Genomic DNA, 57,153 nt, shown 5'->3' with positions numbered 1-57,153 from the left:
GCTCGCCCCAGGGCGCTGGACTACCCAGCGCCGGAAGACCACACCCCACGTTTTCTCGAGTTAACACCGGAGGCAACCCATGAGCGACAACACCGCAGACTGGAAGTTCGAAACCAAGCAGGTGCACAGCGGAGCGCGCCCCGACCCGACCACCAACGCCCGTGCGACGCCGATCTACCAGACCACGTCGTACGTGTTCAACAACGCGCAGCACGCACAGAACCTGTTTGCCCTGGCCGAGTTCGGCAACATCTACACCCGCATCCAGAACCCCACCCAGGCCGTCGTGGAGGAGCGCGTCGCCGCGCTCGAGGGCGGCACCGGGGCACTGCTCCTCGCCTCCGGACAGTCGGCGTCGACGTTCGCCGTGCTGAACATCGCCCAGGCCGGCGACCACATCGTGTCGTCCAGCTCGATCTACGGCGGCACCTACAACCTGTTCAAGTACACGCTGGCCAAGCTCGGCATCGAGACCACCTTCGTCGAGAACCAGGACGACGCCGACGAGTGGCGCCGCGCCGTGCGCCCCAACACCAAGCTGTTCTTCGCCGAGACGATCGGCAACCCGAAGATCAACGTGCTGGACATCGCGCTGGTCGCCGACGTCGCCCACGAGTCCGGCATTCCGCTGATCGTCGACAACACGATCGCCACCCCGTACCTGATCCGCCCGTTCGAGCACGGCGCCGACATCATCGTGCACTCGGCCACCAAGTTCCTCGGCGGCCACGGAACGGTGATCGGCGGCATCATCGTCGACGGCGGAAAATTCGAGTGGTCGAAGAACGTGGAGAAGTTCCCCGGGCTCACCGAGCCGGACCCGTCGTACCACGGCGCCAGCTACACCACCGCGGTCGGCGACGGCCTCGCCTACATCATCAAGGCCCGGGTGCAGTTGCTCCGGGACCTCGGTGCGTCCATCGCCCCGGCGAGCGCCTGGCAGCTGATCCAGGGCATCGAGACCCTGAGCCTGCGCATCGAACGCCACGTGCAGAACGCCCAGGAGATCGCGGAGTGGCTGGAGAGCCACCCGGACGTCGCCCAGGTCTTCTACTCCGGCCTGCCGACCAGCCCCTGGTACGCCGCCGCGAACAAGTACGCCCCGAAGGGCGTCGGCGCGGTGCTCTCGTTCGAGCTGAAGGGCGGCGTCGACGCGGGCCGGGCGCTGGTGGACAACCTCGAGCTGTTCAGCCACCTGGCCAACATCGGTGACGTGCGCTCCCTCGTCATCCACCCGGCGTCCACCACCCACGCGCAGCTCACCCCCGAGCAGCAGCTCACGGCCGGCGTCACCCCCGGCCTGGTTCGGCTCTCGGTGGGCATCGAGAACATCGACGACCTCAAGGCCGACCTCGAAACCGGCCTGGCCGCCGCCCGCTCCGTCACGAACGAGTCGCGCGCCAACGCCTGACCTTCTCCGGACTGGCGAACCAGCAGCGGATGCCCCGGCGCGTGTAACAAACGCCCGGGGCATTTGCGTACCCGCCAGAATGGGAGCGTATGGAATGGCAATCCGAGGCAGACACGTCCCCCTCCAGCTTCATCAGTGAAGCGCAGGTGCGGTCGCTGATCGGCAAGCCTCCCGCGACGGGTGCCTGGCGCGACGGCGACCCGGTGGGGCGCCGCACCTTCACCGACACCGGCCCGCTGCGACTCGAATCGGGCCGAAGCCTGGGCTCGGCGCGCATCGCCTGGGAGAGCTGGGGCGAACTCAGCGCCGAGCGCGACAACGCGGTGCTCGTTCTCCACGCCCTCACCGGCGACAGCCACGTCTCCGGCCCGGCCGGGAAAGGACACGCGACGGCCGGCTGGTGGAGCGGTATCGTCGGCCCCGGCCTCGCTATCGACACCGACCGCTGGTACGTCGTCGCCCCCAACATGCTCGGAGGCTGCCAGGGCAGCACCGGCCCGTCGTCGCTGGCGCCTGACGGCGCGGAGTGGGCGGGGCGGTTCCCCTACCTCACCATCCGCGACCAGGTCGCGGCGCAGATCAACCTCGCAGACCGCATCGGCATCGACGCCTGGGCCGCCGTGGTCGGTGGGTCGATGGGCGGCATGCACGCGCTCGAGTGGGCCGTCACCGCACCGTCGCGGGTGAAACGGCTGGCGATCCTGGCGGCGCCGCCCGTCACGACGGCAGACCAGGTCGGCCAGAACTCGGTTCAGATCGAAGCGATCCGCACCGATCCCCTGTTCCAGGGCGGGGACTACTACGACGCGCGGGCCGGCAACGGGCCCAACCGGGGCCTGGCCCTGGCCCGGCGGATGGCCCTGTTGAACTACCGCAGCGCCACCGAGCTGAACAGTCGATTCGAACGCAGCTGGCAGAGCGAGATCAGCCCGCTCGGAGCCGGCGGACGATTCGCCGTCGAGTCGTACCTCGACTTCCACGGCAACAAATTCACCCGCCGCTTCGACGCCAACAGCTACATCACCTTGGTCGAGGCGATGAACTCGCACGATGTGGGGCGTGAGCGCGGCGGCGTCGCGTCCGCCCTGTCGCGCATCACCGCGCAGAGCCTGGTCGTCGGCATCGACAGCGACCGGCTGTTCCCCGTTGAGGGGCAGGAGGAGATCGCCCGGCACCTCCCGAACAACATCGACGGCTCGGCTCCGGTGGTGTTGAACTCCGGTTTCGGCCACGACGGGTTCCTCATTGAAGATGACGCCGTAAGTACCCAACTACGCCGGTTGCTCCCTTAAGGGGGCCGCCGCCCGATATGGTGCTGTGTAACGTAGTCCACGGGGAGTTCAGCAGGCAACCATGCAACGCATCTTCAAAGAACGCGATCGCCTGCTGCGGAAATCCGCACGGATGGCGGGTCTGGCGAGTTCTGCCACCGCGTTGGCCTGCATGCTCGTGCCCGGTGGTCTCGGGCCCGACGCGCTCTTGGGCTGCATCGCCCTGGTGCTGCTGACCGGGCTCTGCCAGTACCTCCTCGGCCGCACCGGCGGCATCCGCTGGGCCGTGCTCACCGTCGCCTGCGGGATCGGCATGATCCTGCTGATCGGACTCCGCAGTCACCCGGGCGTCAGCCTGAACGTGGTCGAGGAATCAGTGATCGCGGTGGTCGCGGCCGGTGCGACGAGTTGCGTCGCCCAGGTGCTGGTGGTGAGCATGTCGCGCCTGGCCGTGCTCGGGGCCTGCCTCGGCTGCACACTCGCCGCGGTCATCGGGGTGACCGTGAGCGCAGGCGGCAGTCCCATCCCATTGGCGCTCACCATCTGCGGGTGGTTCGGCGCCGCGGTCGGCGGCTGGTGGGTGAGCCAGAGCGTGCCGCGCGTGATGCAGCGCATCGCCGCCATCGGCCGCGCCCACCGCGCCGAGCGGCACGCCAGCGAGCTCGAGGCTGAACGCCGGCAGGACGCCCGGCTGCTCCACGACACCGTCCTTGCGACGCTGACGCTGCTGGCCCACTCCGGCGTCGGAGTCAGCCCGGCCGCACTCCGCCAGCAGGCCGGCGACGACGCCAGGCTGCTCCGCCAACTGCGGCTGGGCGGGCTTCCGATGCCGCGCAGCTCCGGCGTCTACACCCTCGAACCGGTCACCGATTTCACGCTCGGCAACACCCTGGAGTCGGTCAGGCAGCGGTTCGGCCGGATGGGCCTCGACGTGGACTGGCACGGCAGCGGGCAGGTGCTGCTCCCGAGCGCTGTCCTGGACTCGTTCCTGCTGGCTCTCGGCGAATGCCTCGAGAATGTTCGCCGGCACTCCGGCGTCAAGCGCGCAGACGTGACGATCACGGATGACGACACCACGGTGCGTGCGATGGTCACGGACGCGGGAGTCGGATTCGACCTCGGGGGGGTGGGCAGCGAACGACTCGGATTCGCCGAATCGGTGGTGGCCCGGTTGCGGGACGTCGGCGGCAACGCGCGGCTGTTCTCCTCGCCCGGTTCCGGAACCACGGTGGTGCTGGAGGTGCCCAAGTGAGCCGCTCGACGATCCAGGAGAACACGCTCGGAATCGCGGTCGGGCGCGAGGGCAAGGCCAAGCGGGAACGACGGCTGTACGACCGGCGACCCGGTTTCCGCCGCCCGGAGCGCACCGTGAAGACCACTCGCGCCAACCAGAACGGCCTCGGCGGCCGCCACCTCGGCATCGGCATGGTGTTCGCCGGCGGCGTGATCGCGGTGTTCCTGTTGTGGCGGTTCACCCTGCAGTGGGCGCCATCATCGCTCCCCTCGCCCAGCCTGGTGGCCTGGATCATCCTCGGTGCGGCCTCGGTCGGCGCCCTGCTCATCGCGCAGCAGCGCCCCAGCCGCCCACCACGGTGGATGTTCGCCACCGCCATGGTCGCCGGCGCCGTCGTGGTCGTTCTCGACCTGGTCGGATGCTGGGGCCTGGCCGACAGCGGCGTCTATCCCACCGCGGCCCCCGCGGTCGGCGCCCTGCTCACCGGGTTCGTCACGTTGCGGGAGACCCGCGACATCCTGGTGGCCAGCGGAATCCTGGGCGGCGCGATGTTCGTGGTCGCCCTGCTGGGCGCCCGAAGCGATCCGCTCACCCTGGCTCCCGACATCCTCGCGATCGCGCTGGCGGTCGTTCCGCCCGTGCTCGGCGTCGCAATCGTGCGGGCCTTCCGCCGCATGGTGCAACTCGAGCTCGACCTGGTGCTGGTGCAGAGCACCGTGTCCCAGCCACGGGACGCCGTCGGCATGCTCGCGTCGGAGCAGCTCGCCAAGCTCGACCTCGATGCCGAGCGCCTGCTCGACGGCGTCGCCGAGGAACGCATCCCGCTGCCGCTCGACCAGGAGACCTCCACCACCGCGGCGTCGCTGGCCACCCAGCTGCGGCTGCACCTGATCGAGGGCCGCACCGAAACCTGGTTGCACCACGCCATCACCGAATCCGAGTTCCTCGCCCCTGCCGTCGACCTTCGCGACCCGAGCGGGCTGGCCGGACTCCTCGCGCCGGCCCAACGGGACGCGCTTCTGCTCACCCTCTGGCTGCTGATCGGCGACGCCACCCGCACCTCCGCCACTGTGCGCCTCACCCTCGGCCCGATCTCGCCGACGCATGGTTTCGCCGGCGACCGGTCGGTGCGATTCCCGATCGAATTGACCACCACCGGTGTGCCGCGTCGGAGGGTGGACCCCGAGACGTGGGAAGCTATTCGTGTCGTCGGCCCACATGTCGATGCCATTCGAGACGGTAGTCTCCGCGTGGACATCGAGTGCCGGGTCGACAATCCGGCGGATGCGTGATGCGTGATGCGTGATGCGCGGCAGGGGGGCACCGCGATGGTGCAAAACAGCAGGAGGCAACAGTGACGAATGCAGACGGATCCATCCGACTGGCACTTGTAGACGACCATAAGATGCTGCTCGGGGCTCTGACCGAATGGATCCGTGGCGCCGCGGACGACATCAACATGGTGGCGGCCGTGACCACCTGGTCGGGGCTCCTGGCCCATCCGGAGTTTCCCGTCGACGTGGTCCTGCTCGACCTCGACCTTAAAGACAACATCCCGGTGTCGCTCAAGATCTCGACGCTGAAGACCACGGGCGTGAAGACGGTGTTGATGAGCACCTACTCCGAGCCCGCACTGGTGCGTGAGGCGCTGGCTGCCGGCGCCCTCGGCTACCTGGTCAAGAGCGAGGAGGCGAGCATGATCGTCGAGGCTATCCGCGCCGCCGCCAAGGGCGAGTCATACATCTCCGCCGAGCTTGACCTGGCCTTGAACGCCGTCACCGAAGGCGGCTCCCCCCGGCTGAGCGCACAGGAGCGCCGGGTGATGGCGCTGTACGGCGCAGGCGAACCGGTGAAGGCGGTCGCATACCAGCTCGGCATCTCCGAGGAGACGGCGAAGTCGTACCTCAAGCGGATCCGCGAGAAGTACCGCCTGGCGGGCTTCGACGTCGGCACCAAGGTGGCCCTCCGCAAGCGCGCCATCCAGGACGGCATCCTGCTGCAGACCGACTAGCAGCGTTTCATCCCCGTCGATACCGCCGGCGACCTCGGCGTCAGCGTGAAGCGGATACCCGCGACACGGCGACCGACGCGGTCCCGTATGGCACGACCACGCCGTTGCGGCGGCGTGACCCGTCCAGGGCGAATGTCGCCACGGCAAGTCCCAGGCCCAGGGCGCTGAGCCCGAGCCCGATCCAGATCGGGGCGACGTAGCCGAGTCCGGCCGCGATCGCGACGCCGCCGAGGGATGTTGAGCGCCGAATGGTTCAGTGCCGCGCCGATGGACTGGCTGCCGTGCGCGACATCCATCAGCCGGGTCTGGATGGTCGGCGACAGGGCGGATGCCGCCGCACCGATCAGGAACACGCCGATCAGGAGGCCGGCCAGGAATTGGGCAGACAGCGCCAGCCCGGCCAGCCCCACGATGAGCACGCCGAAGAACGCGTACATGCTGCGCCGGACGCTCCGGTCGGCCAGAGCACCGCCGGCGAAGTTGCCCACAGTCATGCCGAGGCCGACGACCACCAACACCAGCGGCACGGCGCCGGCCCCGAGCCCGGTCACTTCAGTGACCAGCGGAGCGACGTAGCTGTACACGGCGAAGAGCCCGCCGAATCCGATCGCCCCGATCGCCAGGGCGAACCAGACCTGGAGCCGGCCGAAGGCGCGAAGTTCGTTGCGCATGGTGGCGCCGCTGTCGCCGGCCTGGAACGGGACTGCGGACGCGACGGCGGCGAAGGTCAGCGCGAACAGCGCCGCGACGAGGAGGTACGCCGTCCGCCAACCGGCGAGCTGCCCCAGCCAGGTGATCACCGGAACGCCGACGACATTGGCGATGGTGAGGCCCGACAGCACGAACGCCACACCCCTGGCCCGTTTGCCCGGGCCCATCAGGTCGGCGGCGACCAGCGATGCGATGCCGAAGTAGGCGCCGTGCGGCAGCCCGGCGACGAAGCGCGCGGCGAGCACCAGGCCGAAGCTCGGCAACAGGGCCGACGCGATCGTGCCGAGCGTGAACGCGGTCAGCAGCACCAGCAACAGCTGCTTCCGCGGCCAGCGCGCAGCGGCTGCGGCGATGCTCGGCGCGCCCACCACCACACCCAGCGCGTAGGCGGAGATCAGCAGGCCCGCCTGTGCGTTCGCGTTCTCCGGCGACGCGGCGTAAACGGTCGGCAGCAGGTCGGCGGCCAGGTTCGGCAACAGCCCCATCGCCACGAACTCGGTCGCACCGATGCCGAACCCGCCCATGGCGAGGGCGAGCAGGGCAAGACGAATTCGGGCCGGCGACAGCTGCGTCGGCCCGTCGGTGGTGGAGGGCATGCCGTCCAACCTAAAGCGTGCCGGTTGCCGGGATGTTACGGGTGCGGGTAACGGGTCGGGGTCACGCCTGCGGCGTCACTACTGCGGCGTCACGGCTGCGCGTGTCACGGCTGCGCGTCACTGTCGCGGCCGGCCTCGGCGGCGTGACGCGCGAGACGGAACCGCAGCCCCTGCTTCACCGTCGGCCACTCCGATTCGATGATCGAGAACACCACGGTGTCGCGCAGGCTGCCATCGGCGGAACGGGAATGGTTCCGCAACACGCCGTCCTGCTTGGCGCCGAGGCGCGCGATCGCTGCCCGTGACTGCTGGTTCATCCAGTGGGTGCGGAACTCGACGGCGATGCAGCCGAGGGTCTCGAACGCGTGGGTGAGCATCAGCAGCTTGCTCTCGGCGTTGACTCCGGTCCGGTGCACGCCGGCGGATGTCCAGGTCGATCCGATCTCGACCCGCCGGTTCGCGGCGTCGGCGTTCATGAACGTGGTCATCCCGCAGATCGTCCCGCCTGGCGCGACCCCGGCGGTGGCGCCCAGGCGCACGGTGAATGGCAGCATCGACTGCCGATCCAGCAGCCCGAGGCGGCGGTCGATCTCGGCCGCCATCCCTTCCGGCCTCGGCACCGAGGTGTACCAGAGCTCCCACAAACGGCCGTCTTCTGCCGCGGCCACCAGATCATCGCGGTGCTCACGGGAGAGCGGTTCGAGCGTGACCAAGTCGCCGGACAACGTGACGGGGTTCAGGAAGGACATGGCCACACGATAGCAAGGCCGCCACAGCCCCCTCGCCGCCGCCCCCGGGGCGGCGTTAGTCCTGTTCGCTGAGCGCCTTCTCCAGCCGCTCCACCTTGCCGGTGAGTTCCCCGGTCCTGCCGGGGCGGATGTCGGCCTTCAACACCAGCGCCACTCGCGGACCGAACCGGCCGACGGCATCCGTCGCGGCCTTGATCACCGCGAAGACCTCGTCCCACTCGCCTTCGATCTCGGTGAACATGGAGTTGGTGCGGTTGGGCAGGCCGGAGTCGCGGACGACCCGCACAGCCGCCGCGACGGCGTCGTGCACCGAGCCCTCGTCGCCGGTGGAACCGGACGGGGCGACCGAGAATGCAACCAACATGACTTACTCCTTCTGCAATGCGTGGGCGGGGATGCCGGGGAGACCGGCGCGGCGGGAGCCGGCGGCGGCGACCCGCCACACGCCCCACCCGAGCAGCACGAACTCGAGCAGGTTGCGCGCGCTGAGCATGAGCACCATCACCGGGTTCGCCACCAGCAGCCAGTCATACAGATAGGGATACACCACCTGGGTGAGCGCGGCCAGTGCGGCCACGATGAGAGCCGGCGTGCGCCACGCGCGGCCGTTCACGACCAGGCCGAGGATCACGGGGGCCGCGAGCCAGCCGAGGAACTGCGGGGAGCCGACCTTGTTGAACGCGATCAGGGTGACCGTGAGCGCCAGCACCAGCGGCGGGAACAGGTACTCGAAACGCGCACCGCGGCGCGCCGCGAGGGCGCCGATGACCAGCACGGATGCCGCGGCGAGCGCCAGCAGCGGAGTCATCAGTGCGATCGCCACATCGATCCCGGCGCCTGTGACCTGGAAGGTGAGGATCTCCCGGTCGTAGTAGATCATGGCGCCCGGGACCTTGAACGCGACCTGCCACATCCAGACCAGGCCCACCGGCGATTCGATCTGAATTCCGCGGGCGGTCTGCTGTCCGACGAAACTGAACACGTTGCCGCCGCTGCCGAGGCTGAGCGCAGCCGCGATGATCAGCGCGCTGGTCCCCGCCGCTGCCGCCAGCACGCGCCAACGACGAGTCGAGGACACCAGGAGCGCGGCGATCACGGCGGCCGGCCACACCTTCACCCAGGTCGCCACGGTCAGCAGGACCGTGGCCCAGAGCGGCCGGGTGCGGAGCCAGAGAAGCGCGATGATCACCAGCGGGACCGTGACCGAATCGATGCGGGCCAGGGCGATCGGCCCGAGCAGGAGCAGGAAGGCGAGCCACCACCAGGCGGCGCGCCGCCGCCATCGGCCGGGCCCGGCTGCGCCTGGCGCAGGCCTGATCAACACCGCGAAGGCCACCCCGTTCAGCACCGTGACGATTCCGAGCCAGGTGAGCGCGTAGGGGGCCGGGCCGAATGCGATGGCGAGGAAGATCGGCACGAACGCGAGGATCGGGTAGACGAATTCGGTCGAGATGCCGACGATCGGGCCGCCGGATGCCGCGGCCCGCGCCCAACCCAGGTACACCCGGTCGATGTCGCCGAGCGGCCAGCCGGGTGCGAACCGGCACAGCACGATCAGCACCGCGTGCACGAACAGGAACGCACCCCAGAGTCCCGCCGTGCGGGACCGGAGGGCGGGTGGAAAGTGCACGCTTCACTTTCCCACACCCGGGGCGGGCTCGCGGCGTGGCCCGCGCCGGATCCGGCGCTCGCGGCCCACCATTCATGTCCGTGGCCCCTGTTCGTACCTGGGTCAGAAAGGTTGGCCACCAGGGTGCGGGCACGTCGTCCGGTGCAGTGGCGGAGCTGCGAGTCGGCCGGGGAGCCAGCCGGGGAATCCGCCGGCGAGGAGCGCGGCGAGCCCGCCGGCGCGTCAGCCGGCGAATCAGCCGGCGAGGAGCGCCGCGATCGTGGCCGGCACCGCCTCGGCGACCCCGAGCGCGGTGATCGGTCCCCCCGCGGATGCCCGGCTCGCGGCGTGGCCGTGGATCAGCGCGGCGGTGGCGGCGAGGGCGGCGAGCGCATCGGCATCCGTTGTCGCCAGCTCTGCGTGGGTCGCCACCAGCGCGCCAAGGATGCCACCGAGCACGTCCCCGGTACCGGCCGTCGCCAGCCAGCCGGTCGCCCCGGACACGGTGAGCCGGGCGGCGGAGGGTGACGCGACGTGGGTCGTCGAGCCCTTGAGCAGCACTGTCACACCGAGGAGCTTCGCCGCGCGGATGGCCCACTCGGCGGGGTGGGCCCCGACCTCGGCGGCCGTCACGGTGGTCCCGTGGCCGGCCAGCAGTGACGACAGTTCGCGTGCGTGCGGGGTGATCACAAGGGGCAGCGGGCCGCCGGGCTCACGCGTGTTGCCGGGCTCAGGCGCGCCGCCTGCCCTCTTCACGCGGTCGAGTGCCCCGGCGTCGACCACCGTCGGCAGTCGTTCGGCGAGAGCGGCATCGACCGCCGCGGTGGTCGCCGGGTCGCGGGACGCGGCGCTCATCCCCGAGCCGAGAAGCCAGGCCTGCACCCGCCCGGGCTCCGTGACGACCTCCGGGCGACGGGCCAGGACCAGGTCCGCGGCACGCGCAGGGCCGAGGTAGCGCACCATCCCCACACCGGCGCGCATCGCCGCCTCGACACCCAGCACTGCGGCACCCGGGTATTCGTCCGACCCGGTGCGCACGCCGAGCACGCCGCGCGAGTACTTGTCGTCGGCCCTGGTCGGCACGGCGATCCAGTCGCGCGCCTCCTCGGCCGCCCATTCCAGCCATTCCCGCGGTTTCGCCATGCACTCACGATAGGTTGTCCTGGTGCCTCCCGTCTCGTTGTTCGACCCGATCACCGTGCGTTCCGTCACCATGCGCAACCGGATCTGGGTCGCCCCGATGTGCCAGTACTCGATCCTCAGGAAAGACGGCGTGCCCCAGGACTGGCACCTGGTCCACCTGGGGTCGATGGCCGCCGGGGGCGCCGGCCTGGTCATGGCGGAGGCGACCGCGGTCAGCCCGGAAGGCCGCATTTCCGATGCGGACACCGGCATCTGGAACGACGAACAGGCCGCTGCCTGGGCGCGGATTGTGCGCTTCATCCAGTCGCAGGGCGCAACGGCCGGCATCCAGCTGGGCCACGCCGGCCGCAAAGCCTCGGTCTGGCCGGCCTGGGGCCACGACCGGCGCGGCACCATGGCGATCGTCGACGGTGGCTGGCAGACCGTCTCCGCCTCAGCCCTCCCGTTCCCCGGGTACGAGCCGCCGGTCGCCCTCGATTCCTCCGGAATCGACGGGGTGGTAACCGATTTCGCTTCGGCCGCGCGCCGTGCGGTGGCTGCCGGCTTCGACGTGGTCGAACTCCACGGCGCCCACGGCTACCTCCTGCACCAGTTCCTCTCCCCGCTCAGCAACGAGCGCACCGACGAATACGGCGGTTCCCTGGAGAACCGCGCCCGGCTGCTGCTGGCGGTGGTCCGCGCGGTGCGTTCGGCGGTCGGCGACCGGGTGGCGCTGTTCGTGCGCCTCTCCGCCACCGACTACGCGCCGGGCGGCTGGGACCCTCGGCAGACATCCGTTGTCGCCGGTTGGGCGCGTGACGCCGGCGCTGACTTCTTCGACATCTCCAGCGGGGGCAATGTCGGCGGGGTGCGGATTCCGCTCGGACCGGGATACCAGGTGCCGTTCGCGCAGTTCGTGAAGGTCGCAGCGGATGTGCCGGTGAGCGCCGTCGGGCTGATCACGACACCCGAGCAGGCCGCGGAAATCGTCGCGACCGGGCAGGCTGACACGGTGATGCTCGCCCGGGAGATGCTGCGCGACCCGCACTTCCCGCTTCGGGCCGCGCACGAACTCGGCGTCGACCTCGACTATTGGCCGCCGCAATACGATCGCGCCCGCTGGCCCGCGCCCTCCACCCCCGCGAACCCGCAGTAGTTGGGCTTATGAGGGCGTCATAAACCCAACAAGTGCAGATTCGCGGAGCCGAGGGGCGAGTGGCGAGTTAGAGATCTTGGGCGATGCAGAGGATGTTGCCCTCGCTGTCGACGAACCAGGCCGACTTCTCGTTGTCCATCGTCGCCACGCCGTTCTCCGTCTTCAACCCGGGGAAGTCGTAGTCCTCGAATGTGACGCCGCGGCCGCGGAGTTCGCTCATCTCCGCGTCGATGTCCTTAACGGTCCAGCACATCGTGGTGTTCTTCGCCGACCCGGCGTTCTCGGTCTCGTACAGCAGGAAGCCGGTGCCGTCCTGCATCCGATACATCAGGCCGCCCGCGGTCTCCTCCGACGGCTCGAGGCCCAACTTCTCCGAGAAGTACGCGCGCGCCCGGGACAGGTCCTTCGCCGGCAGGACCGCGCCGACGGACATATTGCTCAACATGAGAAATCCTCTCTTTCCTCGAGTCACAGCGTACGCTCCTCGCATCCTGCGGCACACCCCGAGATCTGCCGCAGCACGCATGCCCGGGCGCGCGAAAACACACTAGATGGGGTTATCAGCGCGTCTTAGCCCCAACAAGTGCGGTTTCGCGGAGACGGGCCCGGGCGGGTGCCGACTAGAGCTCCTGGGCAAGGGAGAGGATGTTGCCTTCGCTGTCGATGAACCACGCCCCCTTCAGGCCTTCCATCGTGGCCACGCCGTCCTCCGTCTTCAATCCGGGGAAGTCGTAGTCCTCGAAGACGACACCGCGCCCACGGAGTTCGGCCATCTCCGCCTCGAGGTCCTGCGTGACCCAGGACATCTGGGTGTTCTTCGCCGACCCCGCGTTGCCCGTCTCGTAGAGCATGAAGCTCGACCCGTCCTGCATCCGATACATCAGCCCGTCCTGTCGCTCCAGGGCCGGCTCCAGTCCCAGTTTCTCCGAGTAGTACGCCCGCGCCCGCGCCAGGTCCTGGGCCGCCAGCACGGTGTTGACCGGCAGATTGCTTAACATGAGAAATCCTCTCCTTCTCCCCGGTGACACTGTACGCCGGAGAGCGATCGGGAAACAGGGTCAGCTGCGCCGGGTCGCGTCCTGCACTTCGCCGACGAGTTCCTCGATGATGTCCTCCAGGAACAGCACCCCGGTGGTCTCCCCTTCGGTGGTGAACGAGCGGGCCAGGTGCGCGCCGGAGCTCCGCATGGTGGCCAGCGCATCCTCGAGGTCCGTACCCTCGAAGATCGACACGAGCTGACGGATGCGTTTGGCCGGCACCGGCGCGGTGTAGCCCGGTTGGCCCGTGTCCGCAACGACATCCTCCAGGTCAAGCACGTCTTTGAGGTGCACGTAACCGGTGGGCTCCCCCGCCACGTTGACGACGACATAACGGGAGAAGCCGTGTTTGGCGACGGCCTTCTCGACGTCCGCAGGGCTGGCCTTCTCGGGCAGGCTGACCAGGTCGCCGAGCCGCACCGCGACATCCTTCACCTTGCGGTTGGTGAACTCGAAGGCGGCGCTGAGTGCGCCGGTGCTGTCCATCAACACCCCCTCGCGGGTGGACTGCGACACGATCGTCGCCACTTCCTCGAGCGTGTAGGTGCTGGTGGCCTCGTTCTTGGGTTCGACCCTGAACAGTCGCACGATCCCGTTGGCCGTCGCGTTCAGGGCAACGATCACCGGCTTGAAAATGCGCCCGAAGAACACCAGCGGCGGGGCCAGCAGCAGCACGGCCCGGTCGGGAATGGAGAATGAGAGGTTCTTCGGCACCATTTCACCGAACACCACGTGCAGGTAGGAGACCAGGAACAATGTGACGAAGAACGCGCTGCCTCCGATTAACTCCTCCGGCCAGCCGGTGAGGCCGAGCGGCGCCTCGAGGAGGTGGTGGATCGCCGGCTCTGACACGTTCAGGATCAGCAGCGAGCACACCGTGATGCCGAGCTGGCTGGTTGCCAGCATGAGGGTGGCATGCTCCATCGCCCAGAGCGCCGTCTTGGCGCTGCGCTTGCCCGCCTCGGCGAGCGGCTCGATCTGCGAGCGGCGTGCCGAGATCACCGCGAATTCGGCGGCGACGAAGAAGGCGTTGCCCACCAGGAGCACCACCAGCCAGAGGATGCCGGCCCAGTCGCTCATCGGTTCGCCCCCCTCGCGTCGGTGTTCGCGGGAGTGCCACGGTCGGCGTCGGCCGGGGTGGCGGCATCCGCTTCGTCAAGCGTGTCGGGCGTGAACCGCAGCCGGTCGATCCGGCGGCCGTCGAGTCGCTCGACCCGCAGCTCGCCACCCTCGACCGGCACGGTGTCGCCCACAACCGGGAGCCGGCCGAGTTCGCTCATGACGAAGCCGGCGACAGTCTCGTACGGCCCGTCCTCCGGCACCTGGATGCCGGTGCGTTCGAGGAGCTCATCGGGACGCAGCATGCCAGGGAAGGTGAGCGAGTCCTGCGAGCGCACCACGCCGGCGCGGGTGCGATCGTGCTCGTCGGCGACCTCGCCGACCAGCTCTTCGACCAGGTCCTCCAGGGTGGCGACGCCGGCGGTTCCGCCGTACTCGTCCACGACCACGGCCATCTGGTAGCCGCGGCCGCGGAGTTCCTCCAGCAGCATATCGAGCTTCATGGTCTCTGGCACCCGCAGGGCATCGGACTGCAGGGCCGACACCGGCACGTCGGCGCGGCGCTGGCGGGGCACGCCGACAGCCTGCTTGACGTGCACGATGCCGACCACGTCATCCGCGCTTTCATCGATCACCGGGAACCGCGAGAAGCCGGTCTGCCTGGCCAGTCGGATGACCGCCTGCGCCGAGTCGGTGCGCTGGATACTGGCCACCCGCGGACGCGGGGTCATCACATCGGATGCCGTGTGCCGGGAAAACAGGAGGGTGCGGTTGAGCAGCGTTGCCGTGTCCTTCTCCAGCAGCCCGGCACTGGCGGACCTCCGCAGCAGCGAGGAGAGCTCCTCGGCGGTGCGGGCCCCGGACAGTTCCTCTTTCGGCTCGATGCCGACCGACCGCAGTAGACCGTTGGCACTGTTGTTGAGCAGCAGCACCACCGGTTTGAACACGACGGTGAATATCGTCTGGAACGGGATGACCAGCTTGGCGGTCTGGATCGGCAACGCGAGGGCGAAGTTCTTCGGGACCAGTTCGCCGATGATCATCGACAGCAGGGTGGCGACGACGATGGCGATCGTGGTGCCGATGACCCGCGCGCTGGCGTCCGCGAAGCCCACCAGCTCGAGCGGGCCGGCCAGCAGCGACGAAATCGCCGGTTCCATCGTGTACCCGGTGAGCAGAGTGGTCAGGGTGATGCCGAGCTGGGCGCTGGACAGGTGGGTCGAGGTGATCTTCAACGCAGCGATCGTCATCGCCAGCCGGCTCTCGCCGCGCTCCTGACGGGCTTCCAGGTCCGACCGGTCGAGGTTGACCAGTGCGAACTCGCTGGCTACGAAAAGGCCCGTGCCGACGGTCAGGATGAGGCCGACGCCGAGCAGTATCCACTCAAACATGGCTCACCCGCCACCGATACACGGGCGAGGATCTATGACCGGGGGACTGCGCAGAAGGGGGGTCGTCCATTGTTCCGCCCACTATACCGGGCCACCCTCCGCAAACACCGCTACCAGGAGACCGGCAGCGCCTTGCCCTCTTCATAGCCGGCGGCGGACTGCAGCCCGACCAGGGCACGCTCGTGGAACTCGTCGACGGTCGAGGCGCCGGCGTAGGTGAACGAACTGCGCACCCCGGAGGTGATCATGTCGAGCAGGTCCTCCACCGACGGCCGCAGCGGATCCAGGTAGATCTTCGAACTCGAGATGCCCTCCGCGAACAGCGTCTTCCGGGCGAACTCGTACGGGTCGAGCCGCTCGAAGCGCTCTTTCACCGCCTTGGTCGACGCCATCCCCCAGCTTTCCTTGTACAGCCGGCCGGAGTCATCCGTGTTCAAACTGCCGGGCGCCTCAATCGTTCCGGCGAACCAGGAGCCGATCATGACGGATGACGCGCCGGCGGCCAGCGCCAGCGCGACGTCGCGGGGGTAGCGCACGCCGCCGTCCGCCCAGACGTGCCCGCCGCGGGAACGCGCCGCCTCTGCGGTCTCCATGACCGCGGAGAACTGCGGGCGCCCGACGGCTGTCATCATCCGAGTGGTGCACATGGCGCCCGGGCCGACGCCGACCTTGAGGATGTTCGCACCGGCTTCGATGAGGTCGTCGACGGCGTCCGCGGTGACCACGTTGCCCGCGACGATCGGGATCCCCAGTCCGAGGTCGGAGACGATGTTGAGTGCGCGAATCATGCCGGCCTGGTGGCCGTGGGCGGTGTCGATCACGAGCACGTCGACCCCGGCGGCGGCCAGCGCCTTCGCCTTCGCCGCGACGTCGCCGTTGATCCCGACCGCCGCGGCCACGCGGAGCCGGCCGTCGGCGTCGACGGCGGCCTGGTACAGGGTCGAGCGCAGGGCGCTGGTGCGACTGAGGGTGCCGATCACCGCACCGTGGCTGAGGACCGGCGCGAACTCGAGCTCGGCGGATGTCATGAGGTCGAACGCCCGGCGGGGGGTGTCGATGTCGTCGGCGTCCAGCGCCGCGAGGGAACCGTGCAGCAGGTCGCCGAGCCGGGCGTCGGGCAGCGCTGTCGCGAGCCGGGAGGCGACGATGCAGCCGAGGTATCGACCTGCGGCGTCGTGGATCACGAGGCCATGTCCGGCGACGGCGGGCACCTGGGTGAGAGCCGTGGCGACGGTGTCGTCCGGGCCGAAGTCGAGCGGGGTGTCGAACCGCACCGACTGGGCCTTCACCCAGCGGATCGCCGCGTCGAGGTCCTGCAGGCGCATGTCCTGCGGCAGCACGCCGAGCCCACCCCGACGGGCGAGGGTGGCGGCCAACCGTGGTCCCGTGACGGAATTCATGTTCGCCGAGACGATGGGGATGGTCGCCCCGGTGCCGTCCCCCGGCGCGAGGGACACGCTGAGGCGGCTGGCGACCTCTGATTGGCTCGGCACCAGGAACACGTCCGAGTAGGTCAGATCATGGCTGGGGGCTGGTCCATAGAACTGCATGTCTCAAACGCTAGCCCTCCGCGCCGGTGACTGCAGCCTTCTGTCAATGGGATTAGGCTTGACTGTACGACTGCTCCGGCAATCCTTCACTGCTGGGCGGCATCCAAAATCAACGGAGAGAGTGGGCGATCGGCTGTGTCAAGCCAGTTGACCGGTAGCGGGCACGACGAAACAACGTCGGGTGAATTCGGGGCGAATGAGTGGCTCGTCGACGAGATGTACGAGAGGTACCTCGAAGACAAGCACTCGGTGGACCAGTCCTGGTGGCCGGTGCTTGAGAGCTACCACCAGACCGCCACGGGGGTGACGAGCGAGCCAGGCACAGCGAATGCCACGGCGCCCGCCGCTCCACCGGCACACGCTGCGCCGGCACACGCTGCACCGGCACCGGTTTCCGGGCCTGCGTCCGCTGCACCGGCACCGAGCCCGGCCGAGCCGGCCCCGATGACCACTCCGATCGCGACCATCGGCGCGCAGCCGACGGCCCGCACCACCTCGGTCGCGCCGAAGCCGTCGCCGGTTCCCGCCGACGCCCCGATCACCAGCCCGCAGCAGGTCGTCACCGAGGGCGCCGCCCCCGTCGTGCAGGACGTCGTCACCCCGCTTCGCGGCATGTCGAAGTCCCTGGCCGCCAATATGGCGGTCAGCCTCACCGTGCCGACCGCCACATCCGTTCGCACCATCCCGGCGAAGCTGCTGATCGACAACCGCATCGTGATCAACAACCACATGAAGCGGGCCCGTGGCGGCAAGGTGTCGTTCACCCACCTCATCGGCTGGGCGCTGATCCGGGCGCTCAAGATGTTCCCGAGCCAGAACGTCTACTACGACGAGGTCGACGGCAAGCCGTCGGTCATCGCCCCCGCCCATGTCGGCCTCGGCATCGCCATCGACATCCCCAAGCCCGACGGCAGCCGCGCGCTCCTGGTCCCCGCGATCAAGCGCGCCGACACCATGACGTTCGGCGAATACCTGGCGGCATACGAGGACGTCGTCGCCCGTGCCCGGAAGAACAAGCTCACCGCCGACGACTTCTCCGGCGCGACAGTCTCGCTCACCAACCCCGGCGGCATCGGCACCGTGCACTCCGTCCCCCGGCTGATGAAGGGCCAGGGCTGCATCATCGGCGCGGGCGCGCTCGACTACCCGGCCGAGTTCATGGGTGCCAGCCTCAAGACGCTCACCAGCCTCGCGATCTCCAAGACCATCACCCTCACCAGCACCTACGACCACCGGGTGATCCAGGGCGCGGGTTCCGGCGAGTTCCTCAAGCTCGTGCACGAGATGCTGATCGGCGGGCACCACTTCTACGAAGACATCTTCGCCGCGCTGCGCATCCCGTACGACCCGATCCACTGGGCGCCCGACATCAGCGTCGACCTGGCCAGCGCCATCGACAAGACCGCCCGGGTGCAGGAACTGATCAATTCGTTCCGGGTTCGCGGCCACCTGATGGCTGACATCGACCCGCTCGAGTACATGCAGCGCTCGCACCCCGACCTGGAGATCTCCACCCACGGGCTGACCTTCTGGGACCTCGACCGCGAATTCGTCACCGGCGGGTTCGGCGACAAGCGCCTGATGCTGCTGCGCGACATCCTGGGCGTGCTGCGCGACAGCTACTGCCGGACGACCGGCGTCGAGTACATGCACATCCAGGACCCGGCGCAGCGCAAGTGGTTCCAGGACAAGATGGAGAAGGCCTACGTCAAGCCGACCCACGATGAGCAGATGCGCATCCTGGCCAAGCTCAACGAAGCCGAGGCGTTCGAGACCTTCCTGCAGACCAAGTACGTCGGCCAGAAGCGCTTCAGCCTGGAGGGCGGCGAGTCCGCCATCGCCCTGCTCGACTCCATCCTGCAGGGCGCTGCAGAGCACAAGCTCGACGAGGTCGTCATCGGAATGGCGCACCGCGGCCGGCTGAACGTGCTGACCAACATCGCCGGCAAGACCTACGGGCAGATCTTCCGCGAGTTCGAGGGGACGCAGGACCCGCGCACCGTGCAGGGCTCCGGCGACGTGAAGTACCACCTGGGCACGGAAGGCACCTTCCGGGGTGCCGGTGGTGAGGAGATCCCGGTCTCCATCGCGGCCAACCCGTCCCACCTCGAGGCGGCGGACGGCGTGGTCGAGGGCATCGTGCGCGCCAAACAGGACCGCAAGCCCATCGGCACCTTCTCCAGCCTGCCGATCCTCATCCACGGTGACGCGGCGATGGCCGGCCAGGGCATCGTGCTTGAAACCATGCAGATGTCGCAACTGCGCGGATACCGCGTCGGCGGCACCATCCACATCGTCATCAACAACCAGGTCGGCTTCACCACCCCTCCCGGCGAGGGACGCACCTCGGTGTACTCCACCGACGTCGCCAAGACGATCCAGGCGCCGATCTTCCACGTCAACGGGGACGACCCCGAGGCCGTGGTGCGCGTCGCCGAACTCGCGTTCGCGTACCGCCAGGAGTTCAAGAAGGACGTCGTCATCGACCTCGTCTGCTACCGCCGACGCGGCCACAACGAGGGCGACGACCCCTCGATGACACAGCCGCTGATGTACAACCTGATCGAAGCCAAGCGGAGCGTGCGGAAGCTGTACACCGAGGCCCTGGTCGGTCGCGGTGACATCACCGAGGAAGAGTACGAGGCCGCGCACCGCGACTTCCAGGACCGCCTCGAACGCGCGTTCATGGAGACCCACGCCGCGCAGACCGGTTCGATGCCGGCCATCACCCCCACCACCGGCGGCGAAGCCGGCGCCGTCGGAACCTCGGCCACGACGTCAGCGGAAGGGGAACCCGACACGACCGGCGTCTCCGACGGGGTGATCCAGCTGATCGGTGACGCCTTCAACAACAAACCGGCCGGTTTCACCGTGCACAACAAGCTGCAGCAGCTGTTGCAGAAGCGCCTGGAGATGAGCCGGAACGGCAACATCGACTGGAGCTTCGGTGAGCTGCTCGCCCTTGGTTCGTTGCTGCTCGAGGGCACGCCGGTGCGGTTTGCCGGTCAGGATGCCCGCCGCGGCACCTTCGTGCAACGCCACGCCGTGCTGCACGACCGGATCAACGGCCAGGAGTGGCTGCCGCTGGCCAATTTGAGCGACAACCAGGCCCGGTTCTGGATCTACGATTCGCTGCTCAGCGAGTACGCGGCCATGGGCTTCGAGTACGGCTACTCGGTGGAACGCGCGGACGCGCTGGTGCTGTGGGAGGCGCAGTTCGGCGACTTCGCCAACGGCGCCCAGACCGTGATCGACGAGTTCGTGTCGAGTGCCGAGCAGAAGTGGGGCCAGCGGTCATCCGTCGTCCTGCTGCTGCCGCACGGCTACGAGGGCCAGGGTCCCGACCACTCGTCGGCGCGCATCGAGCGTTTCCTGCAGCTGTGCGCGGAGAACAACATGACCGTGGCGCGGCCGTCGACCCCGGCGTCGTACTTTCACCTGCTCCGCCGCCAGGCGTACATGCGTCCGCGGCGCCCGTTGATCGTCTTCACCCCCAAGGCCATGCTGCGCCTGCGCGGTGCGACCAGCGAGGTCGCTGATTTCACCAGCGGCAAGTTCGAGCCGGTGATCGACGACGCCCGCATCCAGGACAAGGGCGCGGTCAAGCGCGTGCTGTTCATGGCGGGCAAGCTCTACTACGACCTGCTCAACGAACTGGACAAGAACCCCAACCCTGAGATCGCGCTGGTGCGGATGGAGCAGTTCTACCCACTGCCCGGCGTTGAGCTCAAGGCGATCGCCGACCAGTACCCGGACGCCGAACTGGCGTGGGTGCAGGACGAACCGGAGAACCAGGGTGCCTGGCCGTTCTTCTACCTGGAGACCAACAAGCTCGGCCCGCGTGCCGTGCGCCTGTTCTCCCGGCCGCCGTCGGCCTCCCCCGCCGCCGGGTCCGCGAAGCGGCACGCCGTGGAGCAGGCGGAACTCCTGCGGAACGCGCTGACGCTCCCCTAGCGCCCCGCCCCGCCCCACCCTGTCACGCGAACCTGCACTTGTCAGGGTTATAGCGCCCTTATAACCCCAACAAGTGCAGGTTCGCGTGGCGGGCGAGCCGTAATGTGGTGGCGTGGACTACGCGCTGCTCGTCTTGTTCGGCCTCTTCACGATCGTCGCGGTCGCGACAATCGCGCCACGGCTCGGCGTCGCCACACCCCTGGTGCTCGTGGTCGTGGGGATCGCGGTCAGCTTCCTGCCGGGGATCCCCCTGGTCGACTTCCCGCCCGAACTGATCCTCGCCCTCGTCCTCCCGCCGATCCTCTATTCGGCGGCCGTCAACGTTCCCCTTGTTGACTTCCGGCGCAACCTCAAGGCCATCACCGGTCTCTCGGTGCTGCTGGTCCTCGTCAGCGCCCTCGGCAGCGGGTTCGTGCTGTACTGGCTGCTCCCCGACCTCAGCCTGGCATCCGCTGTCGCCCTCGGTGCTGTCGTCAGCCCACCGGATGCCGTCGCCGCGACATCGATCGGCAAGCGGCTCGGACTCCCCCCACGCCTGGTCACGATGCTCGAGGGCGAGGGGCTGGTCAACGACGCATCTGCGCTGGTGCTGCTCCGGTCGGCACTCCTTGCGATGGCCGGCGCCGTCTCGCTGTGGCAGATCGCCGGCGACTTCCTGTTCGCCGTCGCGGCGGCGATCGTCGTGGGCCTGGTCGTGGGATCCGTCTCGGTGTGGGTGCGCTCCAAGCTCGGCAACCCGGTGCTGAACACCACCATCTCGTTCGCGGTTCCGTTCATCGCCTACCTGCCAGCCCAGGAGATCCACGCCTCCGGTGTCCTCGCGGTGGTGGTCGCCGGCCTGGTCACCGGGCACCGCAGCGCTCAACGGTTCAGCGCCCAGGACCGGATCAGCGAACGGCTGAACTGGCGCACGGTGCAGTTCGTGCTGGAGAACGGCGTGTTCCTGCTGATCGGACTCGAGCTGAGGGGCCTCCTCGAACAAGTGCGCGACGACCACCTCGGCATCATGACCGCGATCGGCCTCGGGCTGCTGGTCACGGTCGTCCTGGTCGTGATCCGCATCGTGTTCGTGGTTCCGCTGATCGGCATCCTCCGCCGGGACCAGCGGCGGGCGGCCCGGCGGGTCAAGAGCATCGACTCCGCCCTCGAACACCTGGAACGGGCCACGGATTCCACCGGCCCCGCCCCGGCGGACCGCCCCAAACTGCGCCGCTTCCTCACCCGCAGACGAGCGGATGTCGATTTCCTCACCTCGGAGGGACTGGGCTGGCGCGGCGGGGCGGTCCTCGCCTGGTCCGGGATGCGCGGCGTGGTGACCCTCGCGGCCGCACAATCGCTGCCGAGGGACATCCCCTACCGCCCCCAGCTGATCCTGATCGCCTTCACCGTCGCGGTCGTCACCCTGCTCGCGCAGGGCGGCACGCTTCCGCTGCTGATCCGGCGGCTCGGGATCGTCGGGACGGATGCCGCCGCCGATCGCACCGAGCTGGCCTCCCTCGTCGACGAGGTGAGCAGGGTGGGCCTGGCCACACTCGACAGCCCCGACCTGGCGCAGGACGACGGTGCGGCATTCGATGCGGAGGTGATCGACCGGGTCCGCGCCGACAGCCGGACCATCAGTGAGTCGATGGCCGAGCGCGCGCAGGCCGGTCCGGCCTCGGCAGCGGATGCCGACACCGACGACCGCGAGGGAGCATCCGCTTCCCCCGGTGCCGGACCGCACGAACAGCACCGCGCGCTCCGGCTCCGGGTGCTCCAGGCTGAGCGGGCGGCGCTGCTGGATGCCCGCTCAGCGGGCTCCTACAGCTCCCGGGTGCTGGAGCGGGCGCAGCACCTGCTCGACCTCGAGGAGTCACGCCTCGCCGAGCTCGGCGACCAACTCCCGCAGATCACCCCCGGAGGGGTCACCACACCCGCCTACGCGGCATCCGCCCCGTTGCGCGAAGCCGTCGCCGCGCGGCCCAGTTTGCTCGGCCACCAGATTTTCGGACCGATGTCGTGCGCGAGCGCGGGCACCAGCAGCGACCGCACCAGGAAGGTGTCGAGCAGCACCCCGAAGGCCACGATGAACGCGATCTGGGCGAGGAACAGGATCGGGAGCACCCCGAGGGCGGCGAACGTCGCCGCGAGCACCACCCCGGCGGAGGTGATCACCCCGCCGGTGGCAACAAGGCCGCGGAGGATGCCTTCCCGGGTGCCGTGCAGGATCGACTCCTCCCGCACCCGGGTCATCAGGAAGATGTTGTAGTCGATCCCGAGCGCCACCAGGAACACGAAGCCGAACATCGGCACCGACGGGTCGGCTCCCGGGAACCCGAACACGCCGTTGAACATCCAGGCCGAGACGCCGAGCGCCGCGCCGAACGAGAGCACGACCGTCGCGACCAGCAGCACCGGCGCCACGATCGAACGCAGCAGCAACATCAGGATCAGCAGGATCACACCCAGGATGATCGGGATGATCAGGTTGCGGTCGTGCACGGCGGTGTCGTTGGTATCGATGGCGATCGCGGTGGTTCCGCCCACCAGCACCCCCTCGAGGCCGCTGTCGGCGGCGACGTCAGAGCGGATGCCGCGCACCACGCTCTCTGCCTCTGTCGAGTCGCCGGCGTAGTCCAGTGTCGCCTGCAGCATCACCGCCCCGTCGACCACGGTCGGCTCGGCGACCGGCGTGCCGGGCGGCCCTACCGGCTGCAGGCCGTCTCCGGTGACGGGAACGCTGCCGCTGGGCGAGTCCGTCGCCAGGACAGCCACCGAGTCGACACCGTCGGTGCCGAGCAACAGGTCGGCGACGTCCCGCAGGCTGCTCTCCGGCGCGACGACGACCGCCGGCGTTCCGGAGCCGCCGGGGAAGTGTTCGCCGAGCACGGCCTGGCCGTCCCTGGCCTGCGACTCGCCGAGCACGAAGTCGCTCTGAGGCACGCCGTCGGCCTTGAACTGGAAGACCCCGATGCACGCCAGCGCAAGCAGCAGTGTCGACGCGATCCACACCACGCGGGCCCGCCGACTGATCAGCCTGGCCAGCTTCGGCCACACGCCGCGGGCGACTTCGCCGCGGGCGGTGACATGGGCATGCTCTGAGCCGAACTTCGGCCGGATCGGCCAGAACGCGACGCGGCCCGCCCAGAGCAGCAGCGCCGGCAGCAGGGTGAGGGCGGCGATGATCGCGAACGCGATCCCGATTGCGGCGACCGGTCCGAGCGACTTGTTCGAGTTGAGGTCGCTGAAGAGCAGGCAGAGGAGCCCCACGATCACGGTGCCGCCGGAGGCGACGACCGGTTCGAACGAACCGCGCAGCGCCACCCACGTCGCGTCCCACTTCCGCTCGTAGTCCCGCAACGCCTCGCGGTACCGGGAGACGTACAGCAGCGAATAGTCCGTCGCCGCCCCGATCACCAGGATGAACAGGATGCCCTGGGTTTGCCCGGTGAGGACCAGCAGGTCGGCCCTGGCCAGAGACACCACCACCAGCACCGCGGCGCAGAGCGCGGAGAGGCTGGTGCCGAGCACGATCAGCGGCAGCAAAGGCGAGCGGTAGACGATGACCAGGATGATGAGCACGGCGCCGAGGGCCGTCAGCAGCAGGATGCCGTCGATCCCCGCGAACGCGGCGGTGAGGTCGGCGATCAGTCCGGCGGGCCCGGTGACATAGGCGCTCACCCCGGCGATCTCAGTGCTGCTGAGATAGTCCCGCACCTGCTTCACCGTCTCGGCGGGCTTCTGCGCGTTGTCCATCGGGATGAAGACCTCCGCGGCCCGACCGTCGCCGGAGACGATGGCCGGTGACACCGAGTCAGGCAGGACGCCGTCCAGCGCCGCGATCGCGGTGACCTGGTCGTCGATCGCAGCCTTGTCGGCATCCGTCAACTCGCCGTTGTCGCGCTGGTAGACCAGGACCGCCGGCAGGGAATCGCTGCCCCGGAAGCCGGACTGGAGCGCCTGCACCCGAGTCGCCTCGGCGCTGGCCGGGAGTTGCTGGGCGGCGTCGTTCGTGGACACCGCACTGATCTGGCCGAAGGATGCGCCGCCGGCGCCGAACAGGGCGAACCAGACGAGGATCAGGACGGCGGGAAGGAGTATGCGGAGCCAGGCGGGCGCGCCGGAACGGGACTGGGCCCGGGAAGGTTTCATCACACTATCGAGGCTAAGGCGAACCTCGTCGAAGCGCGTCGAACGAAAGTTTGATTCCTTGCCCGTGGATTTCTCCGGACGTAGGCTGACCTCGACCACCGAACTCCGGAGCTGCCATGTCTGTTCGTGACGCGTCCATCCTGGGCGAACCGTGCTGGGTCGACCTGATGTCGCCTGACCCCGCGGCAGCGCGGGACTTCTACACCCGGCTGTTCGGCTGGACCACGACGGAGGCCGGTGAGGAATACGGGAAGTACATCACCTTCCGCGACAACGACGACGCGGTCGCCGGCCTCGCGGGTCCGATGCCGGGCGCGGAGTCGCCCAACGCGTGGATGACCTATTTGTCGGTCGCCGACGCTGATGCGGCAACGGATGCCGCCATGGCCGCCGGCGCCCGGGTGCTGGCCGAGCCGATGACCGTGGGCGACCAGGGGCGGATGTCGATCATCGCCGATCCGTCCGGCGCGGTGGTCGGGTTGTGGCAGTCCGCCGCGCACACCGGGTTCCGCCGGTTCGGGGAGGTCGGCACGCCAGTTTGGCACGAACTCAACACCCGCGACTGGGACGCCGCGACCGGCTTCTACCAGGAGGTGTTCGGCTGGCGACTGCAACCGCTGGGCGACTCCGATGAATTCCGGTACAGCACGTTCGGGCACCAGGATGTGATGCCGGGCGGCGTCTACGACGCCGACGACTGGCTTCCAGCGGGGGCGCCATCGCACTGGCAGGTGTACTTCGGCGTGCCGGATGCGGCAGCGGCCTCGGCGCGGGTGGCTGAACTGGGCGGGACGGTCGTGCGGGAAGCCTGGACCAGCGACTACGGCACGTTCGCCCAGGTGACGGACCCCACCGGGGCGATGTTCCTGCTCAGTTCGGTCGCCTGAGCCAGTTCGGCCACCTGGCCCCGGGCCGTCCGGGTGCTGGCGCGGGCCATCCGGGTACTGGCGCCTACCGTGCGGCCTGGAGGCCCCGCAGCTTCAGCATCACGAGCTCGCGCAGGTGTTCCGGCGCGCTCTCCTTGCAGGCACGCTGCATCACCTCGGTGAGTGTGCGGCCCACCTCGACCTCGCTGCGGCAGTCCGCGCAGGTCTCCAGGTGCTCCTGGACTTCTGCGACGTCGGACGCGCAGAGTTCGTTGTGCAGGAATTCCTCGAGTTCGGCCTTGGCCTTCTCGCACCCACAGTCCGTCATTTCTTCGTGCTCCCTGGCCTCTTCTGGCTTGCCGGCTGGCTGATGCTGAGCCCGCGCTCTTCTGCATAGCCGGCCAGCATCTCGCGAAGGAGTCGCCTGCCACGGTGCAGTCGGCTCATCACGGTGCCAATCGGTGTTTTCATGATGTCGGCGATCTCCTGGTAGGAGAACCCCTCAACGTCGGCGAAGTAGACGGCCAGCCGGAAGTCCTCCGGGATCGCCTGCAACGCGTCCTTGACGGCGCTGTCGGGCAGGTGGTCGATGGCCTCAGCCTCGGCCGACCTGCTCGCCATCGCGGTGGTTGACTCAGCGCCGCCGAGTTGCCAGTCCTCGAGTTCGTCGATGGTGCCCTGGTACGGCTCGCGCTGCTTCTTGCGGTACGTGTTGATGAACGTGTTGGTGAGGATCCGGTAGAGCCACGCCTTCAGGTTCGTGCCCTGCTGGAACTGGGCGAAGGCGGCGAACGCCTTCACGAACGTCTCCTGGACGAGGTCCTGTGCGTCGGACGGGTTACGGGTCATCCGCATCGCCGCCGCGTACAACTGGTCGATGAACGGCAGGGCCTGCTCCTCGAACAGGTCCCGCACGTCTGGGGCGTCGGGCGTGCTCGGCGCTGCTGGCGTATCTGGCGTTGCGGAAGTCATCACCGGCAATACTAAGCCGTCAACCGGAGCCGCGCTCGGCCGCTCCAGGACCGTTGATAGCGCCAATGAACACCTCCCTCTCTCAAACTTCACCGACTATTCTGATAACCGATGCTGATCTCGAGATATTCCAAGCCGGAGTTCAACCCGTACGGCGATAACGCACCGGATGACGCCGACGCGCTCTGGGAAGCGCCGACGGCCGCCGGGCCGCTGACTGCCAGCCTGTCCCTTCCCGGGTCGAAATCGCTGACCAACCGCGAGCTCGTGCTCTCCGCACTGGCCGACTCCCCGACGCTGCTGCGCGCCCCCCTGCACTCCAGGGACAGCGACCTCATGGTGTCAGCACTCCGCCAGCTCGGCACCACCATCGACGCGGTACCCGGCTTTGGCGACTACGGCGACGACCTGCGCATCACCCCCGGGGAACTGCTGGGCTCCACCACCATCGACTGCGGCCTGGCCGGCACCGTGATGCGTTTCCTGCCCCCGGTCGCCGGGCTCGCCCTCGGCCCGACCACGTTCGACGGCGACGCCGGCGCCCGCCGCCGGCCGATGAGCACCACGATCACGTCGCTTCGCGCGCTCGGAGCCGACATCAACGACGACGGACGCGGCGCGCTCCCCTTCACCGTGCACGGCACCGGACGCCTCGCCGGCGGCGAGATCACCATCGATGCGTCCACGTCGAGCCAATTCGTGTCCGGCCTGCTGCTCTCCGCGGCGCGCTTCGAGAACGGACTGCACCTCACCCATTCCGGCGAGCGCCTGCCCAGCCTGCCTCACATCGAGATGACCATCGCCACCCTGGCCGGCCGCGGTGTGACCGTCGAAAGCCGGGAGCCGGGCGAATGGGTTGTCGCCGCCGGCCCGATCAGCGGAGCCGAGGTGGACATCGAACCCGATCTCTCCAACGCCGCACCGTTCCTGGCCGCTGCCCTCGTCGCCGGCGGCAGCGTCACCGTCACCGGCTGGCCGGCGCACACCACCCAGGTCGGGGCGAACCTCGCGGCCCTGCTGCCGCTGTTCGGAGCCGAGGTGACGGTCGACGGTGACCGGCTCACGGTCGCCGCCGGCGGCATCCGCCGTGGTTCTGCCGGCAGCAGCGGAATCACCGGAGTCACCATCGACCTGTCGACCGGCGGCGAACTGGTGCCGAACCTGGTCGCGCTGGCCGCGCTGGCGGACGGCCCCAGCACGATCACCGGGATCGGCCACATCCGCCACCACGAGACCGACCGGCTGGCTGCCCTTGCCGCCGAGATCAACGGGCTCGGCGGGCACGTCACCGAGTTGGATGACGGCCTGCAGATCGACCCGCGACCGCTGCACGGCGGGGTGTGGCGCACCTACGACGACCACCGGATGGCGACCACCGGTGCGATCATCGGTCTCGTCGTTCCCGGGGTGGAGATCGAGAACATCGGCACGACCGCCAAGACGCTCCCCCAGTTCGCTTCGCTCTGGCGCGGACTCGTCGCGGAGAGCGTGCTCTAGATGACCTGGTGGGACAGCGCCGACGACGATCCTGAACCGGAGTACGACGAGTCGAGCGTGCGCATCCGCCCCAACCGCAAGGGCAACAAGCCCCGCACCAAGACCCGGCCCGGCCACGAGAACGCGCTGACCGCGCGGGTGCTCGCCGTCGACCGCGGCCGCTACACCGTGATGCTCGACGAGAACCGGCAGGGCGAGCGCGTGCTCACCGCGGCGCGCGCGAGCGAGCTCCGCAAGCACGCGGTGGTCACCGGAGACCGGGTCGACATCGTCGGTGACACCACCGGAGCGGAGGGGAGCCTCGCCCGGATCGTGCGGATCGTGCCGCGGAAGACGCTGCTCCGCCGCAGCGCAGACGACACGGATGCGGTGGAACGGGTCATCGTCGCCAACGCCGACCAGATGCTGATTGTGGTGGCCGCCGCGAACCCGGAGCCACGCATCCGCCTGGTCGACCGTTACCTGGTCGCCGCGTACGACGCCGGCGTCTCGCCCATCCTCTGCATCACCAAGACCGACCTCGCCGACCCGTCGGAGTTCCTGCAGAATTTCGCCGGGCTCGACCTCCCGGTGTTCGCCTCGCGCGAAGACCACATGCCCCTGGCTGAGATCTCCGCGGCGCTGATCGGCCACGACACGGTTTTCGTCGGCCATTCCGGGGTGGGCAAGTCCACCCTGGTCAACGCCCTGGTCCCTGGCGCGCTGCGAGCGGTCGGCGTGGTCAACACGGTTACCGGACGCGGCAGGCACACGTCATCGTCGACGATCTCGCTCCGCCTCGAAACGGATGCCGGCCGCGGCTGGGTCATCGACACTCCCGGTGTGCGCTCATTCGGGCTCGGCCACATCAACACCGACAACATCCTCAAGGCGTTCACCGACCTCGCATCCGTCGCGGAGAACTGCCCGCGGGGCTGCACTCACCTGCCGGACTCCCCCGACTGCGCCATCATCGAGGCCGTCGAACGCGGCGACCTCGGCGAGACCGGCCCGGCCCGGCTGGACTCCCTGCAGCGGCTGCTGTCGACCTTCGCGAACGCGCCGGCCCACTGAGCCCCTGGCGGGACCCCGGACGGGCTGCCGCGGCGCCGGGCACCCGATAACGCGCGGGGCGCGCGCAATTTCGGGTGCCCGGCGCATTTTCGGGTGCCCGGGCGATTCAGGACGGGCGGGCGAACGAGTAGCGTTGAGGCATGACCGATTCCACGCGCCTTGAAGCCGGCGACCCGGCACCGTCCTTCACCCTCACCGACCAGGACGGGGCGTCCGTTTCACTGTCCGATTTCGCCGGCCAGAAGGTCGTGGTCTACTTCTACCCGGCCGCGATGACGCCCGGCTGCACCACCGAGGCGTGCGACTTCCGCGACAACCTCGCTTCGCTGGGGAGCGCCGGCTACCAGGTGCTGGGCATCTCCAAGGACGCGCCGGCCAAGCTCAAGGAGTTCCAGGAGCACGACGCGGTGAACTTCCCGTTGCTCAGCGACGAGGACCTGTCGGTGCACAACGCCTACGGCGCCTACGGTGAGAAGAACCTGTACGGCAAGCTCGTCACCGGCGTGCTGCGCTCCACCTTCGTGGTGGACGAGTCAGGGACAGTGGTGCTGCCGCTTTACAACGTGAAGGCCACCGGGCACGTCGCCAGCCTACGCAAGAAACTCGGCATCGATCTCTAACGGCTGCGCCGTTCAGCGGCTGCTCACGTAGGTCAGCGGGTCGAACCAGAAGTTCGCGACCAGTGCGACGAGGGCGGGCGCGGCCGAATACAGCGGACTCACCCGCCCGGTGCCCGGGAGCGTGATGATGCCGAGCCCGGTCAGTGATGCGGCCACTGCCCGGGCCTCCGTCGGCGTCCAGCCGGGATCCCGGGCCGCGGTGACCATGAGCGTGGGCGCCAGCACCGCGGCCAGGGTGTCGGTCAGGTCCGGGCGTTCCAGCGCAGCGCAGCGGATGGCGTTGCGCATCCCCGAGCGCGGTGCCCGACGGAAGGCGTGCGCGACCGCTTCGACGGCGTCGGGCTCGGCGCCCGGCCCGAGCAGGGACTCGGCGAGCGCCTTGATGATCGGCCGCACCGGGCCGGCGAGCCGGTACACCGGAAGCAGCAGCTCGAGCTGGCGCCGTTCGTCGGGTGTGAGCGGATGCACCGGGGTGCCGACGGTGACGAGGGTGCGGCAGCGGTCCGCCTGCGACGCGGCGAAGGCGATGCCCACGTGGCCGCCCCAGGCGTTGCCGACCCAGTCGACCGGTTCCCGCACCCCGAGTCGGTCGAGCACGTCACCGGCCGCACCGACGCAGTCGTCCAAAGTGAACGGCTCCACCCAACATTCGCTGTCACCGTGGCTCGGCCCATCGACGATGAGCAGCCGCCGGTGACCGGCCAGGCCCGTGACAACCCGGCTCCAGGTCGTGGAGTCCACGAACAGGCTGTGCCACAGCACCGCCGGGGGCCCGGCGCCCATCTCCCGCACCCGCAGCATCCCCAGCCGGGTCTCGATCGACCGGCCGCTGTCGAGGCCGCCGCCGCTGAAGCCGCCGCTCAGCGAACCGTAGAGTCCATCGTCGTGCATGGATCCTCCCGCCCGTCCGTCCCGCCGCCCGCCCGACCACCTCGAACTATCCTCGCCGGGGCATCCGTCGTCAAGCGGAGCGCGGAGTCAGGGGCGGCTGTCCCGCTCAACGCCGGTGGCGGCCATCACGCTCGGCACGAACATCAACCCGATCACGACGACCGAAGGGACGATGATGGCCAGGCCGAGGCCCGGGTTGGCGTCCACACCCTGGAACAAGCCGATCCCGACTGCGATCTGCAGCAACTGCCAGGTGACCGCGGCCGCGCGGACCCAGGACCGGTGCCGCAGCACGTTCAGTGCGATCGCGCTCACCCAGACGGCAGCGATGAGCGCGATAACGAGCAGGGCGATGGCGCTCGTGAAGGAGGTGGGGGTCGCCGTCAGGAGCTCGACGACCTGCCACACGACGACACCCCACAGGGTGATCGCCTCCAGTGCCAACAGCACGGCCGCCACCAGCAACGCCAGGGGTCGACGCCGCGCCGGTACGGCCGGTGCGGCGTCCGGACTCTGATCTGACCATTCACTCACAGGGGAATCCCATACAAAGCTATTGATTTGACCCCCCTATTATGCGACGATATTTGAGGCCCGGTTGACGCTCACAGTGACGTGACCAGATCTCCTCTGTAGATCTTCCTTTTTTCCTGCGACCTGGCCGTCCTCGCATTTAGGCCCTCGGCCATGCACCCCCGCAATAAAGGAGCACACCCCTATGGATTGGCGCGATAAAGCGGCATGCCTCACAGCTGACCCGGAGCTTTTCTTTCCCGTCGGCAACACTGGACCCGCCGTGGACCAGATCGAGAAGGCAAAGTCCGTGTGCGCCCGATGCAATGTGACCGAGGTGTGCCTGCAGTACGCACTCGAGACCGGCCAGGACTCCGGCGTCTGGGGCGGACTGAGCGAAGACGAACGCCGCGCCCTCAAGCGCCGCGCCGCTCGCGCCCGCCGCGCCTCCTAACAGCCAGCCCACCGCCGAGCCCGACGCCGGCGCACGACGCCCATCCGGCCGCGTCAGTCCGTGAAACGGATGCCGTCAGGCGCGCGCCATCCGTTGCATCCGTTCGTCGCGGATGCAACGGATGTCGCGGGCTAGTTTTCCTGCATGAACCGCAGCGGGATCTCGATCGTCACTTCGGTGCCGCTGCCCATCATCGTGTGCCAGTCGATGGTCCCGCTCAATTCTCCCTGGATCAGGGTGCGAACGATCTGGGTGCCGAGGCCAGACCCGACTTTCCCCTCGGGGAGCCCCGACCCGTTGTCGCGCACCTTCACGGTGAGGGTGTCGTCGTCGCGTGCGGCCTCGATCACCACCTCGCCCTCCCGCCCGGCGAGCCCATGCTCGACCGCGTTGGTGACCAGTTCGGTCAGCGCGAGCGCGAGCGGGGTGGCGTAGGCGCTCGGCAGCCGGCCGAAATTGCCGGAGAGCTTCGGGTGCGCCGTCGTGTTGTGAGCGGATGCGACCTCGGCCACCAGGAGCAGCACCCGGTCGAAGACGGCGTCGAAATCGACGATTTGGCTGAGCCCCTCTGAGAGGGTGTCGTGCACGACCGCGATGGCGCCCACCCGGCGCATGGCCTGGGTCAGCGCCTCCCGCGCGGTGTCGGAGTGGGTGCGCCTGGCCTGGATGCGCAGCAGCGACGCCACAGTCTGCAGGTTGTTCTTCACCCGGTGGTGGATCTCCCGGATGGTGGCGTCCTTGGTGATCAGTTCGCGCTCCTGGTGGCGGAGTTCGGTGACATCGCGGGACAGCACGATCGCGCCGATCCGTGCCCCCCGGTTGCGGATCGGGATCGCCCGCAGCGACACTGTCACCCCTCGCGCCTCGATGTCGGTGCGCCACGGCGCACGCCCGGTGACCACGAGCGGCAGTGACTCATCGACGACGGCGTGGCCGCTGAGCAGCCTCGTGGTCACCTCGGCCAGGGACTCCCCCTCGAGTTCGTCGACGAAGCCCATCCGGTTGAACGCGGAGAGGGCGTTCGGGCTGGCAAAGGTGGTGGTTCCGTCCACATCGAGCCGGATCAGCCCGTCGGACGCGCGTGGCGCGCCGCGACGCGGTCCGGCCGGGGCGCCGAGGTCAGGGAAGTCCCCGGAGGCGATCATCTCGAACAGGTCGTTGGCGCAGTCGTTGAAGGTGAGTTCCTGGCGCCCGGGGGTGCGGGCCTCGCTGAGGTTGGTGTGCCGTGTGAGCACCGCCACCGGGGCATCCGTTATCTCGGAGCCGGTCAGGCTGAGCCGGCGCATGACCGGGATGGCCCGCACCCGGGTGGGCGTCTCCTCGTACCAGTCCGGTGCGGTGGTGTCGACGATCTGCGCGGTCTCGAACGCCTCGGTGACCTGTTTCCGCCACTCCGCCTTGATCTCCTGGCCCACGAAGTCGCGGTAGAACAGGGTCGCCGAGCTCGACGGCCTGGCGTGGGCGACGGCCACGAAATTGCCGGACTCGGTCGGAACCCAGAGCACGATGTCGGCGAAGGAGAGGTCCGCCAACAGCTGCGCGTCGGCGACCAGCATGTGCAGCCAGTCGACGTCTTCGGCGCTGCGGCCCTGGGCGAGAACGAGATCACTGAGCGTAGACACGATGAACAGCCTAGATCAGCATTCCCCCGCGGATGTCGTGGCCCCCGTTCCGGGGACCATCGTCCCCGAAATGGGGAGGTTCGCAGGGCGGCGCAGCGCTGCCGATACGCCATGCTGTGCAGATGGACGAGACTCTGAAAAAGTCGCCCGATCGAACGTTGTGGACCATCATCGGGGTGATCATCGCCCTGGTTGTCGTCGCGCTGGTGGTGGTGTTCACCCGAGGAGCGCCCCGCCAGCTGGACCCATCGAGCCCGGCCGGGGTCGTCCAGCGGTATTCGGAGGCAGTCATTGCCGGCGACGAGTCGGCCGCCGGGCGGTACCTCACCGCCGAGGTGGTGGCGCGCTGCACCGGCGGGGAGAGCCATGTGACCGACGACATCAGGGTCGTCCTGGTCTCCACCACAGAGCGGGACGACTCAGCCGACGTGACCGTGTCGATCGTGACGTCCTACCCGGGCGGGCCGTTCGACAGGGCCGAATCCGAATCCGACGGTGTGTTCGACCTGGTCAGGGTTGCCGGGCAGTGGCGCATCGACACCACACCCTGGCCGCTCACGGTGTGCCCGCCGAACAAGGGAACCGAATGATCTCCGCCGCGCTCATCGCCGTCGTCGTCGGCGGCGTCGTGGTGGGAGGCATTGTGGTGGGAGGCATTGTGGCCACGATCATCGGGGTGCGCAGGGGGTCGCTCGTGAAGACCGGCCGGCGGGAGAACGTGGCGCAGCCGATCGTGCGGCGCCTGATCGTCTACGTCCTCCTCTTCGCGCTCGTGACGATCGCCGCCATCGGCCTGGCCGGGCTGCTCGGCCGGGTCTTCGATGCCGGCGACCAACTGGTCGCCGCAGACACCGCTGGCGTTGCCAGGTCCCTGACGTTCACGCTGATCGGCGGGCCACTCGCCGCGCTCCTCTGGTGGGTGGTCTGGCGCCGGGCGGGGGAACCCGCCGAACGAACGTCGGTGGGCTGGAGCCTGTACCTGGCGGCGATGACCACCGTGTCGCTGATCACGTTCGTGAGTGCGCTCCTGGTCACGGTGACGTCCCTGATCGGCGAGGACTGGGAGCAGCATTCCCTGGCCAACGCCCTGGTCTGGGCCGGCGTGTGGCTGTGGCACCGCTGGATGCTCACACACCCGGGCACGAGCCCCGGACTGCTGCTGACCGCCCCCAACATGGCGGGGTCGGTGTTCGGGCTCGTGATCGGGGTCGGCGGCCTGGTCACCGCCCTGGGCACCCTGCTCGACCGTGCGACCGAGAGCGCGATCGACACAGCTATCGGCGGTTTCGCTGAGGCGGCGTCGGTCGGCTACCCGTGGTGGCGTCCCGTGCTGCAGGCTGCGGCCTGGGCAATAGCGGGGGCGCTCGTCTGGTGGTGGCACTGGTTCCGGAACGGCGCCCGGCTGCTTCGAGGCGGCCTGGCCGACGTGACGCTCGTCCTCTTCGGCATCCTCGGGGCAGGGATCCTCACCCTCGGCGGAGCCGGTACGGCGTTGTTCGCGCTGCTCAGGCTGGCCTTCGACCGCACCGACCCGCCCGGCCGGCTGCTCGACCCGCTGGGGGCGGCTATCGCCTCGGCGATGCTCGGAGCGCTGGTGTGGGTCTACCACCGGGGAATCGCCCGACAACGGCCCGCCGCCGCCGCGGCGCGGCTGGTCACCTCCGGGATCGCCCTGGTCGCGACGGCATCCGGAACCGGCGTGATCATCAACTCCCTGCTCGCCACGGCCACACCGTCGCTCGCCGGATCCGAACCGCGAACGCTGCTCCTCGCCGGCATCAGCGCTCTCCTGGTCGGCGGTCCGGTGTGGTGGCTGGTGTGGAAGCCGACCGCGCCGGCGACCGTCGCAGAGGTGGCGTCGAGCGACCGCCGGGTCTACCTGATCGCCGTCTTCGGCCTGAGCGCGGTCGTCGCGCTGGTTGCGTTGCTCGTGGTCGGGTCCCGGGTCTTCGAGTTCCTGCTCGACCCGGCCGTGGCCGGCTCCCTCGTCGAACGGGTGCGGGCTCCGCTCGGACTGCTCATCGCCACCGGCCTGGCCTTCGCCTATCACTTCAGCGTCTGGCGGGGCGACCGGGCCGCGATCGCGCAGTCCAGTGCCGAGCGCCCGCACACGATCGGACACGTCATCTTGGTGACCGACGCCGACCCCGGGCCCCTGTCTCGCGCCATCACAGACCTCACCGGCGCGAGTGTAACGGCCTGGCTGCGCGCAGATACGGGGCTCCCCGCCGCGCCGAGCGCGGCCCACGCCGGACCGGACGACGACCGCGTTGCCGGGGCCCTCGCCGGGGTCAGCGGCACTCGGGTTCTCGTCATCACTGGACCCGCCGATCGCATCGACGTGATCCCGCTCCGGGATTGACGATCGGTGTGGCTCGCCCCGCTCGTGGCGGCCGGGAGCGTGGCGGCCGGGAGTTTGGCGGCCGGCGGTTTGGCGCGCGCTGCCGTCAGCTCGTCGCCGCCGCACGCCGCCGCCAGGATACCGTCCGGCGGTGGCCGGTGACCGGGGCCGTCTCGGCCAGCAACTCCGACTGCACGAATCGACGGATGCTCGCCCGTGCCGGTGACTTCGGCGCCGCATCGCGGAGTGTGCGTCCGGTGAGCACCGCGGCATCCGTTGCCTGTTGGTCGTTCGGGACCAGGACCGCTCCGTCGATGTTGCCGAACCGCCGGAGCGTCGACACCACCTGGCCGTTCGGGTCGAGGCCGACGGCGCTGGCGCGCACGCGGTTCATCACCACGCTCACCCGCTCGGTGGTGAGCACGTCGGCCAGTTCCACCCAGGCGCGCAGGAACCGCGCCATCCCCACCGGGTCGGCGAGGCCGCAGGCGACCACGTGGTCGGCTTCCCGGAGCGCACTGACGGTGGCGGCGTTCCGCCGGGGCGCGAACAGGTCGCTGGAGATCTCCTCGTCGCTTTCCAGGCTGAACCCGGTGTCGAGCACCACATAATCGGCCCAGAGCCGAAGTGCCTGGATGGTCTTGGTGACACGCTCGCTGGAGAGTTCCGGCCAGCGAGACGGCCGGCCCAACCCGGTCAGCACCCAGAACGCACCCTGCGGCGAGTTGTAGCGCTGGGCGATCCGTTCGAACTCGGACTGCCGGAGACTGTCAGACCCGGCCAGCCGACAGGCGGCGGCGAAGCCCGGGGCCTCGTCAAGCATGCCGAGGCTCGGCGCTACCGAGCCGCTGTAGGTGTCGACGTCGGCGAGCACGACGGTGTGCCCGGCCGCGGCGATCTCCGCGGCGATGTTGATGGCGAGGGTGGTGCGCCCCGGTGCCCCGGCCGGGCCCCACACCCCGATCACGGACCCGCGCCTCAGGGCCCCGGTGGCGCGGGACTGGTCGCCTACCCGCAGCGGCACCGCGATCCCGCCGACCAGCATCGCCTCGATGTCCGGCCAGCGGGCATCGGCACCGATCACCTCGTAGAGGCCCAGGGAGGCGGCGTACCGGCGGTCGAGGTCCGTCGCCGCGAGCGCGATCACCCGCACGCCTTTCGCGTCGCATCCGTTGATCAGTTCGGCGGTGAGCGTCAACCGGGCGGCGCCCACGAGCGCCACGGTGTCTGTGGGCCCTCGCGCGCCTGCCGCGTCGAGGCTGCCGAGCAGGTCGGCGGCTGTGGCAGCCCGCGCCACCACCGTGTGCCCGTGCTCGACCAGGTCGCCGAGCAGGCGGTCTTCGGTGTGGCGGTCGAGGGCCAGGGCGAGCGCGACCACGTCAGTTCCCGAGGGGCGCGTTGACCGGGACCAGGGCGATCGCATCCTGGTTGGCGATGGCCTCGAGGACCGTGGCGACCTTCGCCTTCGGCACCAGGATCTCCACCGACTGGCCGGTGCCATCGGCGATCAGACCGGTCGATTCGATCACCCGCACCACGGATGCCGACCCGACGATCACCGCCGGCGGCCCGAATTGCCCCTGGCCGGTCTCCCGCGCACCCCAGACGTCGACCACCGAGCCAGGGCCGAGGGAACCGGCCAGCTTGCTCTTCACCGCAACGACCACACTGGTGACGGATGCACCGGCCTGGGTCCCGACTGCGGAGACGGGTACCAGCTCGCCGGCGGCCACCGCGCGGGTGACGACGAGGCCGTCGGACGGCATCCGCTGCGGGGTGACATAGAGGCGGCCGGCTGAGTCCAGGCGCACCCGTGTCATGGTGAGGTCTGCGGCTACGACGCGGTCGCCGATGGACAGGGCGTCGCGGGCGGCGTAGACCGCAACCGAGCGATCCGCGCTCGCCACGATGGCCCACACGCCGACGACGGAGGCCACGACCAGCACCAGCCCGATCGCGAACCGCGGATCGAACCAGAACCCGCGGCGGGTGCGAGTTCCCGGCCTGTCCGTCACGTGGTTTGTCACGCGTCGCCGCTCCCCTCTGACCTGCTCCCACTCACCTGCCGGTCCGTGCCTCCCATCGTCGCCGGTTCGGCGATCCCGCGTGCAAGTTATCCACAGGGCGGCCCGCGCCTGGCCGCGACAGCGGATAATCGACTCATGAACGATTCGGTGCCCTCCGACGCAGTCGGTCGTTTCCTCACACTCGCCGACACCGCCGAGATCCTCAACATCACGGTCACCGAAGCCCTGGACCTGGTCCGCAGCCATGAGCTGCCGGCGATCCGCATCGGCAGCGGCAAGGTCTGGCGGGTCGAACGGACCGTGCTCGAGTCCTACATCGAGGCCAAGTACGAAGAGGCCAGGCGGATGTCATTGTGGCAGCAGTCAGATTTCGCCAACATCCCGGAGTTATCCGGCGGCACGATCATCCGGCCGAACAGGGAGCGGCGCTGAGCCAGCCGTTTCCCAGCCGGCGCCGAGCGGGATTCCAGTCGGCACCGGCGTCGTCGCGCCCGGCATCCGCCTCGCTCGCGTGAGGGGGCGCACATCGACCTTCCGCCGCACTGGGAAGGTCGATTTGTGACACCTCAGCGGGGATCGCCTGCTTCACTTTTACGCCAGCCGCACTAGGTGGATGTGGGCGAGGGGCACGATCCGCACGTGCGCGACCTCGCGCGAGCGGCGGAGGGTGCCGGGGGCATGGACAGCGAGGTCGATGTGGTCACGACCGACCCGGTCGATGGTGCCGGCCAGCACACCCGTGGGGGTGTGGAGTTCGAGCGCCTTCCGGCGCCGGCACAGGTCCCGGAGCACGAACGGCAGGCCGATGCGGTCGACGATGCGCGCCGCGGACTCTGACTCGGCGTGCAGTGACGCCTCCACCTGGCCGGCGCGGAGCAGCACGCCGGCGATGGCGGCGAGCGGCAACACGCACTGTGCCGCGGCCGTCGCTGCGGGCACTCCTGCGGGCCCTGCTGCGGGCCCTGCTGCGGGCCCTGCTGCGGGCGGCACGGTCGCGGCGATCAGGTCGGCGGCGAGCCAGTCCCTGCCGAAGGCGGTCGGACGCACGGTGACAGTCTCACCGGACACGAGCACCACCTGAAGGAGCTGGGTGCCGCCGTTGGCATCCCGGCCGGACAGGCTGGTCAGCCGGTTCCGGAGCGACAGCCGCCCGAGCCGGAGCCGCTCCTCTTCGGCGCGCAGGTCTGTCTCCTCGGCGTTCAGCTCCTGCTCGAGCTGTCCCTCGAGGTCGTCGAAGAGGTTGTCCCAGCGCACAGCTCCGAAACTAGTCGGCCGGCCGCTGCGGCGCGCGGGTTATCCACAACTCATATAAACACTTGACGATTCCTCAGTTCTACTGGTTGAGTGTTCGCCTAAAGGTCATCCCCCGAACGGGGGCTGACGCAGCTCGTCCGCACATCGGAGCCGCCATGAACCAACTCCCCGCGCCCGCCGGATCCCCCGGCCAGACCGCAGCGGAGCGTACGGAACGGGCGGAACGTGCGGAACGGGCGGAACGGGAAAAGTTTCTGCAGGAGGACTTCTTCGGCGTGCAGCCGAGCACGCGACAGAACCTGCCCGACCCCGAGCCCCTGGTGGTGAACCTGACCCGGTGTGTGATCGAGGTGCTGGCTGGCGCCCGGGAACTCGACCAGATCGCACGCTGGGTGAGCGACGACGTCTACACGCACCTGCTGAAACGGGTGGTGCTCTCCGCCCGGGCCCGCGCCGTCAAGGGCCAGCGCCCGCAACGGCCCACGATCAGCATCGGCCGAGTGCACATTTCAGAGCCCCGCGACGGGGTGATCGAAGCGGTCGTCATCGTGCACACGCGCGCCCGCGCCCGCGCAGTCGCCCTGCGCCTGGAGGGGCTCGACAACCGCTGGCGGGCCAGCGCGATCAACGTGCTCTGACACTCAGCCCGTCGCACCCCGCACCCTCGCGCCCCGTTCGCCGCCGCGTGCGGGCAAAATGCCGCCTCAACGACCCATCGGGCGGCACTTTGGCCGCACACGCGACCAGGCGAATGCCCGCCGCGCCTCTCGCTCCCGCGACCAGGCGAACACCCGCCGCGCCCCTCGTTCCCGTCCTCCCTGTCGCTGCGTGCGGGCAAAGTGTCGCCTCAACGACCCCTCGGGCGGCACTTTGGCCGCACGCGCGGCCAGGACGGAGCGAACGCGGGAGCGGACGCGGGCCGGAGCGCGGGCCGGAGCGCGGGCGCGAACGCGTGCGGGCAAAATGCCGCCTCGTCGACCCGCGAGGCGACACTTTGGCCGCACACGCGACTAGGACGGGGCGGCCCGGGGCGAGCCGCAGCGCGGGAGCGCGGGAGCGCGGGAGCGCCGGAGCGCAACCGTACGGGCGCCCGCGCAGGGCGCCCGTACGGGCGCTACTTCTTCTTGCCCTGGGCGCGGCGCTCGGCGCGGTTGACCGGCGCGGCCCCGCCTGCTCCACCGGTGGGCTGGCCGAACGCACCACGCTGGGGCGGACCGGCCGGCGCTGCCGCACCGGCAGCATCCGCTTCGCCGGACTCGCCCGCGGCGGCTGCACGACGCGCGCGGTCCGTCGCGGCCTGCTGGATCTGGCCGCGCTGGTTGCGCACCTCGACTCCGCCGGAGTCGCTCGGGGCGGTGTAGCTGAGCTTCTCCTCGCCGGTGCCTGCGGGCGTGAGCCCCTTGGCGTCGACGATCGGGCCGGCGACCTCGCCCGGGGCCTGGCTCACCTCAACCTCGAGGTTGAACAGGAAGCCAACGGTCTCTTCCCGGATCTGCCCCATCATTTGCTGGAACATGGCGAAGCCCTCGCGCTGGTACTCGACCAGCGGGTCACGCTGCGCCATGGCGCGCAGGCCGATGCCGTCCTTCAGGTAGTCCATCTCGTACAGGTGGTCGCGCCAGCGGCGGTCGATCACCGAGAGCACCACGCGGCGCTCGAGTTCACGCATGGCCGGCGACCCGAGAGATTCCTCGCGGCGGCTGTAGGCGAGCTTGGCGTCGGAGAGGATCTCCCTGCGCATGAAGTCGCGGTTGATCTTGCCGCGGCTGCCCGCTTCGGTGACGACCTCGTCGATCGTCACGCCGACCGGGTAGAGCGTCTTCAGCTCGGTCCACAACGCGTCGAAGTCCCAGTCGTCGCCGTTGCCGTCGCCGGTGTGAACGTCGAGGACCTCGTTGATGACGTCTTCGAGGAAGCGCTCGATCCGCTCGTGCAGGTCGTCACCCTCGAGGATGTGACGCCGGTCGCTGTAAATCGCCTCACGCTGGCGGTTGAGGACGTCGTCGTACTTCAGCACGTTCTTGCGGATCTCGGCGTTCCGGCCTTCGACCTGAGACTGCGCGCTGCGGATGGCCCGGCTGACAACCTTGGATTCGATGGCCATGTCGTCGGGGACGCCCTGGCGTCCCATCAGGGCTTCAGCGGCTCCCGCGTTGAACAGCCGCATCAGGTCGTCGGTGAGCGAGAGGTAGAAACGGCTCTCCCCCGGGTCCCCCTGACGGCCGCTGCGTCCGCGGAGCTGGTTGTCGATCCGGCGGGATTCGTGCCGTTCGGTGCCGAGCACGTAGAGGCCACCGGCGGCGACGACCTTCTCGGCTTCCTCGTTCACCGTGGCCTTGACGTCGGCGAACACGTCGTCCCATGCTGCTTCGTAATCGTCGGGGGTCTCTACCGGGCTGAAGCCCTTGGCGTTCATCTCGGCGACGGCGAGGAATTCGGCGTTGCCGCCGAGCATGACGTCGGTGCCGCGGCCTGCCATATTGGTGGCGACGGTGACGGAGCCCAGACGTCCGGCCTGGGCGACGATGGCCGCCTCCCTGGCGTGGTTCTTGGCGTTCAGCACTTCATGCCGCACACCGCGTTTGGCCAGTAGCCGCGAGAGGTACTCGCTCTTCTCGACGCTGGTGGTCCCGACCAGGATGGGCTGGCCCTTCTCGTGGCGCTCGACGATGTCCTCGACCACCTGCTGGAACTTCGCCTCCTCGTTCTTGTAGACGAGGTCGGACTGGTCGATGCGCTGCATCGGCTTGTTGGTCGGGATGGGCACGACGCCCAGCTTGTAGGTGCTCATGAACTCGGCCGCCTCGGTCTCCGCCGTTCCGGTCATGCCGGAGAGCTTGGAGTAGAGGCGGAAGTAGTTCTGCAGGGTGACGGTGGCGAGGGTCTGGTTCTCGGCCTTGACCGCGACCCCTTCCTTGGCCTCGATCGCCTGGTGGATGCCCTCGTTGTAACGGCGGCCCATCAGGATGCGGCCGGTGTGCTCGTCGACGATGAGCACCTCGCCGTTCATCACCACGTAGTCCTTGTCCTTCTTGAACAGGGCGTTGGCCTTGATGGCGTTGTTGAGGAACGAGATCAGCGGCGTGTTCGCCGACTCGTACAGGTTGTCGATGCCGAGGTAGTCCTCGACCTTCTCGATCCCGGGCTCGAGCACGCCGACGGTGCGCTTCTTCTCGTCGACCTCGAAGTCTTCGTCGGGCACGAGCCGCTTGGCGAGGCTCGCGAATTCGTTGAACCACCGGTTGGCTTCACCGGATGCCGGCCCGGAGATGATCAGCGGGGTCCGGGCCTCGTCGATGAGGATCGAGTCGACCTCGTCGACGATGGCGTAGTAGTGGCCACGCTGCACCATGTCCGAGGCCTGCCAGGCCATGTTGTCGCGCAAGTAGTCGAAGCCGAACTCGTTGTTCGTCCCGTAGGTGATGTCCGACATGTACTGTTCCCGGCGCTCCTGGGGAGTCTGGCCGGACAGGATGCATCCGGTCGTCATCCCCAGGGCGCGGAACACGCGGCCCATGAGCTCACTCTGGTAGCTCGCGAGGTAGTCGTTGACGGTGATGATGTGCACGCCACGGCTGGTGATGGCGTTCAGGTACGCGGCGGTCGTGGCGACCAGGGTCTTGCCTTCACCGGTCTTCATCTCGGCGATGTTGCCGAGATGAAGTGCCGCGCCGCCCATCAGCTGGACGTCGAAGTGACGCAGGCCCAGGGTGCGCACCGAAGCCTCCCTGACCGCGGCGAACGCCTCCGGCAGCAGGTCGTCGAGTGACTCGCCGTTGCCGTAGCGTTCCCGCAGCTGCACTGTCTCGTTCTTCAGTTCCTCATCGCTGAGGCTCTTGAAGTCGTCTTCCAGCGCGTTGATGGCCTTCGCATAGTTCTCGAGACGACGGAGTACCCGCCCCTCGCCTACACGAAGAACCTTTTCAAGAATTGAGGCCACGAATGCACTCCACTAGTCGTCACGGCGCTCATTCACGCCTGTCGTCCGGCAACCGCACGCGCCTACCGGCTCAGCCGGCCGACACACCGCGCCGACTAACCGGCAATTATAACAATTCTACGTGGTCAGAGGCTGCGCTCGCGGGCAACCGTCTCGGCCTCCTGGTATTCCGGAGCATTGTCATCGAGCCCGATGACCCCATAGTCCCAACCCTTACGGCGGTAAACCACGCTCGGCCGGTTGGTCTCGGAATCCTGGAACAGGTAGAAATCGTGTCCCACCAATTCCATGAAGTAAAGCGCGTCGTCCACCGTCATGGGGGCGGACGCGAACACCTTCTTACGAATCACGACGGGGCAGTATTCCTCCGGCGCCGCTTCGCCTTCCTGACTCTGTTCTGTGACGACCGGGATGGACCCGGTGCGGACGCGTTCCAGCGTCTCGGCGTCGGCGGGGGTGATGTCGACGACGGAATCGAACCCGGCCGATGATGCCTCGTGCAGCGAGGTGGGGCGATGGGCGCCGCCACGATGCACCTTCTTGCGATCCTTGGCCCGGCGTACCCGCTCCAGCAGGCGGCCCAGGGCCACATCGAACGCAGCGTACTTGTCCGAGCCGTCGGCTTCGGCCCGAACCAGCGGACCTTTGCCGATCAGAGTCAGTTCGACTCGGTCGTTCCCTGCTGCGCCGTTCTTCTCACGGTGTCGGCTGACCTTAATCTCGAGTGCGAGAGCCTTCTCAGCGAGGCTGGCGATCTTGTCTGACTTTTCTGTCGCATAGTCCCGAAAGCGATCAGTGATCCCCAGGTTTCGTCCGACGATGTTAGTTTCCATGACGACCTCCAGATCTGGCGAACCGCCCAAATCAGGGCGGTCTTTTCGCGCCTTTCCCACCACCGTAGCCCGGGTGCCACCAGAAGTCACAGCATTTGCCGACCAGTTTGCTGTGAAGGGCTCGCTGGTGGCGGCGGAACCGGGTGACGGCGCGGGGTTTCCGCCAGCGCCGCCATCCCGAGCACGGTCCCGCCGCCGGCGATCACGGCGCGACGGGCTTCACACAGGGTCGCGCCGGTGGTCACGATGTCGTCGACGATCACGCAGCAGAGCCCCTCGGCGGAGCGCGTCGCGACCAGCGATCCGCTCTTGTTCCGCATCCGCTCCGCGCGCTGCAACCCCACCTGGTCGCGTGCCTCGCCGACCTGCCGCAGCACCGGGGTCGACCGCAGCCGGGCTCGTTTCAGCAGCAGCTCCACCGGGTGATAGCCACGGATGCGCCACGCCGCACGCGAGGACGGGATCGTAACGAGGTGCACAGTCCCGTTCCCAGGTTGCCCGGCTGCGAGCGCCGCGATGATCGCCTGCCGGAGCGCGGGCGCCAACGCCGAGGCGGCATCCGTTCGACCGCCGTCTTTGTACGCGCCGATCACCCGGCGCGCGACGCCCGAGTAGTCGAGACTGCACCAGACGGGCTGGCCGTCACGCTCGATGCGCCGAACCAACGGGTCGATGGCGAGCCGGCAGGCCGCGCAGAGCGCCCGGTCGGGTGCGCCGCAACCGCTGCACTGCGTGGGAGCCAGCACCGCCCAGGCATCACGCAGCGCCTCGAGTGCGACGGCGCGTGCGACGGCGCCGGGGGTGAGCGAGCGGTTCATGCGCAGATATTGCACCGTCAGGCCGGCTTCTGCTGGGCCAGCCGACCGATCGGTGGACAACTCGGCGGCGGCCTCCCTGTGGAGGACGCAGGGCGCGGGAGGTGCCGCCGGCAGGCGCGAACAGCTGGCGCCGCCTAGCCCACACCCTGCTGCGTGGCCACGAGCACCACCTGGCCGATGCGCTGCTGCCAGCCCACACCGCGTTGCACCAGCAGCCCGTGGTCCGAGGTGAGCGCCCGCAGGTCGCGGAGCGTGTTGCTGCCGACGATCGCGACGGCGTCCGGGGCCGACTCCAACTCGAGGCTTTGCCCGCCGATCCGGTACGCCTTCAGGGATTCCAGGCCGCCGGGGGACGTGGTCAACGCGGCAACGGTGAGTTCGTCGACCCAGGTCGCGTCCAGTGGAATCCCCGCTCCCGAGGCGAGGGTCACCGGCTCGCCGAGGCCGACCGGCAGGTTCTTGTCGCGTTTGATGCCGGCCACCACCAGCCGGGTGTCGTTTCCCGAGCGCATCAGGGCGATCACCCGCGTGCCGTCGCGGGAGACCTTGAGCGCCTGGATCGAGGTGTACTCCTCCCAGGGCGTCGGCAGCGGCACGATGTCGCCGGCGGTGTCGTAGACGACCACTTCGTTCGGGCGAGCGGATGGCACGGACCAGATGTACCCGAAGGTGTCGACCGATGGCATGACGAGGCCGGCGCGCGGGTCGAGCAGCTTCGGGCTGTCACCCACGGCCACGCCGTAAACGCCGTTCGGGGTGAGGGCGGCAGCCACCGTCTGCCCCGCCGACAGCGTGACCGCGCTCGGGGCGAGCCCGACGATCGCGTCGCTCAGCCCGGGGATCGGGGTGAGCGAGTCGCCGGTGGCGGCCAGGTAGCCGAATTGGCCGGCGCGGAGAACCAAAGCACGGGCGTCGACACGTGGATTCACCGCCGGCGCCTGCGCCCCGAGGTCGCCGATGTCCTGCGCGTTGCGGTCGACCGTGACGGTCACGCTGATCCCGGGCGGGAGGCTGTTCAGCAGCTGGTACTTCATCCGCTGCATCGTGATCCGGTCGGCGTTCAGCGCCTGGCTGTTGAGGTCGACCTTGGCGTCCCGCGCCACCACCTGCACGGCGTCGGCGGTGAGCTCGGTGCCTTCGGGGAAGGCGGTGGCCACGGCCCCGACCAGCCAGGGACTCGGCCCGGCCAGCACCGCCTTCACGATCCGCGTTGGCGCGGTCGCCCCGCGCGGGAACCAGCGCAGGTCCGGTACCAGGAAGCTGAAACCGGGGTCGTAGAAATAGAGCGCCTGGGCGCTGAACACATCGGGGAACGTGTTCTCGTCGATGACGATGCCGTTCGGCGCCTTGCTGATGCGCCACTGGCCGCCGACCTTGGCGAATTCATAGCGGAGCGGCGACTGGGTGGAGGTCTCGATTTCGTGGTATTCGCCGCTCCCATTGACTTCGGCCACCGGCTCGACCGACATCTGCATGGTGAGTTCGTCGATTTGCAGCGGTGTGCGGCCGATTCCATCATCGATCGTGACGCCGGTATCCGGTTTCCACGCGTCGCTGAAGTCCGGGGTGAGGAACTCCCGGGCAATGGCGTACTTGTTGTCGGGACTCGAGGCCGCCTCGATGAAACCGCGGAGGATCGTCTCCTGGCTGGCGTCCTTCTCCGGGCGGGAGGGCAGGAATACCGCCGGCGGGGTGTCGCCCTGCGGGGCGGGCTGGCCCACGCGCACGCCGCCGGCTCGCGGGATGCCGGAGCAGCCGCCGAGCACCATGCCGAGGGCGGTGAGTCCGGCGAGCGCGAGGCCGAGCATCCGGAATCTTCTAGTCATGCTGGCCTCCGTTCCCGCCGCCGATGTCAGTCCTGACAATGTTGGTGAGTGTATTCTCCGCGTCTTCGGGGGGAAGCGGCAGTGGAGATGCTGTGAGCGGGCCGAGGGCCCGACGGGGCAGGGTCAGCCGGAAGCAGGAGCCGTGCCCGGGGCTGGACCACACCTGCAGCCAGCCCTTGTGCGCGGTGGCATCTTCGAGGGAGATCGCCAGGCCCAGGCCGGTCCCGCCGATGGTGCGTTGCCGGGACGGGTCGGCGCGCCAGAACCGGTCGAACACATGGGCAACCTCGGCCTGGCTCATTCCCAGCCCGTAGTCCCGCACTGACAACGCCACCGCGCTCTGGTTGCTGTCCACAGACACCACGACCGGCTTGCCCTCACCGTGCTCGATGGCGTTTCCAATCAGGTTGTGCAGGATGCGACGGATGCGACGGGGGTCGACCTCTGCGTTGAGGTGTCCGCCGGGGGCGACCAGCCGAAGGTCGGTTCCCTTGGACTCCGCCAGCGAGCGCATCCCGTCGATCGCGTCTTCGGCCAGGTGCACGAGATTGGTCGGTTCGGATTCCAGCAGCACCGAACCCGCGTCGTAGCGGCTGATCTCCAGCAGGTCGGACAGCAACAGTTCGAACCGTTCCACCTGGGTGTGCAGCAGTTCGGCGGTGCGCCGCGTGGCCGGGGGGAACGAGTCCCTCTGGTCGAACAGCACGTCGCCGGCCAGCCGGATGGTGGTGAGCGGGGTCCGCAGCTCGTGCGAGACGTCGGACACGAACCGCTGCTGCACCTCGGAGAGGTCGGCGAGTTCCCGGATCTGGCTCTGCAGGCTGTCTGCCATCCCGTTGAATGACCGGGCCAGCGTGGCGATGACGTCCTCACCCTTCTCCGGGATCCGCACCTCGAGGTCGCCGGAGGCCAGCTTCTGGCTGGTCTCGGCCGCGACCCGGATCGGCGTGACGACGAAACGCACCACGATCCAGGTGACGGCGCCGATCAGCGCCATCAGCGCCACACCGGCGATGAGAAGCGTCTGCAACACGAACTGCAGCGTGTTCTCGGCGTCGCGCAGGCTGTACCCGATGTACAGCTCATATCGCCCGGCGACCGGAAGGGTGATCTGCGAGCCCACGACGACGCCGGGGATCTTGCCGCCATCCTCTGTGGTCAGGGCGACCGACTGCCAGTGCTGCTCGGCGGTGTTCTCCTGCACGGCCGCGCGCAGTTCAGGGGTGATCGCGTCCGTCGACGCGCCGAACCGGGAGAAGTCCTGCGGGGCGACAGTCGAGGGCTCCTGGCCGGGGACCCGGAACACGGCGATCAGGTTGGATGAGGATGCCGCGGAGATCGTGGTGGTGGCCGAGCCCAGAAGCATCTGCACCTGCACCCGATCGGTGGCGTCGGAGGAGTCGAGCACGCCCTGCGCCGCCGTGGTCGCCCGGTTGGAGTCCAGCAGCACCTGGCTGAGCCGTGACTGGAACAGGTCGTTGCCGATGCTGACGGACATGTACACGCCGACGATCACGATGGCCACGCCGGAGAACACCACGGTGATGCTGACCGTGCGGAATTGCAGCGACGAGCGCCACAGCGCGGCGATCGATCCGGGCCAGGACCGCCAGGACCGCCAGGTGATGCGGGAAACTCCCGTGGACCCAGCCACCGGTCTCCTAAGCCACCGATCCGGCCCGGTAGCCGACGCCGCGCACGGTCATGACGATGCGCGGGTTGTCCGGGTCGTCCTCCACCTTGGCGCGAAGCCGTTGCACGTGCACGTTGACCAGGCGGGTGTCAGCCTTGTAGTGGTAACCCCAGACCTGCTCGAGCAGCATCTCCCGGGTGAACACCTGCTGCGGCTTCGACGCCAGCGCGAGCAGCAGGTCGAATTCGAGCGGGGTCAGGTTGATCCGGGTGTCGCCGCGCTTGACCTCGTGTCCGGCGGCATCGACGATCAGGTCGCCGATGTGGAGGGTCTCGGACGCCGGCGCGGGAGCCGGGCGCAGACGGGTGCGGATCCGGGCGACGAGCTCCTTCGGGTTGAACGGTTTGACAATGTAGTCGTCGGCGCCGGACTCCAGGCCCTTGACTACGTCGGTGGTGTCCGACTTCGCGGTCAGCATGATGATGGGAACACCCGACTCGGACCGGATCAGGGCGCACACCTCGATGCCGTCGAGCCCCGGCAGCATCAGGTCGAGCAGCACCAGGTCTGGTTTGGCCTCGCGGAACGCGTCGAGGGCCTCCGCACCATCGGCGCAGAATGAGATCTCGAAGCCTTCGCTCTGCAGCACGATGCCGATCATCTCGGCCAGGGCGGTGTCGTCATCGACGACCAGAATGCGTGGGTTCATACGTCCGTTTTCGCTTACCTCGCGCGCAACTTCGCGACAAGTGATGCCATCTCTGGCACAAGAGTAGTCGAGTGCGCCCTCCGTTGGCCGTAGCACGCCCTTCCGGGGCATCGTTATGCCAGAGTTGATCTCGTGACCGATCCGCAGAATTGGCAACCACCCGCCATAGCCGCGCCCTCTGACGCGGCGCCGGGTTACGGGGAGTACCTGCCGGTCGGCGCCCCGAACGGCTGGGCCCCGCCGCCGAAGCCCGGTCTGATCCCTTTGCGCCCGTTGGGGTTCGGCACCCTGTTGTGGGCGCCGTTCCAGGTCCTCAAGCGCAACCCGAAGGCGACCTTCGGCAGCGCCCTGCTGGTGCAGGCCGGCATCACCCTGGTCACCCTCGTGGTGGTCGGCCTGGTCACCTTCTTCGCGCTCAGCCGGGTAGCGGATGCCCCGATCGACGAGCAGGACACCGTGATGGCGGGGGCGACCCTCACCATCGTGCTGTCCGCGTTGGTGCCGGTGGCCCTGTCGATCATCGCGTCGGCCCTGTTGCAGGGCATTATCGTGCTCGAGGTGGCCCGCGCCACGCTGGGCGAGAAGCTGCGGCTCGGTGCCCTCTGGCGCGGCGCCGGCCGCCGCCTGTGGCCGCTCGCCCTGTGGGCCGTCGTACTCGGCGGTGCGCTGCTCCTGGCCATCGCGATCATCGGCGGCCTGGTGGTGCTGCTGGTCGTGCTGGGCGGGCCGTGGCAGGTCATCGGCATCGTCATCGGGGTGCTCGGCGGACTCGCGCTGGTGGCGGCATCCGTCTGGGTGTTCACCCGCACGTCGCTGGTGCCGAGTCTCATCGTGCTGGAACGGCTGAGCATTCCTCGGGCGGTGCGGCGTTCCTGGTCGCTCACGACCGGATACTTCTGGCGCACCCTCGGCGTGGAGTTCCTGGTGGCGGCGATCGTGAACATCGTGGCGCAGATCGTGACCACGCCGCTGTCCATCCTCTTCGGCGTGGCGGTGAACCTGGTCGACCCGAACGGCGCCTTTGAGGCCTACATCCCGTCGATCGTGCTATATGTCCTGATCCTCTTCGTGGCCCTGGTGCTTGGCGCGGTCGCGGCGGTCGTGCAGTCGGCGACGACGGCGCTGATCTACATCGACCTGCGGATGCGCAAGGAGGGACTCGACCTCGAGCTGCAGCGCTTCGTCGAGTCAGCGGCGTCGCACGCGGCCGGGTCGAACGCGCAGTCGGGCACCGGCCCGGTGCCCGACCCGTACCTGACGTGACCGGCCGGTTCTCTCCGGCGGACATCCCGGTCGACCCGTCGGCGCCGGACGCGCAGCAGTGGCTGCGGGACGAACTGGCCAAGGCTCCGTACCAGGCGGCCAGGCCCACGTGGTTCGACCGGTTGTCGCAGGCGTTCTTCGACTGGCTGGGATCCCTGACCGCACCATCGGGCGACGGCTTCATCGCCTGGGTGCCGCTGATCATCACGGTGCTGGTCGTCGGGGTGGTGGTCGCGGCCTTCCTCATCTTCGGCCTGCCCCGGCTGAACCGCCGCAGCCGCCTGGCGGCCGAGTTGTTCGGCGATGACGACCGGCGAACCGCCGACGACATGCGCCGGGCCGGACAGGCTGCCGCCCAGCGCGGCGACTGGGGCCCGGCCATCGAGGAACTGTTCCGCGCCATCGCCCGCGGACTGGTGGAACGCACGGTGCTCACGGTGACACCCGGGACCACCTCCCACGAATTCGCGCTGCGTGCGGCCGTCGCATTCCCGGCCGAGCGCGGGCGCCTGGCGGAGGCCGCCCTGGCCTTCGACCAGGTGCGGTACCTCGGCCGGTCGGGCACCGAGCAGGGATACCGTGCGCTCAGTGAGCTCGACAGGGCACTTGCCACCGCGCAGCCCGCCGTATTCGCCGCCCCGGACGGGATGTCGAGCCGATGACCGCGTTCACACCAGCAGGTGTGCAGGACCCCAGGTCGGTCGCTCCCGCGACGTCGACGACACTCACGGTTCGCGCCGCCGGTCGCAAGGCCCTGTTCTGGGTGGTTGCCGCGGCCGCGGCCGTGCTGGTGTCGATCGTCGCCGCGCTCGTGGCAGGCGGCAGCAACGCGGCCGGGATCCCACTGGCCGGGGACAATCCGGCGCCCGCCGGGAGTATGGCGCTCGTGGAGGTGCTCCGGCAGCAAGGCGTCGAGGTGACCCTCGCGCACAGCCTCGCCGAGGCGCGAACCGCGGCCGAGGCATCCGCTGCCAGCACGCTGTTCTTCTCCGACGACAAGGGCTACCTCAGCGCGGAGCAACTGACCGAGATGGCCGGGCTGGCACCCCGAACCGTGATCGCCGCACCCGACTTCCGCGCCATCAGCACCCTCGCCCCGGAGGTCGGCTTCGGCGGCGTCTCCCACCGCGATGCCCTGACTGCGCACTGCGACCTGCCGGCCGCCGTGAAGGCCGGCACGCTCTCCCCCGGCGGCCGCACCCTCGGCGTGGCCGAACCGGGTTCGGCACCGGAAGGCACCACCCTCACCGGGTGCTTCCCGAGCGGCGACAACACGTTCTCGGTGGTCGAACGGGCAGCGGATGCCCACACGCTCACGCTGGTCGGGCCGGCCGAGGTGTTCAGCAACGACGAGATCGCCAGCTTCGGCAACGCCGCACTGGCGCTGAACCTGCTCGGTGCCGGCGACACCCTGGTCTGGTACCTGCCGACGCTCGCCGACGTTCCGCAGACTGGGCCGCCCTCGATCGGCGCACTGACGCCGGGCTGGGTCACGCCCACCCTGCTGCTGCTCGTGCTGGTGACCGTGGCCGCCGCGGTCTGGCGTGGACGCCGCTTCGGTCCGCTCGTCGCCGAGAACCTCCCGGTCACGGTGAAGGCGAGCGAAACCATGGAGGGAAGGGCCCGGCTGTACGCGCGGAGCTCGTCCCGGCTGCGCGCCCTCGACGCGCTGCGGGTGGGCGCCGTCCAGCGCCTCGCCGGCTACACCGGACTGTCCCGCACCGCATCGCTCGACGCTGTCGTGCTCGCCGTCGCCGCTGCCACCGGACACCCGGCGCCGAGCGTCAGATCGACCCTGCTCGACGCCGTCCCGGCCACCGACCGCGAACTCCTCGCCCTCTCCGACCAGCTCGCCGCCCTCGAACGCGCGACCCGGCGGGCGACGAACCCGTCAGTCCCGCCCAGCCAGCCCACTCAGCCCACTCAGCACGGAAGAATGGACCCATGACACCCGCACACGCCGAACAGGTCGCCGCAGATGCCGCCGAGCCCGTGAACAGGGATCCCGGCACCCGTGAGGCCGACAACCAAGAGCCCACCACGTCCGCGGTCGCGGGCTCCTCGGTCGAGAGCTCCGCGTCGGCCGCGGGGGGTGCCGACACCGTCGCTCACACCGACGCACTCCGCGCGACCCTGGCGCAGGTGCGCGCCGAGGTCGGCAAGGCCGTCGTCGGCCAGGACGGCGCCGTCACCGGGCTGATCATCGCGCTCCTCGCCCGCGGCCATGTGCTGTTGGAGGGGGTCCCCGGTGTGGCCAAGACACTCCTGGTGCGGTCGCTCAGCCACGCGCTCAGCCTCGACACCAAGCGTGTCCAGTTCACCCCCGACCTGATGCCCGGCGACGTGACCGGGTCGCTGGTCTACGACGCCAAGGCCGGCGACTTCGAGTTCCGCAAGGGACCGGTATTCACCAACATCATGCTTGCCGATGAGATCAACCGCACCCCGCCGAAGACCCAGTCGGCGCTGCTGGAGGCGATGGAGGAGCGCCAGGTCAGCGTCGACGGCGTGTCGCTGCCGTTGCCGGTGCCGTTCATCGTCGCGGCGACCATGAACCCGATCGAATACGAGGGCACGTACACGCTGCCCGAGGCGCAGCTGGACCGGTTCCTGCTGAAACTCGTGCTCGACCTCCCCGAGCGCGACACCGAGATCGAGGTGCTCCGGCGGCACGCCGCCGGGTTCAACCCGCGTGACCTGGCCGGGGCCGGGGTCACCCCGGTGCTGGGAGCCGAGCAGCTGGCGGCGGCGCAGGCGGCAGCGGCATCCGTTGGGACGAGCCCGGACGTGCTCGCCTACCTGGTCGACCTCGCTAGGGCTACGCGGCACAGCCCGTCGGTGAAACTCGGCGTGAGTCCCCGGGGCACCACCGCGCTGCTGGCCTCGGCCAAGGCGTGGGCCTGGCTCTCCGGATACGACGCGATCACTCCCGACCACGTGCAGGCGATGGTGCTGCCGGCGTGGCGCCACCGGATCCAGTTGCGCCCGGAGGCCGAGCTCGAGGGCGTCTCTGTTGACACCATCCTGCGGTCGATCCTGCAGCAGGTCCAGGTTCCGATCTAGTCATGACCGTCACCGGCCGCTTCGCCCTGCTCCTCGCCCTCGGCGTGGTGCCGATCGTGCTGCTCGGGCGCGGTCTGGCGGAGGCGGTGGGGGTGCTCGGGCTGTGGCTACTCCTCGCTGTCGCGCTGGGCGTCCTCGACCTGGTGCTGGCGGCCTCCCCTCGTGGGCTGGCCGTCGCCCGCTCGCTGCCGTCGCGGGTGCGACTCGGCGAATCTGTGACCAGCGAGTTGTACCTGACCAACACCGGGCGACGGATGCTGCGCGCGGTGGTCCGGGACGCCTGGCAGCCGTCGGCCGGTGCCGGCAACAACCGCTCACCGGTGTCGGTGCCGCCCGGGGAGCGACGGCTGGTGTCGCTGGTTCTCACGCCGTTCCGGCGCGGCGAACGTCGGGTGGGACACGTCACCGTGCGGTCGTTCGGGCCGCTCGGGCTGTTCGCCCGGCAGGCTACCCTCGACGCGCCCGGCCGGATCCGGGTGCTGCCGCCGTTCCACGCTCGCAAGCACCTGCCGTCGCGGATCGCCCGCCTCAAGGAACTCGACGGGCGAACGGCGGTGATGGTGCGCGGGCAGGGCACCGAGTTCGATTCGCTGCGGGAATACGTGCGCGGCGATGACGTGCGGTCGATCGACTGGCGGGCGACGGCCCGGCGGAACGATTCGGCGGCCGGCGCCGGGCAGAAGATAATGGTGCGCACCTGGCGTCCGGAGCGGGACCGCCGGGTCGTGATCCTGGTCGACACCGGACGCACCCAGGCGGCCCGCATCGACGACGAGCCGCGACTGGACACCGCCTTCGAGGCGTCGCTGCTGCTGGCCGCGCTCGCCTCCCGGGCCGGGGACCGGGTGGACTTCCTGGCCTACGACCGCCGGGTGCGCGGTCGGGTGCAGAGTGCGCAGGGCGCCGAGCTGCTCTCCCGGATGGTGGACGCGATGGCGCTGATCGAGCCGGAGCTGATCGAGATGGATTGGGCTGCCGTTCCCGCGCAGGTGCGCTCGATCACGTCGCAGCGGGCCCTGGTGGTGCTGGTCACGTCGGTGGACGCAGCCGGGGCTTCCACCGGACTGCTCTCGGTGCTCCCCCAGCTGACCCGCAGGCACACGGTTGTCGTCGCATCCGTCACCGACCCGGCGGCGCTGGCGGCATCACACCAGCGCGGCAACCGCGAGGAGGTGTACCGGGCGGCGGCAGCCGAGCGGGCGATGCTGGATGTGGCGCGTGTCTCGGCGGCGATCCGCCAGTTGGGCGCCGAGGTCGTCACGGGCGCACCCGCCGACCTGCCGCCCGCCCTGGCCGACCGCTACATCGCGTTGAAGGCCGCCGGGCGACTGTAGCGGGGCGTTCGCCCCGTCAGCACCGCCGCTCACCCTCATGTGCGCCACCATGTCCGCCCGCCACCGCTCGCAGCGCACCCTCGAGCGCCAGGTGTGCCGGGCACCCGATATCGCGCCCGGCACCCGAAATATCGCGCGCCCCGTGCATTCCCGCGCGCCCAGCGCCTGCGAGCGGATGCCTCAGCCGGCGAAGACGCGACTGGATCCGGCCCCGAACTCGTCCAGGTCCCCGGTCTCGCCCGCCCGGTATGCGCGCCGGCCGAGCACCAGCATGTAGGCCAGGAACGCGAGCAGCGCCGCCGCCCCGATCCCGATCTTCACCGGCCACGGCCACGGCGCGGGCGTGACGAAACCCTCGATGATGCCGGACACCAGCAGCACGAACACCAGTCCGATCGCCACAGTGAACAGTGCGCGGGCGTCCTCGGCAAGGGCCTGGCCGCGGGGGCGTGCCCCCGGCGCGATCCAGGCCCAGAAGATCCGCAGCCCGCCGGCTGCGGCGACGAAGATCGCCGTGAGTTCCAGCATCCCGTGCGGCGCGATGTACAGGAAGAACGTGTCGCCCTGGTCGTAGGCGAACATCACTGCCGCGTTGACGCCGAGGTTCTGCGCGTTCTGCAGCACGATGTACGGCACGTAGACGCCGAGGATGCCGAACGCGATGCACTGGGCGGCGATCCAGGCGTTGTTGGTCCAGACCTGCCCGGCGAACGACGCGGCGGGATTGCTCGAGTAGTAGTCGACGAAGTCCGTGTCGGCGAGCTTTTGCAATTCCGCGTCGGAGCCGAAATTGGCCAGCACCTGCGGGTTACCGAGCGCCCATGCGGCGTAGAGCCCGGCGACCAGGAAGGTCACCACGGCGACGGCCAGGGTCAGCCAGCGAAGCCGGTAGAGCGCCGCGGGCAGCTGCGCCACGAAGAACCGCGGGAGTTGCGCAAGCAGGTTCGCGCCCGCGCCCGTGAAGCGCAATCGGGCGCGGGAGAGCCCCACCGAGAGCCGGTCACCCTGGAGCGTCGACCCAGCCGTGGTCTTGATCGCGGAGAGCTGGGTGGCGCCGGCTTGGTACAGCTCGATCAACTCGTCGGCCTCGGAGCCGGAAAGCCGCCGCCGGTTGCCGAGGTCGGCAAGGCGGTCCCATTCGGCGCGGTGCGCGGCGGAGTAAGCGTCGAGATCCATCTGGTTCAATAGTAGACATGGCGAAGGCCCTGCCCCCGGTGGTTCACGACGAAGATCCGCGGAATGAGCACGAGCTCATCACGGGAGAGGCGGTTGCGCTCGATGTGCGCCCGGCGAGCGTGATCCTTCGGGCCGCCGGCACCATCATCGACTGGGTCGCCTACCTCCTGCTCTCCCTGTTGCTGTCGCTGCTGGTGGGCTGGCTGCTGGGCGACGTCATCGATGCCGCCCTCGGCCAGGCGTTGATGGTCACCGGCCTGGTCTTCTCGATCCTGATCGTGCCGATGCTGGTGGAGACCGTGACCAACGGACGCTCGCTCGGCAAACTCGCCATCGGCGCGCGTATCGTGCGCGACGATGGCGGCGCCATCCAGCTGCGGCACGCGTTCATTCGGGCGCTGGTGGGCGTGATCGAGATCTACATGACCTTTGGCGGCCTTGCGGTCACCATCGCTCTCCTCAACGGCAAGTCCAAGCGACTCGGAGACGTGCTCGCGGGCACCTACAGCCAGCATGAGAGAGTGCCCCGGTCAGCGGATGCCGCCTACGGCGTCCCCCTGGAACTCGCGTCCTGGGCGCACACTGCCGACGTCGCCAAGCTCCCTGACGGCCTCGCCCGCCGGATTGCCCAGTTCCTCCGCCAGGCCGCGAAGCAGAGCCCGCACGCACGGGACCGGATCGCCGCGGAACTGGCCGCCGAGGCATGCGCTTACGTCTCTCCCGTGCCCGCAGTGCCGGCCGAGGTGTTCCTGGCAGGCGTGCAGGCGCTTCGCCGTGATCGCGAGTACGCCGCTCTCCTCATCGAGCGCGGTCATCTCGACCGCCTCCACCCCGTGCTCTCGGGCCGGCCTCACGACTTCCCGGACCGCTGAGCCTGTCCGCCACTGCATCGGGCGCCCGGAGACCGGACGCGGCTGGTGGCCAACGCCGGACACCCGCGGAAAGCATCCGATTCACGCCGCACGGCTCCGCCCCCTTTCTTGCCGCTCCCGCCCCTTCTGCCTGGGTTGCCCGCGGGGCGCGGCACACCCAGGCAGCCGAAGATGTGCGGTACCTGCGCCGGTGTGCGGGTGGCACGCCTGCCGCTTAGCGGCGCACCTGCCGCCCACCTCAATTGGTGACCGCCGGCGGAGCGCGGCCGGCTCCTGCTGGTCGCTCGTTCGTTGAGCTGGGAGCGGATGCTGTGCCCCGTCGCCGGTGTGGGAAGGGATGGGATGGGTCGCGACAGGCTCGACCACCGGGGGGCTGCTCGACCACCGGAGGGGTTAAACGCAAGAAAGCCACCCCCGAAGGGATGGCTTTCTTGTGTGTTTCTAAGTTAAGTCCGGCGGTGTCCTACTCTCCCACAGGGTCTCCCCTGCAGTACCATCGGCGCTGAGAGTCTTAGCTTCCGGGTTCGGAATGTGACCGGGCGTTTCCCTCTCGCTATAGCCGCCGAAACACTTGTTGATGTTTA

General features: G+C 69.2%; 47 protein-coding genes, 1 rRNA gene and 2 pseudogenes. 23 read left to right on the top strand and 27 right to left on the bottom strand.

Translation table 11 applies throughout. The features are described from left to right. Window positions 1-79: 79 nt before the first annotated feature. The 5 genes from AB4Y94_RS17360 to AB4Y94_RS17340 all read left to right on the top strand — a co-directional run bounded on the left by AB4Y94_RS17360 (window position 80) and on the right by AB4Y94_RS17340 (window position 5,927). Complete coding sequence (locus tag AB4Y94_RS17360) at window positions 80-1,411, top strand: bifunctional o-acetylhomoserine/o-acetylserine sulfhydrylase (protein ID WP_441729271.1); 1,332 nt, start codon at window positions 80-82, stop codon at window positions 1,409-1,411. Between the two features lie 89 nt (window positions 1,412-1,500). Beyond that, window positions 1,501-2,703, top strand: a complete 1,203-nt coding sequence (metX, locus tag AB4Y94_RS17355) for a homoserine O-acetyltransferase MetX (RefSeq protein WP_441729270.1) — start codon at window positions 1,501-1,503, stop codon at window positions 2,701-2,703. Between the two features lie 61 nt (window positions 2,704-2,764). Then, window positions 2,765-3,934, top strand: a complete 1,170-nt coding sequence (locus tag AB4Y94_RS17350; protein ID WP_441729269.1) for a sensor histidine kinase — start codon at window positions 2,765-2,767, stop codon at window positions 3,932-3,934. Further along, window positions 3,931-5,208: a hypothetical protein gene (locus AB4Y94_RS17345; RefSeq protein ID WP_441729268.1), complete on the top strand. Its 1,278-nt coding sequence runs from the start codon at window positions 3,931-3,933 to the stop codon at window positions 5,206-5,208. Before AB4Y94_RS17350 ends, AB4Y94_RS17345 begins: the two co-directional genes overlap by 4 nt. 62 nt (window positions 5,209-5,270) lie before the next feature. Then, the gene (locus AB4Y94_RS17340; protein WP_441729267.1) at window positions 5,271-5,927 is read left to right on the top strand and encodes a response regulator; all 657 of its coding nucleotides are present in this window, start codon (window positions 5,271-5,273) and stop codon (window positions 5,925-5,927) included. A 40-nt stretch (window positions 5,928-5,967) separates the two neighbouring features. On the opposite strand, the pseudogene AB4Y94_RS17335 reads toward AB4Y94_RS17340, so the two are convergent. From AB4Y94_RS17335 to AB4Y94_RS17315, 5 genes and pseudogenes are all read right to left on the bottom strand, one after another. Beyond that, window positions 5,968-7,234 (bottom strand): annotated as a pseudogene (locus AB4Y94_RS17335) (MFS transporter). Window positions 7,235-7,338: 104 nt separating this feature from the next. Next, entirely contained in the window at window positions 7,339-7,983 is a 645-nt protein-coding gene (locus tag AB4Y94_RS17330) for a GNAT family N-acetyltransferase (protein ID WP_441729266.1), read from the bottom strand. A gap of 55 nt (window positions 7,984-8,038) precedes the next feature. Then, window positions 8,039-8,347, bottom strand: a complete 309-nt coding sequence (locus AB4Y94_RS17325) for a thiamine-binding protein (RefSeq protein WP_441729265.1) — start codon at window positions 8,345-8,347, stop codon at window positions 8,039-8,041. Window positions 8,348-8,350: 3 nt separating this feature from the next. Next, the gene (locus tag AB4Y94_RS17320) at window positions 8,351-9,613 is read right to left on the bottom strand and encodes a glycosyltransferase 87 family protein (RefSeq protein ID WP_441729264.1); all 1,263 of its coding nucleotides are present in this window, start codon (window positions 9,611-9,613) and stop codon (window positions 8,351-8,353) included. Between the two features lie 234 nt (window positions 9,614-9,847). After that, the gene (locus AB4Y94_RS17315) at window positions 9,848-10,735 is read right to left on the bottom strand and encodes an ADP-dependent NAD(P)H-hydrate dehydratase (protein WP_441729263.1); all 888 of its coding nucleotides are present in this window, start codon (window positions 10,733-10,735) and stop codon (window positions 9,848-9,850) included. A 22-nt stretch (window positions 10,736-10,757) separates the two neighbouring features. Here AB4Y94_RS17315 and AB4Y94_RS17310 point away from each other — a divergent pair, with 22 nt between their 5' ends. Further along, the gene (locus AB4Y94_RS17310; protein ID WP_441729262.1) at window positions 10,758-11,870 is read left to right on the top strand and encodes an NADH:flavin oxidoreductase/NADH oxidase; all 1,113 of its coding nucleotides are present in this window, start codon (window positions 10,758-10,760) and stop codon (window positions 11,868-11,870) included. A gap of 67 nt (window positions 11,871-11,937) precedes the next feature. Here AB4Y94_RS17310 and AB4Y94_RS17305 read toward each other — a convergent pair whose 3' ends face one another. The 5 genes from AB4Y94_RS17305 to AB4Y94_RS17285 all read right to left on the bottom strand — a co-directional run bounded on the left by AB4Y94_RS17305 (window position 11,938) and on the right by AB4Y94_RS17285 (window position 16,907). Next, window positions 11,938-12,315: a VOC family protein gene (locus AB4Y94_RS17305; RefSeq protein ID WP_441729260.1), complete on the bottom strand. Its 378-nt coding sequence runs from the start codon at window positions 12,313-12,315 to the stop codon at window positions 11,938-11,940. Window positions 12,316-12,490: 175 nt separating this feature from the next. Continuing rightward, entirely contained in the window at window positions 12,491-12,868 is a 378-nt protein-coding gene (locus AB4Y94_RS17300) for a VOC family protein (protein WP_441729259.1), read from the bottom strand. A gap of 60 nt (window positions 12,869-12,928) precedes the next feature. Next, window positions 12,929-13,987, bottom strand: coding sequence for a hemolysin family protein (locus AB4Y94_RS17295; RefSeq protein ID WP_441729258.1), 1,059 nt, complete (start codon window positions 13,985-13,987; stop codon window positions 12,929-12,931). Beyond that, the gene (locus AB4Y94_RS17290; protein ID WP_441729257.1) at window positions 13,984-15,357 is read right to left on the bottom strand and encodes a hemolysin family protein; all 1,374 of its coding nucleotides are present in this window, start codon (window positions 15,355-15,357) and stop codon (window positions 13,984-13,986) included. The genes AB4Y94_RS17295 and AB4Y94_RS17290 overlap by 4 nt, the downstream gene beginning before the upstream one ends. A gap of 110 nt (window positions 15,358-15,467) precedes the next feature. Further along, window positions 15,468-16,907, bottom strand: coding sequence for a GuaB1 family IMP dehydrogenase-related protein (locus AB4Y94_RS17285; protein ID WP_441729256.1), 1,440 nt, complete (start codon window positions 16,905-16,907; stop codon window positions 15,468-15,470). A gap of 135 nt (window positions 16,908-17,042) precedes the next feature. On the opposite strand from AB4Y94_RS17285, the gene AB4Y94_RS17280 reads away from it, so the two are divergent. Both AB4Y94_RS17280 and AB4Y94_RS17275 read left to right on the top strand, forming a co-directional pair. Further along, window positions 17,043-20,861, top strand: a complete 3,819-nt coding sequence (locus AB4Y94_RS17280; RefSeq protein ID WP_441729255.1) for a multifunctional oxoglutarate decarboxylase/oxoglutarate dehydrogenase thiamine pyrophosphate-binding subunit/dihydrolipoyllysine-residue succinyltransferase subunit — start codon at window positions 17,043-17,045, stop codon at window positions 20,859-20,861. A 112-nt stretch (window positions 20,862-20,973) separates the two neighbouring features. After that, window positions 20,974-22,722: pseudogene (locus AB4Y94_RS17275) on the top strand (cation:proton antiporter); the annotation flags it as partial. A 56-nt stretch (window positions 22,723-22,778) separates the two neighbouring features. Here AB4Y94_RS17275 and AB4Y94_RS17270 read toward each other — a convergent pair. Beyond that, entirely contained in the window at window positions 22,779-24,992 is a 2,214-nt protein-coding gene (locus AB4Y94_RS17270) for an MMPL family transporter (RefSeq protein ID WP_441729297.1), read from the bottom strand. Window positions 24,993-25,108: 116 nt separating this feature from the next. Here AB4Y94_RS17270 and AB4Y94_RS17265 point away from each other — a divergent pair, with 116 nt between their 5' ends. Continuing rightward, window positions 25,109-25,879, top strand: coding sequence for a VOC family protein (locus tag AB4Y94_RS17265; RefSeq protein ID WP_441729254.1), 771 nt, complete (start codon window positions 25,109-25,111; stop codon window positions 25,877-25,879). 64 nt (window positions 25,880-25,943) lie between these two features. On the opposite strand, the gene AB4Y94_RS17260 is transcribed toward AB4Y94_RS17265, so the two are convergent. Together AB4Y94_RS17260 and AB4Y94_RS17255 are read right to left on the bottom strand one after the other, a co-directional pair. After that, window positions 25,944-26,186 (bottom strand): anti-sigma factor family protein, encoded by a 243-nt coding sequence (locus AB4Y94_RS17260; RefSeq protein ID WP_441729253.1) that lies wholly within the window; start codon window positions 26,184-26,186, stop codon window positions 25,944-25,946. After that, complete coding sequence (locus tag AB4Y94_RS17255; protein ID WP_441729252.1) at window positions 26,183-26,830, bottom strand: sigma-70 family RNA polymerase sigma factor; 648 nt, start codon at window positions 26,828-26,830, stop codon at window positions 26,183-26,185. Before AB4Y94_RS17255 ends, AB4Y94_RS17260 begins: the two co-directional genes overlap by 4 nt. Window positions 26,831-26,941: 111 nt before the next feature. Between AB4Y94_RS17255 and aroA the strand changes: the two genes are divergently transcribed. The 3 genes from aroA to bcp all read left to right on the top strand — a co-directional run bounded on the left by aroA (window position 26,942) and on the right by bcp (window position 30,000). Beyond that, window positions 26,942-28,327 carry a 3-phosphoshikimate 1-carboxyvinyltransferase gene (aroA, locus tag AB4Y94_RS17250; RefSeq protein ID WP_441729251.1) on the top strand — a complete coding sequence of 462 codons (1,386 nt, stop codon included), beginning with the start codon at window positions 26,942-26,944 and terminating at the stop codon, window positions 28,325-28,327. After that, the gene (gene rsgA, locus AB4Y94_RS17245) at window positions 28,328-29,380 is read left to right on the top strand and encodes a ribosome small subunit-dependent GTPase A (RefSeq protein ID WP_441729250.1); all 1,053 of its coding nucleotides are present in this window, start codon (window positions 28,328-28,330) and stop codon (window positions 29,378-29,380) included. Between the two features lie 140 nt (window positions 29,381-29,520). Beyond that, window positions 29,521-30,000: a thioredoxin-dependent thiol peroxidase gene (gene bcp / locus AB4Y94_RS17240; protein WP_441729249.1), complete on the top strand. Its 480-nt coding sequence runs from the start codon at window positions 29,521-29,523 to the stop codon at window positions 29,998-30,000. Window positions 30,001-30,012: 12 nt separating this feature from the next. Here the strand turns inward: bcp and AB4Y94_RS17235 are convergent, their stop codons facing one another. Together AB4Y94_RS17235 and AB4Y94_RS17230 are read right to left on the bottom strand one after the other, a co-directional pair. Continuing rightward, window positions 30,013-30,891, bottom strand: coding sequence for an alpha/beta fold hydrolase (locus tag AB4Y94_RS17235; RefSeq protein ID WP_441729248.1), 879 nt, complete (start codon window positions 30,889-30,891; stop codon window positions 30,013-30,015). An 87-nt stretch (window positions 30,892-30,978) separates the two neighbouring features. Continuing rightward, window positions 30,979-31,425, bottom strand: coding sequence for a hypothetical protein (locus AB4Y94_RS17230; protein ID WP_441729247.1), 447 nt, complete (start codon window positions 31,423-31,425; stop codon window positions 30,979-30,981). A gap of 184 nt (window positions 31,426-31,609) precedes the next feature. Between AB4Y94_RS17230 and AB4Y94_RS17225 the strand changes: the two genes are divergently transcribed. Then, on the top strand, window positions 31,610-31,858 hold the full coding sequence (locus AB4Y94_RS17225) for a WhiB family transcriptional regulator (RefSeq protein WP_035837005.1): 249 nt from the start codon (window positions 31,610-31,612) through the stop codon (window positions 31,856-31,858). Between the two features lie 131 nt (window positions 31,859-31,989). Here AB4Y94_RS17225 and AB4Y94_RS17220 read toward each other — a convergent pair whose 3' ends face one another. Continuing rightward, a complete protein-coding gene (locus AB4Y94_RS17220; RefSeq protein ID WP_441729246.1) occupies window positions 31,990-33,480 on the bottom strand; it encodes a sensor histidine kinase in 1,491 nt (496 codons plus the stop codon). Between the two features lie 122 nt (window positions 33,481-33,602). On the opposite strand from AB4Y94_RS17220, the gene AB4Y94_RS17215 reads away from it, so the two are divergent. Together AB4Y94_RS17215 and AB4Y94_RS17210 are read left to right on the top strand one after the other, a co-directional pair. Further along, a complete protein-coding gene (locus AB4Y94_RS17215) occupies window positions 33,603-34,070 on the top strand; it encodes a hypothetical protein (protein ID WP_441729245.1) in 468 nt (155 codons plus the stop codon). Continuing rightward, window positions 34,067-35,842, top strand: a complete 1,776-nt coding sequence (locus tag AB4Y94_RS17210; RefSeq protein ID WP_441729244.1) for a DUF5671 domain-containing protein — start codon at window positions 34,067-34,069, stop codon at window positions 35,840-35,842. The genes AB4Y94_RS17215 and AB4Y94_RS17210 overlap by 4 nt, the downstream gene beginning before the upstream one ends. Before the next feature lie 85 nt (window positions 35,843-35,927). Here AB4Y94_RS17210 and AB4Y94_RS17205 read toward each other — a convergent pair whose 3' ends face one another. After that, the gene (locus AB4Y94_RS17205) at window positions 35,928-37,199 is read right to left on the bottom strand and encodes an AAA family ATPase (RefSeq protein ID WP_441729243.1); all 1,272 of its coding nucleotides are present in this window, start codon (window positions 37,197-37,199) and stop codon (window positions 35,928-35,930) included. A 1-nt stretch (window position 37,200) separates the two neighbouring features. Further along, window positions 37,201-37,848 (bottom strand): hypothetical protein, encoded by a 648-nt coding sequence (locus tag AB4Y94_RS17200; RefSeq protein ID WP_441729242.1) that lies wholly within the window; start codon window positions 37,846-37,848, stop codon window positions 37,201-37,203. A 135-nt stretch (window positions 37,849-37,983) separates the two neighbouring features. On the opposite strand from AB4Y94_RS17200, the gene AB4Y94_RS17195 reads away from it, so the two are divergent. Beyond that, the gene (locus tag AB4Y94_RS17195; protein WP_441729241.1) at window positions 37,984-38,280 is read left to right on the top strand and encodes a helix-turn-helix domain-containing protein; all 297 of its coding nucleotides are present in this window, start codon (window positions 37,984-37,986) and stop codon (window positions 38,278-38,280) included. Between the two features lie 159 nt (window positions 38,281-38,439). On the opposite strand, the gene AB4Y94_RS17190 is transcribed toward AB4Y94_RS17195, so the two are convergent. Further along, on the bottom strand, window positions 38,440-39,102 hold the full coding sequence (locus AB4Y94_RS17190) for a hypothetical protein (RefSeq protein ID WP_441729240.1): 663 nt from the start codon (window positions 39,100-39,102) through the stop codon (window positions 38,440-38,442). A gap of 155 nt (window positions 39,103-39,257) precedes the next feature. Here AB4Y94_RS17190 and AB4Y94_RS17185 point away from each other — a divergent pair, with 155 nt between their 5' ends. Then, complete coding sequence (locus AB4Y94_RS17185; RefSeq protein ID WP_441729238.1) at window positions 39,258-39,740, top strand: Rv3235 family protein; 483 nt, start codon at window positions 39,258-39,260, stop codon at window positions 39,738-39,740. 476 nt (window positions 39,741-40,216) lie between these two features. On the opposite strand, the gene secA is transcribed toward AB4Y94_RS17185, so the two are convergent. From secA to mtrA, 6 genes are all read right to left on the bottom strand, one after another. Continuing rightward, complete coding sequence (gene secA / locus AB4Y94_RS17180) at window positions 40,217-43,042, bottom strand: preprotein translocase subunit SecA (RefSeq protein WP_441729237.1); 2,826 nt, start codon at window positions 43,040-43,042, stop codon at window positions 40,217-40,219. 125 nt (window positions 43,043-43,167) lie between these two features. Beyond that, a complete protein-coding gene (gene hpf, locus AB4Y94_RS17175) occupies window positions 43,168-43,875 on the bottom strand; it encodes a ribosome hibernation-promoting factor, HPF/YfiA family (RefSeq protein WP_441729236.1) in 708 nt (235 codons plus the stop codon). A gap of 86 nt (window positions 43,876-43,961) precedes the next feature. After that, entirely contained in the window at window positions 43,962-44,693 is a 732-nt protein-coding gene (locus AB4Y94_RS17170; protein WP_441729235.1) for a ComF family protein, read from the bottom strand. Between the two features lie 134 nt (window positions 44,694-44,827). Then, window positions 44,828-46,519 carry an LpqB family beta-propeller domain-containing protein gene (locus AB4Y94_RS17165; RefSeq protein ID WP_441729234.1) on the bottom strand — a complete coding sequence of 564 codons (1,692 nt, stop codon included), beginning with the start codon at window positions 46,517-46,519 and terminating at the stop codon, window positions 44,828-44,830. Further along, window positions 46,512-48,173, bottom strand: a complete 1,662-nt coding sequence (mtrB, locus tag AB4Y94_RS17160; RefSeq protein ID WP_441729233.1) for an MtrAB system histidine kinase MtrB — start codon at window positions 48,171-48,173, stop codon at window positions 46,512-46,514. The genes AB4Y94_RS17165 and mtrB overlap by 8 nt, the downstream gene beginning before the upstream one ends. 7 nt (window positions 48,174-48,180) lie before the next feature. After that, window positions 48,181-48,861 carry an MtrAB system response regulator MtrA gene (gene mtrA / locus AB4Y94_RS17155; RefSeq protein WP_441729232.1) on the bottom strand — a complete coding sequence of 227 codons (681 nt, stop codon included), beginning with the start codon at window positions 48,859-48,861 and terminating at the stop codon, window positions 48,181-48,183. Window positions 48,862-48,993: 132 nt separating this feature from the next. Between mtrA and AB4Y94_RS17150 the strand changes: the two genes are divergently transcribed. Genes AB4Y94_RS17150 through AB4Y94_RS17130 form a run of 5 tightly spaced genes read left to right on the top strand, consistent with a single transcriptional unit; the run spans window position 48,994 to window position 54,521 of the window. Then, complete coding sequence (locus AB4Y94_RS17150) at window positions 48,994-50,124, top strand: hypothetical protein (protein ID WP_441729231.1); 1,131 nt, start codon at window positions 48,994-48,996, stop codon at window positions 50,122-50,124. Then, window positions 50,121-50,786: a DUF4129 domain-containing protein gene (locus tag AB4Y94_RS17145; protein WP_441729230.1), complete on the top strand. Its 666-nt coding sequence runs from the start codon at window positions 50,121-50,123 to the stop codon at window positions 50,784-50,786. Before AB4Y94_RS17150 ends, AB4Y94_RS17145 begins: the two co-directional genes overlap by 4 nt. Beyond that, window positions 50,783-52,072, top strand: coding sequence for a DUF4350 domain-containing protein (locus AB4Y94_RS17140; RefSeq protein ID WP_441729229.1), 1,290 nt, complete (start codon window positions 50,783-50,785; stop codon window positions 52,070-52,072). Before AB4Y94_RS17145 ends, AB4Y94_RS17140 begins: the two co-directional genes overlap by 4 nt. Continuing rightward, entirely contained in the window at window positions 52,069-53,187 is a 1,119-nt protein-coding gene (locus tag AB4Y94_RS17135; protein WP_441729228.1) for an AAA family ATPase, read from the top strand. Before AB4Y94_RS17140 ends, AB4Y94_RS17135 begins: the two co-directional genes overlap by 4 nt. A 2-nt stretch (window positions 53,188-53,189) precedes the next feature. Beyond that, window positions 53,190-54,521 carry a DUF58 domain-containing protein gene (locus AB4Y94_RS17130; protein ID WP_441729227.1) on the top strand — a complete coding sequence of 444 codons (1,332 nt, stop codon included), beginning with the start codon at window positions 53,190-53,192 and terminating at the stop codon, window positions 54,519-54,521. Window positions 54,522-54,701: 180 nt separating this feature from the next. Here the strand turns inward: AB4Y94_RS17130 and AB4Y94_RS17125 are convergent, their stop codons facing one another. After that, window positions 54,702-55,697, bottom strand: a complete 996-nt coding sequence (locus AB4Y94_RS17125; RefSeq protein ID WP_441729226.1) for a stage II sporulation protein M — start codon at window positions 55,695-55,697, stop codon at window positions 54,702-54,704. A gap of 17 nt (window positions 55,698-55,714) precedes the next feature. Here AB4Y94_RS17125 and AB4Y94_RS17120 point away from each other — a divergent pair, with 17 nt between their 5' ends. Continuing rightward, window positions 55,715-56,569: an RDD family protein gene (locus AB4Y94_RS17120; RefSeq protein WP_441729224.1), complete on the top strand. Its 855-nt coding sequence runs from the start codon at window positions 55,715-55,717 to the stop codon at window positions 56,567-56,569. 450 nt (window positions 56,570-57,019) lie between these two features. Here the strand turns inward: AB4Y94_RS17120 and rrf are convergent. Then, a 5S ribosomal RNA gene (gene rrf, locus AB4Y94_RS17115) occupies window positions 57,020-57,136 on the bottom strand. Window positions 57,137-57,153 lie beyond the last annotated feature (17 nt).

The organism is Glaciibacter sp. 2TAF33 (assembly GCF_052114945.1).
In the GTDB taxonomy this organism is placed as follows: domain Bacteria; phylum Actinomycetota; class Actinomycetes; order Actinomycetales; family Microbacteriaceae; genus Cryobacterium.
Note: the sequence above shows the minus strand (reverse complement) of the source record. Positions and strands in the feature narration are given on the sequence as shown.

Excerpts from the sequence above, each read along its gene's own strand:
- AB4Y94_RS17260 (WP_441729253.1), bottom strand. The coding sequence starts at position 26,186 with ATGACGGACTGTGGGTGCGAGAAGGCCAAGGCCGAACTCGAGGAATTC.
- AB4Y94_RS17125 (WP_441729226.1), bottom strand. The coding sequence starts at position 55,697 with ATGGATCTCGACGCTTACTCCGCCGCGCACCGCGCCGAATGGGACCGC.
- AB4Y94_RS17290 (WP_441729257.1), bottom strand. The coding sequence starts at position 15,357 with ATGTTTGAGTGGATACTGCTCGGCGTCGGCCTCATCCTGACCGTCGGC.
- AB4Y94_RS17225 (WP_035837005.1), top strand. The coding sequence starts at position 31,610 with ATGGATTGGCGCGATAAAGCGGCATGCCTCACAGCTGACCCGGAGCTT.
- aroA (WP_441729251.1), top strand. The coding sequence starts at position 26,942 with ATGCTGATCTCGAGATATTCCAAGCCGGAGTTCAACCCGTACGGCGAT.
- AB4Y94_RS17195 (WP_441729241.1), top strand. The coding sequence starts at position 37,984 with ATGAACGATTCGGTGCCCTCCGACGCAGTCGGTCGTTTCCTCACACTC.
- AB4Y94_RS17235 (WP_441729248.1), bottom strand. The coding sequence starts at position 30,891 with ATGCACGACGATGGACTCTACGGTTCGCTGAGCGGCGGCTTCAGCGGC.
- AB4Y94_RS17330 (WP_441729266.1), bottom strand. The coding sequence starts at position 7,983 with ATGTCCTTCCTGAACCCCGTCACGTTGTCCGGCGACTTGGTCACGCTC.
- AB4Y94_RS17170 (WP_441729235.1), bottom strand. The coding sequence starts at position 44,693 with ATGAACCGCTCGCTCACCCCCGGCGCCGTCGCACGCGCCGTCGCACTC.
- AB4Y94_RS17295 (WP_441729258.1), bottom strand. The coding sequence starts at position 13,987 with ATGAGCGACTGGGCCGGCATCCTCTGGCTGGTGGTGCTCCTGGTGGGC.
- AB4Y94_RS17210 (WP_441729244.1), top strand. The coding sequence starts at position 34,067 with ATGATCTCCGCCGCGCTCATCGCCGTCGTCGTCGGCGGCGTCGTGGTG.
- AB4Y94_RS17285 (WP_441729256.1), bottom strand. The coding sequence starts at position 16,907 with ATGCAGTTCTATGGACCAGCCCCCAGCCATGATCTGACCTACTCGGAC.
- AB4Y94_RS17265 (WP_441729254.1), top strand. The coding sequence starts at position 25,109 with ATGTCTGTTCGTGACGCGTCCATCCTGGGCGAACCGTGCTGGGTCGAC.
- AB4Y94_RS17270 (WP_441729297.1), bottom strand. The coding sequence starts at position 24,992 with ATGAAACCTTCCCGGGCCCAGTCCCGTTCCGGCGCGCCCGCCTGGCTC.
- AB4Y94_RS17305 (WP_441729260.1), bottom strand. The coding sequence starts at position 12,315 with ATGTTGAGCAATATGTCCGTCGGCGCGGTCCTGCCGGCGAAGGACCTG.
- AB4Y94_RS17140 (WP_441729229.1), top strand. The coding sequence starts at position 50,783 with ATGACCGCGTTCACACCAGCAGGTGTGCAGGACCCCAGGTCGGTCGCT.
- AB4Y94_RS17130 (WP_441729227.1), top strand. The coding sequence starts at position 53,190 with ATGACCGTCACCGGCCGCTTCGCCCTGCTCCTCGCCCTCGGCGTGGTG.
- AB4Y94_RS17315 (WP_441729263.1), bottom strand. The coding sequence starts at position 10,735 with ATGGCGAAACCGCGGGAATGGCTGGAATGGGCGGCCGAGGAGGCGCGC.
- AB4Y94_RS17165 (WP_441729234.1), bottom strand. The coding sequence starts at position 46,519 with ATGACTAGAAGATTCCGGATGCTCGGCCTCGCGCTCGCCGGACTCACC.
- mtrA (WP_441729232.1), bottom strand. The coding sequence starts at position 48,861 with ATGAACCCACGCATTCTGGTCGTCGATGACGACACCGCCCTGGCCGAG.
- hpf (WP_441729236.1), bottom strand. The coding sequence starts at position 43,875 with ATGGAAACTAACATCGTCGGACGAAACCTGGGGATCACTGATCGCTTT.
- AB4Y94_RS17350 (WP_441729269.1), top strand. The coding sequence starts at position 2,765 with ATGCAACGCATCTTCAAAGAACGCGATCGCCTGCTGCGGAAATCCGCA.
- AB4Y94_RS17215 (WP_441729245.1), top strand. The coding sequence starts at position 33,603 with ATGGACGAGACTCTGAAAAAGTCGCCCGATCGAACGTTGTGGACCATC.
- AB4Y94_RS17255 (WP_441729252.1), bottom strand. The coding sequence starts at position 26,830 with ATGACTTCCGCAACGCCAGATACGCCAGCAGCGCCGAGCACGCCCGAC.
- AB4Y94_RS17135 (WP_441729228.1), top strand. The coding sequence starts at position 52,069 with ATGACACCCGCACACGCCGAACAGGTCGCCGCAGATGCCGCCGAGCCC.
- AB4Y94_RS17325 (WP_441729265.1), bottom strand. The coding sequence starts at position 8,347 with ATGTTGGTTGCATTCTCGGTCGCCCCGTCCGGTTCCACCGGCGACGAG.
- bcp (WP_441729249.1), top strand. The coding sequence starts at position 29,521 with ATGACCGATTCCACGCGCCTTGAAGCCGGCGACCCGGCACCGTCCTTC.
- metX (WP_441729270.1), top strand. The coding sequence starts at position 1,501 with ATGGAATGGCAATCCGAGGCAGACACGTCCCCCTCCAGCTTCATCAGT.
- AB4Y94_RS17360 (WP_441729271.1), top strand. The coding sequence starts at position 80 with ATGAGCGACAACACCGCAGACTGGAAGTTCGAAACCAAGCAGGTGCAC.
- rsgA (WP_441729250.1), top strand. The coding sequence starts at position 28,328 with ATGACCTGGTGGGACAGCGCCGACGACGATCCTGAACCGGAGTACGAC.
- AB4Y94_RS17185 (WP_441729238.1), top strand. The coding sequence starts at position 39,258 with ATGAACCAACTCCCCGCGCCCGCCGGATCCCCCGGCCAGACCGCAGCG.
- AB4Y94_RS17120 (WP_441729224.1), top strand. The coding sequence starts at position 55,715 with ATGGCGAAGGCCCTGCCCCCGGTGGTTCACGACGAAGATCCGCGGAAT.
- AB4Y94_RS17300 (WP_441729259.1), bottom strand. The coding sequence starts at position 12,868 with ATGTTAAGCAATCTGCCGGTCAACACCGTGCTGGCGGCCCAGGACCTG.